Annotated in this window: 56 protein-coding genes and 2 pseudogenes (2 of these 58 only partly in view); 39 read left to right on the top strand and 19 right to left on the bottom strand. The window is 66.5% G+C overall.

All coding sequences use genetic code 11. The features are described from left to right. On the bottom strand, positions 1–497 hold the 5' portion of the coding sequence (locus C4S70_RS07895) for a LabA-like NYN domain-containing protein (RefSeq protein ID WP_104007569.1). Its footprint begins 88 nt before the window's first position; the window shows 497 of its 585 coding nt (coding positions 1–497); its start codon is at positions 495–497; the stop codon falls past the left edge of the window. Positions 498–634: 137 nt separating this feature from the next. On the opposite strand from C4S70_RS07895, the gene folK reads away from it, so the two are divergent. The 9 genes from folK to era all read left to right on the top strand — a co-directional run bounded on the left by folK (position 635) and on the right by era (position 8,308). Next, positions 635–1,204 (top strand): 2-amino-4-hydroxy-6-hydroxymethyldihydropteridine diphosphokinase, encoded by a 570-nt coding sequence (gene folK, locus C4S70_RS07890; RefSeq protein ID WP_104007568.1) that lies wholly within the window; start codon positions 635–637, stop codon positions 1,202–1,204. A 94-nt stretch (positions 1,205–1,298) separates the two neighbouring features. Then, positions 1,299–1,652, top strand: a complete 354-nt coding sequence (gene rpoZ / locus C4S70_RS07885) for a DNA-directed RNA polymerase subunit omega (protein ID WP_104007567.1) — start codon at positions 1,299–1,301, stop codon at positions 1,650–1,652. 28 nt (positions 1,653–1,680) lie between these two features. After that, positions 1,681–3,813, top strand: a complete 2,133-nt coding sequence (locus C4S70_RS07880; protein ID WP_104007566.1) for a RelA/SpoT family protein — start codon at positions 1,681–1,683, stop codon at positions 3,811–3,813. A 39-nt stretch (positions 3,814–3,852) separates the two neighbouring features. After that, entirely contained in the window at positions 3,853–4,509 is a 657-nt protein-coding gene (locus C4S70_RS07875; RefSeq protein ID WP_104007565.1) for a DUF2062 domain-containing protein, read from the top strand. 33 nt (positions 4,510–4,542) lie between these two features. Beyond that, the gene (locus C4S70_RS07870) at positions 4,543–5,289 is read left to right on the top strand and encodes a pyridoxine 5'-phosphate synthase (protein ID WP_104007564.1); all 747 of its coding nucleotides are present in this window, start codon (positions 4,543–4,545) and stop codon (positions 5,287–5,289) included. Positions 5,290–5,350: 61 nt separating this feature from the next. Beyond that, the gene (gene acpS, locus C4S70_RS07865) at positions 5,351–5,797 is read left to right on the top strand and encodes a holo-ACP synthase (RefSeq protein WP_104007563.1); all 447 of its coding nucleotides are present in this window, start codon (positions 5,351–5,353) and stop codon (positions 5,795–5,797) included. A 29-nt stretch (positions 5,798–5,826) separates the two neighbouring features. Then, entirely contained in the window at positions 5,827–6,648 is an 822-nt protein-coding gene (gene lepB, locus C4S70_RS07860) for a signal peptidase I (protein ID WP_104007562.1), read from the top strand. Next, complete coding sequence (rnc, locus tag C4S70_RS07855; protein WP_104007561.1) at positions 6,645–7,325, top strand: ribonuclease III; 681 nt, start codon at positions 6,645–6,647, stop codon at positions 7,323–7,325. Before lepB ends, rnc begins: the two co-directional genes overlap by 4 nt. Positions 7,326–7,402: 77 nt before the next feature. Continuing rightward, positions 7,403–8,308, top strand: a complete 906-nt coding sequence (era, locus tag C4S70_RS07850) for a GTPase Era (RefSeq protein ID WP_104007695.1) — start codon at positions 7,403–7,405, stop codon at positions 8,306–8,308. Positions 8,309–8,318: 10 nt separating this feature from the next. Here the strand turns inward: era and C4S70_RS07845 are convergent, their stop codons facing one another. Then, a complete protein-coding gene (locus C4S70_RS07845) occupies positions 8,319–8,891 on the bottom strand; it encodes a hypothetical protein (protein WP_104007560.1) in 573 nt (190 codons plus the stop codon). Positions 8,892–9,023: 132 nt separating this feature from the next. On the opposite strand from C4S70_RS07845, the gene C4S70_RS07840 reads away from it, so the two are divergent. The 3 genes from C4S70_RS07840 to C4S70_RS07830 all read left to right on the top strand — a co-directional run bounded on the left by C4S70_RS07840 (position 9,024) and on the right by C4S70_RS07830 (position 10,781). Then, the gene (locus tag C4S70_RS07840; RefSeq protein WP_104007559.1) at positions 9,024–9,353 is read left to right on the top strand and encodes a DUF1491 family protein; all 330 of its coding nucleotides are present in this window, start codon (positions 9,024–9,026) and stop codon (positions 9,351–9,353) included. A 3-nt stretch (positions 9,354–9,356) separates the two neighbouring features. Then, positions 9,357–10,085 (top strand): DNA repair protein RecO, encoded by a 729-nt coding sequence (recO, locus tag C4S70_RS07835; protein WP_104007558.1) that lies wholly within the window; start codon positions 9,357–9,359, stop codon positions 10,083–10,085. A 207-nt stretch (positions 10,086–10,292) separates the two neighbouring features. After that, positions 10,293–10,781 (top strand): SAM-dependent methyltransferase, encoded by a 489-nt coding sequence (locus C4S70_RS07830; protein WP_104007557.1) that lies wholly within the window; start codon positions 10,293–10,295, stop codon positions 10,779–10,781. Between the two features lie 146 nt (positions 10,782–10,927). On the opposite strand, the gene C4S70_RS07825 is transcribed toward C4S70_RS07830, so the two are convergent. After that, positions 10,928–11,665: an N-formylglutamate amidohydrolase gene (locus C4S70_RS07825; RefSeq protein ID WP_104007556.1), complete on the bottom strand. Its 738-nt coding sequence runs from the start codon at positions 11,663–11,665 to the stop codon at positions 10,928–10,930. Positions 11,666–11,795: 130 nt separating this feature from the next. On the opposite strand from C4S70_RS07825, the gene pyk reads away from it, so the two are divergent. From pyk to C4S70_RS07780, 8 genes are all read left to right on the top strand, one after another. Beyond that, the gene (pyk, locus tag C4S70_RS07820; RefSeq protein WP_104007555.1) at positions 11,796–13,241 is read left to right on the top strand and encodes a pyruvate kinase; all 1,446 of its coding nucleotides are present in this window, start codon (positions 11,796–11,798) and stop codon (positions 13,239–13,241) included. A 31-nt stretch (positions 13,242–13,272) separates the two neighbouring features. Next, on the top strand, positions 13,273–13,497 hold the full coding sequence (locus C4S70_RS07815; protein ID WP_104007554.1) for a hypothetical protein: 225 nt from the start codon (positions 13,273–13,275) through the stop codon (positions 13,495–13,497). Between the two features lie 111 nt (positions 13,498–13,608). Further along, on the top strand, positions 13,609–13,809 hold the full coding sequence (gene rpmI, locus C4S70_RS07810) for a 50S ribosomal protein L35 (protein WP_104007694.1): 201 nt from the start codon (positions 13,609–13,611) through the stop codon (positions 13,807–13,809). A gap of 19 nt (positions 13,810–13,828) precedes the next feature. Continuing rightward, positions 13,829–14,194, top strand: a complete 366-nt coding sequence (rplT, locus tag C4S70_RS07805) for a 50S ribosomal protein L20 (RefSeq protein WP_104007553.1) — start codon at positions 13,829–13,831, stop codon at positions 14,192–14,194. A 501-nt stretch (positions 14,195–14,695) separates the two neighbouring features. Then, on the top strand, positions 14,696–15,769 hold the full coding sequence (pheS, locus tag C4S70_RS07795) for a phenylalanine--tRNA ligase subunit alpha (RefSeq protein WP_104007551.1): 1,074 nt from the start codon (positions 14,696–14,698) through the stop codon (positions 15,767–15,769). A 154-nt stretch (positions 15,770–15,923) separates the two neighbouring features. Next, on the top strand, positions 15,924–18,320 hold the full coding sequence (gene pheT / locus C4S70_RS07790; RefSeq protein ID WP_104007550.1) for a phenylalanine--tRNA ligase subunit beta: 2,397 nt from the start codon (positions 15,924–15,926) through the stop codon (positions 18,318–18,320). 175 nt (positions 18,321–18,495) lie between these two features. Next, positions 18,496–19,140: a phosphoribosyltransferase gene (locus C4S70_RS07785; RefSeq protein WP_104007549.1), complete on the top strand. Its 645-nt coding sequence runs from the start codon at positions 18,496–18,498 to the stop codon at positions 19,138–19,140. 72 nt (positions 19,141–19,212) lie between these two features. Next, a complete protein-coding gene (locus tag C4S70_RS07780; RefSeq protein WP_104007548.1) occupies positions 19,213–19,662 on the top strand; it encodes a YtoQ family protein in 450 nt (149 codons plus the stop codon). Positions 19,663–19,668: 6 nt separating this feature from the next. On the opposite strand, the gene C4S70_RS07775 is transcribed toward C4S70_RS07780, so the two are convergent. Then, complete coding sequence (locus tag C4S70_RS07775) at positions 19,669–20,367, bottom strand: glutathione S-transferase N-terminal domain-containing protein (RefSeq protein ID WP_104007547.1); 699 nt, start codon at positions 20,365–20,367, stop codon at positions 19,669–19,671. Between the two features lie 134 nt (positions 20,368–20,501). Between C4S70_RS07775 and C4S70_RS07770 the strand changes: the two genes are divergently transcribed. Then, the gene (locus C4S70_RS07770) at positions 20,502–21,305 is read left to right on the top strand and encodes a mechanosensitive ion channel family protein (protein ID WP_104007546.1); all 804 of its coding nucleotides are present in this window, start codon (positions 20,502–20,504) and stop codon (positions 21,303–21,305) included. 63 nt (positions 21,306–21,368) lie between these two features. Here the strand turns inward: C4S70_RS07770 and ald are convergent, their stop codons facing one another. Further along, the gene (gene ald, locus C4S70_RS07765) at positions 21,369–22,487 is read right to left on the bottom strand and encodes an alanine dehydrogenase (RefSeq protein ID WP_104007545.1); all 1,119 of its coding nucleotides are present in this window, start codon (positions 22,485–22,487) and stop codon (positions 21,369–21,371) included. Between the two features lie 138 nt (positions 22,488–22,625). On the opposite strand from ald, the gene C4S70_RS07760 reads away from it, so the two are divergent. From C4S70_RS07760 to C4S70_RS07745, 4 genes are all read left to right on the top strand, one after another. Further along, positions 22,626–23,084 (top strand): Lrp/AsnC family transcriptional regulator, encoded by a 459-nt coding sequence (locus tag C4S70_RS07760; protein WP_104007544.1) that lies wholly within the window; start codon positions 22,626–22,628, stop codon positions 23,082–23,084. Between the two features lie 100 nt (positions 23,085–23,184). After that, the gene (xylB, locus tag C4S70_RS07755) at positions 23,185–24,639 is read left to right on the top strand and encodes a xylulokinase (protein ID WP_104007543.1); all 1,455 of its coding nucleotides are present in this window, start codon (positions 23,185–23,187) and stop codon (positions 24,637–24,639) included. Beyond that, positions 24,636–25,940, top strand: a complete 1,305-nt coding sequence (gene xylA / locus C4S70_RS07750) for a xylose isomerase (protein ID WP_104007542.1) — start codon at positions 24,636–24,638, stop codon at positions 25,938–25,940. Before xylB ends, xylA begins: the two co-directional genes overlap by 4 nt. A gap of 1 nt (position 25,941) precedes the next feature. Beyond that, a complete protein-coding gene (locus C4S70_RS07745; protein ID WP_104007541.1) occupies positions 25,942–27,273 on the top strand; it encodes a cytochrome-c peroxidase in 1,332 nt (443 codons plus the stop codon). On the opposite strand, the gene C4S70_RS07740 is transcribed toward C4S70_RS07745, so the two are convergent. Both C4S70_RS07740 and C4S70_RS07735 read right to left on the bottom strand, forming a co-directional pair. Next, on the bottom strand, positions 27,267–28,805 hold the full coding sequence (locus C4S70_RS07740) for a CRTAC1 family protein (RefSeq protein WP_104007540.1): 1,539 nt from the start codon (positions 28,803–28,805) through the stop codon (positions 27,267–27,269). The two genes, C4S70_RS07745 and C4S70_RS07740, sit on opposite strands and share 7 nt — an antisense overlap. Continuing rightward, on the bottom strand, positions 28,795–29,982 hold the full coding sequence (locus tag C4S70_RS07735; RefSeq protein WP_104007539.1) for an ROK family transcriptional regulator: 1,188 nt from the start codon (positions 29,980–29,982) through the stop codon (positions 28,795–28,797). The genes C4S70_RS07740 and C4S70_RS07735 overlap by 11 nt, the downstream gene beginning before the upstream one ends. Before the next feature lie 195 nt (positions 29,983–30,177). Here C4S70_RS07735 and xylF point away from each other — a divergent pair, with 195 nt between their 5' ends. The 4 genes from xylF to C4S70_RS07715 all read left to right on the top strand — a co-directional run bounded on the left by xylF (position 30,178) and on the right by C4S70_RS07715 (position 34,295). Next, complete coding sequence (gene xylF, locus C4S70_RS07730; RefSeq protein ID WP_104007538.1) at positions 30,178–31,206, top strand: D-xylose ABC transporter substrate-binding protein; 1,029 nt, start codon at positions 30,178–30,180, stop codon at positions 31,204–31,206. Positions 31,207–31,296: 90 nt separating this feature from the next. Next, positions 31,297–32,598: a sugar ABC transporter permease gene (locus C4S70_RS07725; protein WP_104007537.1), complete on the top strand. Its 1,302-nt coding sequence runs from the start codon at positions 31,297–31,299 to the stop codon at positions 32,596–32,598. Then, entirely contained in the window at positions 32,598–33,356 is a 759-nt protein-coding gene (locus C4S70_RS07720; protein WP_104007536.1) for an ATP-binding cassette domain-containing protein, read from the top strand. Before C4S70_RS07725 ends, C4S70_RS07720 begins: the two co-directional genes overlap by 1 nt. Positions 33,357–33,365: 9 nt before the next feature. After that, on the top strand, positions 33,366–34,295 hold the full coding sequence (locus tag C4S70_RS07715; protein WP_104007535.1) for a glucokinase: 930 nt from the start codon (positions 33,366–33,368) through the stop codon (positions 34,293–34,295). A gap of 115 nt (positions 34,296–34,410) precedes the next feature. Here the strand turns inward: C4S70_RS07715 and C4S70_RS07710 are convergent, their stop codons facing one another. Further along, entirely contained in the window at positions 34,411–35,271 is an 861-nt protein-coding gene (locus C4S70_RS07710) for a crotonase/enoyl-CoA hydratase family protein (protein WP_104007534.1), read from the bottom strand. Positions 35,272–35,489: 218 nt separating this feature from the next. Further along, positions 35,490–36,661, bottom strand: a pseudogene (pobA, locus tag C4S70_RS07705) (4-hydroxybenzoate 3-monooxygenase). 206 nt (positions 36,662–36,867) lie between these two features. Here pobA and C4S70_RS19410 point away from each other — a divergent pair. From C4S70_RS19410 to C4S70_RS07695, 3 genes and pseudogenes are all read left to right on the top strand, one after another. Then, positions 36,868–37,158: pseudogene (locus C4S70_RS19410) on the top strand (AraC family ligand binding domain-containing protein); the annotation flags it as partial. Positions 37,159–37,215: 57 nt separating this feature from the next. Then, positions 37,216–37,599 carry a helix-turn-helix transcriptional regulator gene (locus tag C4S70_RS19405; protein ID WP_327315176.1) on the top strand — a complete coding sequence of 128 codons (384 nt, stop codon included), beginning with the start codon at positions 37,216–37,218 and terminating at the stop codon, positions 37,597–37,599. Between the two features lie 80 nt (positions 37,600–37,679). Further along, positions 37,680–38,771: a CaiB/BaiF CoA transferase family protein gene (locus C4S70_RS07695; RefSeq protein WP_104007533.1), complete on the top strand. Its 1,092-nt coding sequence runs from the start codon at positions 37,680–37,682 to the stop codon at positions 38,769–38,771. Positions 38,772–38,883: 112 nt separating this feature from the next. Here C4S70_RS07695 and hemE read toward each other — a convergent pair whose 3' ends face one another. Next, positions 38,884–39,918: a uroporphyrinogen decarboxylase gene (gene hemE / locus C4S70_RS07690; RefSeq protein WP_104007532.1), complete on the bottom strand. Its 1,035-nt coding sequence runs from the start codon at positions 39,916–39,918 to the stop codon at positions 38,884–38,886. 103 nt (positions 39,919–40,021) lie between these two features. Here hemE and hemC point away from each other — a divergent pair, with 103 nt between their 5' ends. After that, positions 40,022–40,978 (top strand): hydroxymethylbilane synthase, encoded by a 957-nt coding sequence (gene hemC, locus C4S70_RS07685; RefSeq protein WP_104007531.1) that lies wholly within the window; start codon positions 40,022–40,024, stop codon positions 40,976–40,978. Between the two features lie 102 nt (positions 40,979–41,080). Next, on the top strand, positions 41,081–41,272 hold the full coding sequence (locus C4S70_RS07680; protein ID WP_104007530.1) for a hypothetical protein: 192 nt from the start codon (positions 41,081–41,083) through the stop codon (positions 41,270–41,272). Here C4S70_RS07680 and C4S70_RS07675 read toward each other — a convergent pair. The 8 genes from C4S70_RS07675 to C4S70_RS07640 all read right to left on the bottom strand — a co-directional run bounded on the left by C4S70_RS07675 (position 41,263) and on the right by C4S70_RS07640 (position 49,831). Beyond that, on the bottom strand, positions 41,263–42,192 hold the full coding sequence (locus C4S70_RS07675; protein ID WP_104007529.1) for a hypothetical protein: 930 nt from the start codon (positions 42,190–42,192) through the stop codon (positions 41,263–41,265). The genes C4S70_RS07680 and C4S70_RS07675 overlap by 10 nt on opposite strands. 15 nt (positions 42,193–42,207) lie before the next feature. Beyond that, entirely contained in the window at positions 42,208–43,521 is a 1,314-nt protein-coding gene (locus tag C4S70_RS07670) for a TRAP transporter large permease (RefSeq protein ID WP_104007528.1), read from the bottom strand. A gap of 6 nt (positions 43,522–43,527) precedes the next feature. Next, positions 43,528–44,058, bottom strand: a complete 531-nt coding sequence (locus C4S70_RS07665) for a TRAP transporter small permease (protein WP_104007527.1) — start codon at positions 44,056–44,058, stop codon at positions 43,528–43,530. Positions 44,059–44,121: 63 nt separating this feature from the next. After that, the gene (locus tag C4S70_RS07660) at positions 44,122–45,099 is read right to left on the bottom strand and encodes a TRAP transporter substrate-binding protein (RefSeq protein ID WP_104007693.1); all 978 of its coding nucleotides are present in this window, start codon (positions 45,097–45,099) and stop codon (positions 44,122–44,124) included. 41 nt (positions 45,100–45,140) lie between these two features. Then, a complete protein-coding gene (locus tag C4S70_RS07655; RefSeq protein WP_104007526.1) occupies positions 45,141–46,415 on the bottom strand; it encodes an NAD(P)/FAD-dependent oxidoreductase in 1,275 nt (424 codons plus the stop codon). A gap of 133 nt (positions 46,416–46,548) precedes the next feature. Further along, on the bottom strand, positions 46,549–47,310 hold the full coding sequence (gene yaaA, locus C4S70_RS07650; RefSeq protein ID WP_104007525.1) for a peroxide stress protein YaaA: 762 nt from the start codon (positions 47,308–47,310) through the stop codon (positions 46,549–46,551). 31 nt (positions 47,311–47,341) lie between these two features. Further along, complete coding sequence (gene recQ, locus C4S70_RS07645; protein WP_104007524.1) at positions 47,342–49,381, bottom strand: DNA helicase RecQ; 2,040 nt, start codon at positions 49,379–49,381, stop codon at positions 47,342–47,344. 162 nt (positions 49,382–49,543) lie between these two features. After that, on the bottom strand, positions 49,544–49,831 hold the full coding sequence (locus tag C4S70_RS07640; RefSeq protein WP_104007523.1) for a YggT family protein: 288 nt from the start codon (positions 49,829–49,831) through the stop codon (positions 49,544–49,546). A 147-nt stretch (positions 49,832–49,978) separates the two neighbouring features. On the opposite strand from C4S70_RS07640, the gene C4S70_RS07635 reads away from it, so the two are divergent. The 5 genes from C4S70_RS07635 to arfB all read left to right on the top strand — a co-directional run bounded on the left by C4S70_RS07635 (position 49,979) and on the right by arfB (position 54,348). Continuing rightward, a complete protein-coding gene (locus C4S70_RS07635) occupies positions 49,979–51,346 on the top strand; it encodes an MFS transporter (protein ID WP_104007522.1) in 1,368 nt (455 codons plus the stop codon). Then, the gene (gene mepA / locus C4S70_RS07630) at positions 51,346–52,224 is read left to right on the top strand and encodes a penicillin-insensitive murein endopeptidase (RefSeq protein ID WP_104007521.1); all 879 of its coding nucleotides are present in this window, start codon (positions 51,346–51,348) and stop codon (positions 52,222–52,224) included. The genes C4S70_RS07635 and mepA overlap by 1 nt, the downstream gene beginning before the upstream one ends. Then, the gene (locus C4S70_RS07625; RefSeq protein ID WP_104007520.1) at positions 52,197–53,084 is read left to right on the top strand and encodes an esterase-like activity of phytase family protein; all 888 of its coding nucleotides are present in this window, start codon (positions 52,197–52,199) and stop codon (positions 53,082–53,084) included. Before mepA ends, C4S70_RS07625 begins: the two co-directional genes overlap by 28 nt. Before the next feature lie 77 nt (positions 53,085–53,161). Continuing rightward, a complete protein-coding gene (locus C4S70_RS07620; protein ID WP_104007519.1) occupies positions 53,162–53,812 on the top strand; it encodes a queuosine precursor transporter in 651 nt (216 codons plus the stop codon). 116 nt (positions 53,813–53,928) lie between these two features. After that, positions 53,929–54,348, top strand: coding sequence for an alternative ribosome rescue aminoacyl-tRNA hydrolase ArfB (arfB, locus tag C4S70_RS07615; RefSeq protein ID WP_104007518.1), 420 nt, complete (start codon positions 53,929–53,931; stop codon positions 54,346–54,348). Positions 54,349–54,350: 2 nt separating this feature from the next. On the opposite strand, the gene C4S70_RS07610 is transcribed toward arfB, so the two are convergent. Further along, a protein-coding gene (locus C4S70_RS07610; RefSeq protein ID WP_104007517.1) for a molybdenum cofactor biosynthesis protein MoaE crosses the window boundary here: on the bottom strand, positions 54,351–54,492 show its end. The gene runs 302 nt beyond the window's last position; 142 of the gene's 444 nt are visible here — the last part of the coding sequence; its start codon lies off the right edge, out of view; the stop codon is at positions 54,351–54,353.

Genomic DNA, 54,492 nt, shown 5'->3' with positions numbered 1-54,492 from the left:
TCCTCCAGGTCGATGAAATTGTCGGCCTGGCGACGCAGCTCGTCCGAAATCATCGGCGGCTGGCTGCGGATGGTCGAGACGACCGACACGCGCACACCCTTGCGCTGAAGCGCGGCAACCAGCGGCTTGAAGTCGCCATCGCCCGAAAACAGCACGATATGATCGACCCGCGGCGCAAGCTCCATGGCATCGACGGTCAGTTCGATGTCCATGTTCCCCTTGACCTTGCGGCGGCCCATGCTGTCCGTGTATTCTCTGGCCGGTTTGGTCACCATGGTGAAGCCGTTGTAGTGAAGCCAGTCTACCAGCGGCCGAATCGGAGAATATTCGTCATTCTCCAGCAGCGCCGTGTAGTAGAAGGCGCGCAGCAGCTTTCCCCTGCGCATGAATTCGTGGCGCAGCAGCTTGTAATCAATGTCGAATCCCAACGCCTTGGCTGCGGCGTAGAGATTTGATCCATCGATGAACAGCGCCAGCCGTTCGTCCTTGTAAAACATAAATCTGCCCTTCCGGTAACGGGCATTTCTCCGTGGTGGTCCGTGAGTGAGTGAGAAAAAGTGGAGAAATGCTGGTTCATTAAATAGGCCAATTCGCATATCTCGCAAGAGAAATGCGTTTCCTAGCGGGGCCCATAATGAACAAAACCGGCTCACACAGCGTGATCGCGCTGGGCGGCAACCTTCCTCTGGACGGTCGGACGCCGCAGCAGACGCTAATTAGCGCCATCGGTGAAATGGCTGATTCGGGCCTGGCCGTCAAGGCGGTCAGCCGGTTTTATGCGACGCCCTGCTTTCCGCCGGGCGCGGGGCCTGATTACGTCAACGCCGCGGCGCTGGTTTCGGGGCCGTCAGACCCGGCGGCGCTGTTGCGGATCCTGCATGGGATCGAGGCGCGCTTCGGCCGCGAAAGGCGCCAGCGATGGGGCATGCGTACGCTGGACCTGGACCTGGTGTTCAGGGGCGACGTCGTTCTGCCGGACCGCGAAACCCAGACCGCATGGCGCGACCTGCCTGCCGAGGAACAGGTGCGCCGGACGCCGGACCGACTGATCCTGCCGCATCCACGCCTGCAGGACCGGGCCTTCGTGCTGGTCCCGGTGCGCGACGTGGCGCCGGATTGGCGGCACCCTTTGCTGGGCCGCACGGTGGCCGAGCTGTGCGCCGCGCTGCCGGAACGGGAAATCGCCGGCGTAGTCCCCCTCTAGCTACCGGAAATCGGTGAATTCCCGCTTGTCAAGGGGGAGATTCGCGACTACATACCCACCTTCTGGACGAAGTTTCACTTTTGGAGAGTCTCCCATGGCCCGCGTGACGGTTGAAGATTGCGTTGACAAGGTTCCGAACCGGTTCGAGCTGGTGATGCTGGCGGCTCATCGCGCCCGCGAGATCTCGGCCGGGGCGCCGATCACCGTGGACCGCGACAACGACAAGAACCCGGTCGTCGCCCTGCGCGAGATCGCCGAGGAAACCCAGTCCGTGGACGACCTGCGCGAGCGCCTGATCGAAAGCCAGCAGACCCAGATCGAGGTGGACGAGCCGGAAGAGGATCAGATGGCGCTGCTGATGGGGGCCGAAAACGACAAGCCGGCCGAAAACGACATGGACGAAGAGATGCTGCTGCGCCAGTTGATGGAGGCCCAGGGACAGGGCTGAAGGCGCGGGGCCAGGGGGTGCGGGCCGGATGATTGCTGTTGACGACCTGATTGCGCTGGTCCGCAACTACAACCCCAGGACAGACGAGGCAAAGATCCGGGCGGCCTATGAATTCGGCCGCTCGATGCACGAAGGCCAGTTCCGCCACTCGGGCGAGCCATATTTTTCCCATCCCGTTGCCGTAGCCGCGATCCTGACCGAACAGCGGCTGGATGACGCGACGATCATCACCGCGCTGCTGCACGACACGATCGAGGACACCAAGGCCAGCTACGGCCAGATCGCCGAGCTGTTCGGCGACGAGGTGGCGATGCTGGTCGATGGGGTCACCAAGCTGACCAACCTGCAGCTGTCGTCGCGCGAAACCAAGCAGGCCGAGAACTTCCGCAAGCTGTTCATGGCCATGTCCAAGGATCTGCGCGTGATTCTCGTCAAGCTGGCCGACCGGCTGCACAACATGCGCACGATCAAGGCCATGAAGCCGGAAAAGCAGGCCCAGAAGGCGCGCGAGACGATGGACATCTACGCCCCGCTGGCCGGACGCATGGGGATGCAGTGGATGCGCGAAGAGCTGGAGGATCTCAGCTTTCGCGTGCTCAACCCCGAGGCGCGCAACTCGATCATGCGCCGCTTCATCACGCTGCAGCGCGAAGCCGGCGACGTGATTCACCGCATCACCAGCGACATGCGCGCCGAGATGGAACGGGCCGAGATCGAGGCCGAGGTGTTCGGCCGCGCGAAAAAACCCTATTCGATCTGGCGCAAGATGCAGGAAAAGAACCAGGGCTTTTCGCGGCTCTCGGACATCTACGGATTCCGCGTCATCACCGACAGCGAAGAGGACTGCTATCGCGCGCTGGGCGCCATTCACCGCCGCTGGCGCGCGGTGCCGGGGCGGTTCAAGGATTACATCAGCCAGCCCAAGTCGAACGGGTATCGGTCGATCCATACCACCGTTTCGGGCCGCGACGGAAAACGGGTCGAGGTGCAGATCCGCACCCGCCAGATGCATGACGTGGCCGAAACCGGCGTGGCGGCACACTGGTCCTACCGGGACGGCGTGCGGGCCGAGAACCCCTTTGCCGTCGATCCCGCCAAGTGGCTGGCCAGCCTGACCGAGCGCTTCAACGCCGAAGAGGATCACGAGGATTTCCTGGAGGCGGTGAAGCTGGAGATGTATGCCGACCAGGTGTTCTGCTTCACGCCCAAGGGCGACGTGGTGAAACTGCCGCGCGGTGGCACCCCGATCGACTTTGCCTATGCGATTCACACCCGCATCGGGCATGCCTGCGTGGGCGCCAAGGTGGACGGCATCCGGGTGCCGCTGTGGACGCGGCTCAAGAACGGCCAGTCGGTCGAGATCATCACCGCCGAGGGCCAGACCCCGCAGGCCACCTGGCTGGAAATCGCCACCACCGGGCGCGCCCGCACCGCAATCCGCCGTGCTCTGCGCGAAGTGGACCGGGAACGCTTCATCCGGCTGGGGCGGGAACTGGCGCGCTCGGCTTTCGAACACATCGGCCGCAAGGCCACCGACAAGGCGCTGGATACGGCGGCAAAGCACCTGCGCCTGAAGGATCGGGACGAATTGCTGGCGCGGCTGGGCAGCGCGGAACTGACCGCGCATGACGTGGTGCAGGCGGTCTATCCCGACCTGGCCCGCGACGAGGCCGAGCCGATCTCGCCGCGTCGCGCGGTGGTGGGTCTGCAACCGGGCCAGTCGTTCGAGCGCGCGCCCTGCTGCCAGCCGCTTCCGGGCGAGCGCATCGTCGGCATCACCCAGCGCGGCAAGGGCGTGATCGTGCACGCGATGGATTGCGACCTGCTGAGCCAGTTCGAGGAGCAGCCCGAACGCTGGGTCGATCTGCACTGGCACGGCGGCACGCACCCGGCGGCCTACGAGGTGACGCTGGACATGACGATCGGCAACGATGCCGGCGTGCTGGGGCGGATTTGCACCTTGATCGGCGAACGCAAGGCCAATATCAGCGACCTGAGGTTCATAGATCGCAAACCCGATTACTACAGGCTTCTGATCGACGTGGAGCTTCGCGATATCGAGCAGCTGCATTCTCTGATGCTGACACTGGAGGCCGACAGCGACGTGGCCGCGATCGAGCGCCACCGCGAAACGCTTCGGCAGGGGATGGCGGCGAACTGATGATGCTGGTGAAAAGGTAGGGACGGAAGGACGAATTCCTTGGTTTTCAAGCGCCGAGACCCGCGTCCCCCCCTGCGCGCTCTTGCGGAGTTCATCTATCCCCGCGGCGGCTGGACCCGCGCCTTTCACTACATCCGCCACCGGATCCGCCGTCTGCCGGACACGCCGGAACGGATCGCGCGCGGCATCTGGATCGGGGTATTCACGTCCTTCACCCCGTTCTACGGGCTGCATTTCGTGATCGCCTTCATCCTGGCGCGGCTGATGCGGGCCAATGTCATCGCCGCGCTTATGGGCACGCTTTTCGGCAACCCGTTGACCTATGTTCCGATCGGAGTTGTAGCGCTGCAGACGGGGCATTTCCTGCTGGGCAGCGAATACAGCGAGGCGGAGTCGCGGTCCTTTCTGGAACTGTTGTCGGATGCCACGGCGGATCTCAAGAACAACCTTCTGGCCCTGATCACGGGGCACGAGGCCGACTGGCACGGGCTGATCCAGTTCTATGACGACGTGTTCTTTCCCTACATGGTCGGCGGTCTGATCCCCGGCGTGATCGCCGCGACCGTCTGCTATGTGCTGACCCTGCCGGTGATTCGCGCCTACCAAATCAGCCGCCGCAACCGGATCAAGGCCAAGTTCGAGGCGATCAAAAAAAAGGCCGAAGTTCAGGCTGACGCCGCAGGTGCGCCGGACTAAGGTCGCGATACCAGAAACAAGGGGAATCGCAGCATGACCGACAGAACCCTTCGGCTCGGCGTGAACATCGACCATGTGGCCACCGTCCGCAATGCGCGCGGCAGCAGCTACCCGGATCCGCTGCGCGCGGCCAAGCTGGCCGAAGCGGCCGGCGCCGACGGCATCACCGCGCATCTGCGCGAGGACCGCCGGCACATCTCGGACGCCGATATCGACGGGCTGATGGAGGTGCTCGAGGTGCCGCTGAACCTCGAGATGGCGGCCACCGCCGAAATGCAGGCGATCGCCCTGCGCCACTGCCCGCACGCGGTCTGCATCGTGCCCGAAAAGCGCGAGGAACGCACCACCGAAGGCGGGCTGGACGTGGCCGGGGACGAATCCCGGCTGGCCGATTTCATCGCCCCGCTGCGCGAGGCCGGCTGCCGCGTGTCGATGTTCGTCGCCGCCGATCCCGCGCAGATCGAAGCCTCGGCCCGGATCGGCGCGGCGGTGGTGGAACTGCACACCGGCGCCTTTTGCGATTTCCACTACGAGGGCCGCACCGCCGCCCGCGACGAAGAACTCGGCCGCCTGCGCGAGATGGCGGCGCTCGCGCATGATCTGGGGCTCGAGGTGCACGCCGGCCACGGTCTGACCTACGAGACGGTGCAACCGGTCGCGGCCCTGCCGCAGCTGCGCGAGCTGAACATCGGTCATTTCCTGATCGGCGAGGCGATCTTTCGCGGCCTCAAGGACGCGATCGCCGAGATGCGCCGCCTGATGGACGAGGCGCGGGCGTGATGAAGATCGACCACGTCTGTCGGCGTCATCCCGGAAGCGCACTGGCGAACGGGTGCGCGGCATGATCCTCGGCATCGGCACCGACCTGGCAAACATCGACCGGATCCAGCGCACGCTGGACCGGTTCGGCGACCGTTTCCGCAACCGCGTCTTTACCGAGACCGAACAGCGCAAGGCCGAACGCCGCCGCGACACCGCCGGCACCTATGCCAAGCGCTGGGCGGCCAAGGAGGCCTGCTCCAAGGCGCTGGGGACGGGTTTGCGCATGGGCATCGCCTGGAAGGACATGGCCGTGTCGAACCTGAATACGGGCCAGCCCGTCATGCATGTCACCGGCTGGGCCGCCGAACGTCTGCGCGAGATGACGCCGCCGGGATACGAAGCGATCATTCACGTCACGCTGACCGATGATCACCCCTGGGCGCAGGCCTTCGTGGTAATCGAGGCGCGGCCGATGGCCGATGACGACCTCGCCACCTTGACTTACCCCACGCACCCCCGCATGTAGCGGCGATGGCATCAGGCAAGGGCACGGGCATGGCAACCGAAAAGAAATCCGGCGGGATCGTCGAGACGATCAAGACCATCGTCTACGCGCTGCTGATCGCCGGCGTGTTCCGCACGATCTTTTTCCAGCCATTCTGGATCCCGTCCGGGTCGATGAAGGAAACCCTGCTGATCGGGGATTTCCTGTTCGTCAACAAGATGGCCTATGGCTATTCCTACGCCTCCTGCCCATCCATCCCCTTCACGGGCATCGGCCCGGACAAGCTGTGCGGCTTTCTTGACGGCGACAACACGCGCATCCTGGGCCGGATGCCCGAACGCGGCGACGTGGTCGTGTTCCGCCACCCGGTCAACGGCACCGACTATATCAAGCGACTTATCGGCCTGCCCGGCGACCGCATTCAGGTGCGCGACGGGGTGCTGCACATCAACGGCCAGCCGGTCAAGGTCGAACCCGCCGGCGTGTTCGAGGAGATCGCCGGCCCGCAGGGGCCGCAAGGCCTGCGCCCGCGCTGCGCCAATGGCCCAGTGGGCGACGGCGCCGTCTGCAAGAAGGAACGGTTCATCGAAACCCTGCCCAACGGCGTGCGCCACACCATTCTGAACATCGGCGACCAGCGGTCCGACCATACCGGTGTCTATACCGTGCCTGAGGGCCATTTCTTCTTCATGGGCGACAACCGCGACAATTCCGCCGACAGCCGCCTTCCGCAGACCGCCGGGGGGGTGGGCTTCGTGCCGTTCGAAAACCTCATCGGCCGGGCCGATCGGATCATGTTCTCGTCCGCCGGGCGGTCGCTGCTGTTCTTCTGGACGTGGCGGGCGGATCGCTTCTTCAAGGGGATCCAGTGAAGCTCTCGCGCGAGATGCGCGCCTTCGAGGCGCGGATCGGCCACACCTTCTCCCGGCCCGAACTTCTGGTGCGCGCGCTCACGCATGGGTCGATCTCGTCGGCCACGCGGCCCGACAACCAGCGGCTGGAGTTTCTCGGCGACCGGGTGCTGGGGCTGGTGATGGCCGAGGCGCTGCTGGAGCAGGATCCCGAGGCGACCGAAGGCCAGCTTGCGCCGCGCTTCAATGCGCTGGTGCGCAAGGAGGCCTGCGCCGACGTCGCGCGCGAGATCGACCTGGGCGCGGTGCTCAAGCTGGGCCGGTCCGAGATGATGTCGGGCGGGCGGCGCAAGCAGGCGCTCTTGGGCGACGCGATGGAGGCGGTGATCGCCGCGGTCTATCGCGATGCGGGGTTCGAAGCGGCGCGAGACATGGTGCTGCGGCTCTGGGGCGACCGGATCCGCCGGGTCGAGGCCGACGCCCGCGATCCCAAGACCGCGTTGCAGGAATGGGTGCAGGCGCGCGGCGGCAAGCCGCCGGCCTATGTGCTGGTGGACCGTTCGGGCCCCGATCACGCGCCGGTCTTTACCATCGCCGCGCGGCTGGAGACCGGAGAGGAGGCGCAGGCCAGCGCCGGATCGAAACGGCAGGCCGAACAGGCCGCGGCGCGCAAACTGCTCGAACGGCTCGGCGGCTGAACGGCGGGCCGGGCCGCGCTGGCATCCTTGCGCGAAATCCGCTACATGACTTGATCGCAAGAATGAAAGACGCCCCCATGACCACACGCGCCGGATTCGTCGCCCTGATCGGAGAGCCCAACGCGGGCAAATCCACGCTCACCAATCGCATGGTGGGGGCCAAGGTGTCGATCGTCACCCACAAGGTCCAGACCACCCGCACCCGCATCCGCGGCGTGGCGATGGAAGGCGATGCCCAGATCGTGTTCGTGGACACGCCCGGCCTCTTTCGCCCGCGCCGCCGGCTCGACCGGGCGATGGTCGCCGCCGCCTGGGGCGGGGCGGCGGATGCCGACGTCATCGTGCTGCTGATCGAGGCGCATCGCGGCGTGACGGAAGGGGTCGAAAGGATCCTCGAAGGGCTGGAAGAGATCGCCCGGGGCCGCAAGGTGGCGCTGGCGATCAACAAGATCGACAAGGTGCCGGCGGAACGGCTGCTGGGGCTTGCCAGGGAGATGAACGACCGTTTCCCCTTCGTCCGGACCTTCATGATCTCGGCCGAAAAGGGCCACGGCGTCGACGACCTGCGCAAGTGGCTTGCAGAACAGCTGCCCGAAGGCCCCTGGCTCTACCCCGAGGATCAGATCGCCGACCTGCCACTGCGCATGATCGCCGCCGAAATCACCCGTGAAAAGCTGACCCTGCGCCTGCATCAGGAACTGCCCTACCAACTGACGGTGGAAACCGAGAGCTGGCAGGAGCGCAAGGACGGATCGGCCCGGATCGACCAGGTGATCTATGTCGCGCGCGAGGGTCACAAGGGCATCGTTCTGGGCAAGCGGGGCGAAACCATCAAGGCGATCAGCCAGGCTGCCCGCGCCGAGCTCGAGGAATTCCTGGGCCGCAAGGTGCATCTGTTCACCCAGGTCAAGGTGCGCCCCAACTGGCTGGAAGAGGCCGAGCGTTACTCGGAAATGGGTCTGGACTTCCGCGACGGGAACTGAGCACTCCCGCTCAGTCGCTGACCGCGGCCTGACGCGCCAGCTTGGCCTCGAGCATTTCCTGAAGGACTTCGGATCGCGGACGCCAGGAATAAGTGTCATCCTGCGTGGTGGGCGCCCAGTAGAGCAGCCCGCCATAACGCCAGGGATCGACGACGACTCCGTGATAGATGTCATCCCCTCGCCGGCTGATGACCGCGGTGTGATGAATGACGTGGAACCCTGCCGGGGGCGCGATGGCGCGATGCACCACCAGCGTGCGGAACCGTTCCCGGTCCAGCCGCTTCTTGAGGTCTTCGGCCCAGTGGTTGCAAAGGCCGCGTTCGCGGAACCCGTTGATGACCTTGGCGTTGTGGATGATCGGCGGGTCGGTGACGTTGTATTCCTTCTTGAGCTGCAGCGAATAGGTATATGCGATTTGTGCCGCCCGGCTGGCCTCCTCGGCGCTCACGTCAGGCCCCAGCGCGCGGATCTCCCGCGCCAATGCGTCGATGTCGGCCTGGGCGACGGTCGGCTCGGGCCGGCTGCAGGCAGCGGTCAGCGCCAGCCCGGCCGCCAGCAGAAAAAAGGAGAGCAGTCGAGTCATCAAGAAATCCGTGTCCCGTATCCGGCAGGTCGTTGCAACAAGTCTATCCCCATCGCACCGCAACCGAAAGCCGGTGATGCCCACAGCGTCATGGCATTGGAACCGGGCGGGAACCGGGGTAACCATGTCGCCATGAGCCGCCTTGTCACGTCCTTCTGGGTTCACGCCTATCTCGCCCGGCTGCGGCTTTACGGCATCCCGGCCTATGTCCTGGCGCATGGCGACGACCATGCCGGCGCGGTTCTGGTCAAGCTGAACACGCTGGACGGTCAGGCGCGCCTGTTCCAGCGCGGGTTCGACCTGGAAAGCGGCGTGCGGCGCTGGGTGGAACTGGCCTCGGGGCCCGAAACCGAAGTGGACGCGGTGATCGCCCGCCAGCGCGGCTTCGACCCCGACCTCTGGGTGATCGAGGTCGAGGACCGGCAGGGCCGCCACCTGCTGGAGGAACCGGGGCTGGAATAGACCATGGACTGGCGCGACCACGGCATACTCCTGTCCGTCCGACGCCACGGCGAAAGCTCGGCCATCGTCGAGGTCTTCACCGAAGCGCACGGCCGTCACGCCGGCGTGGTGCGCGGCGGCGCCGGGCGCAGGCTGGCACCGATCCTGCAACCGGGCGCCCAGATCGACGTGACATGGCGGGCCCGGCTCGAAGAGCATCTCGGCAGCTTCACGGTGGAGCCGATCCGTTCCCGCGCGGCGGCGGCGATGTCGGGGCGACTGGCGCTGGCCGGGCTGAACGCGGTCACGGCGCTCTTGTCCTTCTGCCTGCCGGAACGCGAACCGCACGGGCCGCTCTACCTGCGCAGCGAACGCCTGCTCGACCTGCTGGGCCAGGACGACATCTGGCCGCTGGCCTATCTGAACTGGGAAAAGGCATTGCTCCAGGAACTTGGCTTTGGACTGGATCTCACGCGCTGCGCTGTGACCGGGGCCGAAACGGACCTGGCCTTCGTTTCGCCCAGGACCGGGCGCGCCGTCTCCCGCGCAGGCGCGGGCGAATGGGCAAGCCGGCTTCTGCCGCTGCCCCCCTGCCTGCGCGGCGAAGGCCCCGCGCCCGATGCCGAAATCCTTCAGGCGCTGACGACCACCGGCCATTTTCTCGAACACCGCGTGGCCCCGGCGCTGGGGAACAGGCCCCTGCCATCCGCCCGCGCCCGCTTTGTCGAAACCCTGTCCCGCGAGATGCAGTGAACGGCCCGGTGTTCAGCCCGCGCCCGTCCTTTGCACGACACCCCGCAGAGGCGCCCTTTCGTCTCGCCGCTGGCGATCCGGGACCGCGGGCAAGGAGCGAAAGCAGGCGGCACATGGGGCGTCAGCTTGCCACGGTTGGCAGGGTTGAACAATCGGCCGCGTGCCGCTCAGATGCAGAAACCCCGGAACAGCACGGGAATGTGTAAAATGACCGACGCCCAAGACATTCGCGCAGGCGAGGTGCCGCTCGACTTCGACCCCGCCGGCCGCGCCCACGCCGGCGTGACCTTCATCGGTCGCATCCGGTCGGACTGGAGCAAGGGCAACGCCCCGCGCAACATCTCCCAAGCCCGCGAGATGGGCGGAGGCGACCCCCGGATCGAGCTCGACCCCGCCTATGCGCCCGGCCTGCAGGGACTCGAGGTCGGCCGCCCGATCTGGCTGCTCTACTGGATGAACCGCGGCCGGCGCGACCTGATCCTCCAGGCCCCCCGGCACGCCCCCGAACCGCGCGGCGTCTTTGCCCTGCGCTCGCCGGTCCGGCCAAACCCGATCGCCATGTCCGCCGTGGTCATCACGTCCTTGGACCCGAAGACAGGCGTGATCGGCATCGACGCGACCGACGCATTCGACATGACGCCGCTTCTGGACATCAAACCCTGGATGGCCGGCATAGATATTCCGCCCTGCATCTGATCGCGCCCCCGGCCGCGCCGACACGCTTCCACCCCTGCGGGGACTCGCCGACCTTTCGCTTCTTTCTGGTCGGAAATACCCCGGGGAGCGCGAGGGGCAGCGCCCCTCGCACCGGTCGGATCGCGCAGGCGATCCGACCGGTGCGCCTAGAATCCCGACACTTCCAGCGCCCTGATCAGCGCCGGCGCCAGGCGTTCGGCCCATGCGCGCTGCCCATCATGGTCGGCGATCAGGTCGTTGCGAATCTCGATCAGCACGTTTGGCCGACCAAAAGCCGTCGCATGCTTGTCGATAGAATCCCCCGGCAGATGCCCTGCATAGGGCTCATTGTCTCCGACCACCAGATCGGGCTCGGCCGACAGCAGATCGAACAGCGGCCGCGCCACCCGGTCGTCCTCGGTATGCAGCAAACCGACATGCCAAGGGCGCGGGTCGCGGCCGCGCAGCTGGCGGGTAAAGCTGTGGATCGCCAGGATCACCATGTGCGGCAGCCCCGCCAGCCGCGCCAACTCGCGGTGATAGGGCCGGTAATAGGCTTCCAGCCGCCGTTCCCGCTCTTCCGCGCCGACGTGTCGATTGGCGGGAATGACCGACCCGTCATAAAGCTTCATCAGCAGCGTCGGATCGTCCTCGCCCCGGTTCGGGTCGATCACAAGACGCGAAAAATTCGCCGCGATCACCGGGCTGTCCAGCAGCACGCCCAGATGCTGCGCCACGCCATAGGCGCCCACGTCATAGGCGATGTGGCGCTCCATGTCCTCGCGCGGCAACCCCAGATCGCCGCCGTTCACGTCCGGCGGCACGACATTGGTAGCGTGGTCGCAGGTGATAAGCCACCGGCCGGGGCGATCTTCTCCGTGGATGAAATAGGGGGTGTATGTCATCTGCCTGTCACCTCGTTGCGCGCATCCTTTAGGGGAGTTGCCGGCAAATGAAAATCCGGTCATAAGCAGGTCGGGCATGTTTGCGGTAACATCGCCGCGGATCCGGGCCACAAGTCAGGGAGGACCACCGATGAGACGCCTGCGCAACGTCAAGATCGTCGCAACGCTGGGGCCGGCCTCGGAAACCCACGAAATGATCCGCGCCCTGCACGAGGCCGGCGCCGACGTGTTCCGCCTGAACATGAGCCACGGCACCCACGACGAGATCCGCGAAAAACACCGCCTCATCCGGCAGATCGAAAAGGATCTGGACAGCCCGATCGCGATTCTGGCCGACCTGCAGGGGCCGAAACTGCGCGTCGGCACCTTCGCCCGTGGCGAAGAAGAACTGAAGGACGGGGCCGCCTTCCGGCTGGACCTCGATCCGGCCGAGGGCGACGCCTCCCGTGTCTGCCTGCCGCATCCCGAAATCTTCGCCGCCCTGAAACCGGGCGCCACGCTTCTGGTCAATGACGGCAAGATCCGGCTGAAGGTCGAAAATTGCAGCCCCGACTTTGCCGATTGCCGCGTCATCACGGGCGGCACCATCTCCAACCGCAAAGGGGTGAACGTGCCCGATGTGGTGCTGCCGCTGGCGGCGCTGTCGGAAAAGGACCGGGCCGATCTGGAGTTCGCCTGTCAACTGGGGGTGGACTGGCTCGCGCTCAGCTTCGTCCAGCGCCCGGAGGACGTGATCGAGGCGCGCAAACTGGCGGACGGGCGCGCGGCGATTCTGTCCAAGATCGAAAAGCCCGCGGCGGTCGAGGCGTTCGAGGACATCCTCGAGGTTTCGGACGGCATCATGGTCGCGCGGGGTGACTTGGGGGTGGAACTGCCTGTGGCCGCCGTGCCGCCGATCCAGAAACGGCTCGTGCAACGCTGCCGGGCGGCGGCCAAGCCGGTGATCGTCGCGACCCAGATGCTGGAAAGCATGATCGAAAGCCCGATGCCGACCCGCGCCGAGGTATCGGATGTGGCCACCGCGATCTACGAAGGGGCCGATGCGGTGATGCTGTCGGCGGAATCCGCCGCCGGACATTACCCGGTCGAGGCCGTGCGCACGATGGACCAGGTAGCGATCGAGGTGGAAAGCGACCCCACCTATACCCAGATCATGGCCGCCACCCGCATCGCCAAGGGCGACAGCATCCCGCATGCCATCGTCGCCGCCGCCCGCGAAATCGCCGAAACCACCGAGATCAAGGCGATCTGCTGCTTTACCCAGAGCGGTACCACGGCGCTATTGACCGCGCGGGAACGGCCCGGCGTGCCGATCATCGCCATGACCTCGTTGCGGGGCACCGCGCGGCGGCTCTGCCTCAGCTGGGGCTGCCACTGCGTGATGACGGCCGAGCTGGAACGCTTCAAGGGCGCGGTGCTCAGCGCGGTCCATGCCGCCCGCACCGGCGGCTTTGCCGAGCGGACCGATCAGGTGGTGGTGATCGCCGGCGTGCCCTTCAACATCCCCGGCACCACCAACATCCTGCGCGTGGCACCCTGTGACGAGCGTTTGATTTCCAACACCGATCCGGGCTAGCCTTGACCGCGCGAACGGATGGAGAGGGGCCGTGGACACCGATCTTGCATTGATCCTGGGACTGGTCCTGGCGGTGTTTTCCGTGCCCTCCCTGGTTTCGGCCTTCAGCGACAACCGCCCGCCCTTAGCGCCGCTGGCCGTTCTGGGCGCGGGCGCAGCGTTGATGATCTATGCCATGCTGGCCCATCCCGAAGGCTACCGGCTGGCCGATGTACCGGACGTCTTTTTCAGCGTGATCGCACGCTTCATCCCGTGATTTTCCGCTTGCCAGCGCCCGTCTGATTGCGTAAACGGCGCTCCTGTTCGCGCGGCCGGCGAGAGAGGCATGCCGAGTCGCGCCTGACACCGACCCTTGAAGGAGACGGAAATGCCCAAACTGAAGACGAAATCGAGCGCCAAGAAGCGCTTCAAGATGACCGCGACCGGGAAGGTCAAGACGGCCCAGGCCGGCAAGCGCCACGGCATGATCAAGCGGACCAACAAGTTCATCCGCAACGCGCGCGGCACCACCGTGATGTCCGCCCCCGACACCAAGATCGTCAAGGGCTTCATGCCCTACGACCGCTAAGAACAGGAGGCAGAGACCCATGTCCCGCGTCAAAGGTGGAACCACGACCCACGCCCGCCACAAGAAAGTCGTCAAGGCAGCCAAAGGCTACTATGGCCGCCGCAAGAACACCTTCAAGGTCGCCAAGCAGGCGGTCGACAAGGCCAACCAGTATGCGACCCGCGACCGCAAGCAGCGCAAGCGGAACTTCCGCGCGCTGTGGATCCAGCGCATCAACGCCGCCGTGCGCGCCCATGACGAGGCGCTGACTTACAGCCGCTTCATCAACGGCCTGAACAAGGCCGGGATCGAGGTGGACCGCAAGGTTCTGGCCGATCTGGCCGTGCACGAGCCCGAAGCCTTTGGCGCCATCGTCGCCAAGGCCCAGGACGCCCTGCGCGCCTGATCCGCACCGGCATCAAGGTTTCCGGGCGGCCCTGCCGGCAAGGCGGGGCCGCTTTTTTGCGTCCGGGGCGGCGCCTGCGTCGGGATCGCCACTTTTCAAAAGTCTGGCATCCCCCTTGCCTGTGCCACCCCGCAGGCCAGATTCGTATGCGATCAGGAAAGGATTGTCGGACATGCCCCGCGTCATCGCCCGGATTTCGATAGCCGCTCTTTCCGTCGCGGCCCTAGCCGCCCTTGCCGCCTGCGACCCCGGACCCAACGGGTACGGGACCGCGCCGCCCGGCGTTTCACAGGCCGAACATGATGCGCGGGTGAAGGCAAAGCGCGAGGCTCGGCGAGCCTACTACGCGGGGCCACGCGGGGGCGCGGCCGGGCTCTGACAGTCAGGACCGGCGCCGGCTGTGGCCACCGCGCCCCGGCCCGCCGCCGCCTCTCAGCTCGAACTTGCCGCCGGTCGCCGCTTGCGATAGCAAGCACGCGATTTGAAACAAGGAGCGAGCCGGTGGACGATCTCAAGGCAAAATACCTCGCGCAGATCGCCGATGCCGCGGACGAGGCGGCGCTCGAGGCGATCCGCGTCGCCGCCGTGGGCAAGAAGGGCGAAATCAGCCTGAAGATGCGCGAACTGGGCAGGATGACGCCCGAAGAGCGCAAGGTGGCGGGCCCCGCGCTGAACGCGCTGAAGGACGAGATCAACGCGGCGCTGGCCGCCAGGAAGGCCGCGCTGGCCGATGCCGCGCTCGAGGAACGGCTGCGCAGCGAGTGGCTGGACGTGACCCTGCCCGCCCGCCCGCGTCGGCAGGGCACCATCCACCCGGTCAGCCAGGTGACCGAAGAAGTCACCGCCATCTTTGCCGAGATGGGCTTTTCGGTGGCCGAAGGCCCCCGGATCGAAACCGACTGGTACAATTTCGACGCGCTGAACATCCCCGGCCACCACCCCGCGCGGGCCGAGATGGACACGTTCTACATGTATCGCGCGCCGGGCGACGACCGCCCGCCGCATGTGCTGCGCACCCATACCAGCCCCGTGCAGATCCGCGCGATGGAGGCACAGGGCGCGCCCCTGCGGGTGATCTGCCCCGGCGGGGTCTATCGGGCCGATTACGACCAGACCCACACGCCGATGTTCCACCAGGTCGAGGGGCTGGCGTTGGACCGCGACATTTCGATGGCGAACCTGAAATGGGTGCTGGAGGAATTCGTCAAGGCGTTCTTCGAGGTGGACGACGTGGAACTGCGTTTCCGCGCCTCGCACTTCCCGTTCACCGAACCTTCGGCCGAGGTCGATATCCGCTGTTCGTGGGAAGGCGGCACGCTGAAGGTGGGCGAAGGCGACGACTGGCTGGAGATCCTCGGCTCGGGCATGGTGCACCCCAAGGTGATCGCCGCCGGCGGGATCGACCCCGAGGTCTATCAGGGCTTTGCCTTCGGCATAGGCATCGACCGGCTGGCGATGCTGAAATACGGCATTCCCGACCTGCGCGCGTTCTTTGACAGCGACTTGCGCTGGCTGCGGCATTACGGCTTTGCCGCCTTGGACGTGCCGACCCTGCGCGGGGGGCTGAGCCGGTGACGTTCTCCAAATCTGACAGCGGGGCTTCAGCCCCGCATCGCGCCCGACCCGCCCCACAGGGCGGGCGCGATTTCATCGCTCCCACCCTCGGGCCGGTCGCGATGCTTACCGCAAGTGCCTTGCAAGATATTCTTCTCCTCAAGGAGACCCGAACATGAAATTCACCCTCTCCTGGCTGAAGGACCACCTCGACACCGACGCGACGGTGGAGGAGATCGCCGAGGCGCTGACCGATCTCGGGCTCGAAGTCGAAAGCATCCACAATCCGGCCGAACGGCTGGCGCCCTTTACCATTGCCAAGGTGAAGCACGCCGAGAAACACCCCGATGCCGACCGGCTGCGGGTCTGCACGGTGGAAACCGACGAGGGCGACAAGCAGATCGTCTGCGGCGCGCCCAACGCACGCGAAGGCATCACCGTGGTTCTGTGCAAGCCCGGCGACTACGTTCCCGGCATCGACCTGACGCTGAGCGTCGGCAAGATCCGCGGCGTGGAAAGCCACGGGATGATGGCCAGCGAACGCGAGCTGGAGCTGTCCGACGAACATGACGGCATCATCGAACTGCCCTCGGGCGAGGTGGGCGAAAGATTCGTGGACTGGCTGGCCGAAAACGACCCGTCCAAGGTGGACCCGGTGATCGAGATCGCGATCACCCCGAACCGCCCCGATGCGCTGGGCGTCCGAGGCATTGCGCGCGATCTCGCGGCGCGGGGTCTGGGCACGCTCAAGACCCGCGAGGAACCGCCCGTTCCCGGCGACTTTCCCTGCCCGATCAAGGTCACGATCGACGAGGACACCCGCGACGGCTGCCCGGTCTTTGCCGGCCGTCTGATCCGGGGGGTGAAGAACGGCCCCAGCCCGCAATGGCTGCAGGATCAACTGCGCGCGATCGGGCTGCGGCCGATTTCGGCGCTGGTGGATATCACCAACTATTTGACCTACGACCGCAACCGCCCGCTGCACGTCTTTGACGCCGACAAGGTGGCCGGCAACCTGCGCGTCCACCGCGCCAAGGGTGGCGAAAGGATCGTGGCGCTGGACGAAAGGGAATACACGCTGGAGCCGGGCATGATCGTCATTTCCGACGACAACGGCCCCGAAAGCATCGCCGGCATCATGGGCGGCGAGGCGACCGGCGTGACCGAGGACACGGTGAACGTGTTCCTTGAAAGCGCCTATTGGGACCATGTCCAGATCGCGATGGCGGGTCGCGCGCTCAAGATCAACTCGGACGCGCGGTATCGGTTCGAACGCGGCGTGGATCCCGAATACACGATTCCGGGGCTGGAGCACGCCACCCAGATGATCCTGGATCTGTGCGGCGGCGAGCCGTCCGAGGTGGTGATCGCGGGCGAGGTGCCCGACCATTCGCGCGCCTACAGGCTGGACCCCGAGCGGGTGAAGAGCCTCGTTGGCATGGACATCCCCGAATCCGAGCAGCGCCAGACCCTGACCCGGCTGGGGTTCCGGCTGGAGGGGAACATGGCCCATGTGCCCAGCTGGCGGCCGGACATTCACGGCGAGGCGGATCTGGTCGAGGAAATCGCCCGCATCGCCTCGCTGACCAGGCTGCAGGGCAAGCCGCTGCCGCGCCTGACCGAAGGCGTGCCCAAGCCGGTGATGACGCCGCAGCAGAAGCGCCTTCAGGCGGCGCGGCGCAGCGTGGCGGCGCTGGGTTACAACGAGTGCGTGAGCTATTCGTTCATTGACAAGGCCGCGGCCGAGCTGTTCGGCGGCGGCACGGACGAGACCATGCTGGCCAATCCGATCTCGTCGGAGATGTCGCATATGCGGCCCTCGCTGTTGCCGGGTCTTTTGCAGGCCGCCGCGCGCAACCAGGCGCGGGGCTTCATGGATCTGGCGCTGTTCGAGGCGGGGCCGGAATTCACCGGCGGCGAGCCGGGAGAGCAGCGCACGGCGATCGCCGGCGTTCTGATCGGACGGACCGGCCCGAAGGACGTGCACGGCGCGTCGCGGCCGGTCGATCTGTTCGACGCCAAGGCGGATGTGGAGGCGTTGCTGTCGGCGATCGGCGCACCGGCCAAGATGCAGATCCTGCGCGGCGGCGAAGGCTGGTGGCATCCGGGCCGGCACGGGCGGATCTGTCTGGGTCCGAAGAAGGCTCTGGCCGTGTTCGGCGAGTTGCACCCCAAGGTGCTGCAGGCGCTGGACGTGAAGGGGCCGGCGGTCGGCTTCGTCGTCTGGCCCGACGAGGTGCCGCTGCCGCGCAGGTCCGGGGCGACGCGGGACGCGCTGGAGCTGCATGACCTGCAGGCGGTGGAGCGTGACTTTGCCTTTGTCGTGGATGCGGATGTCGAAGCCCAGACGCTGGTCAACGCGGCGGCCGGGGCCGACAAGAAGCTGATCGAATCGGTGCGGGTCTTCGACGAGTTCATCGGCGGCAGCCTGGGCGAGGGCAAGAAGTCGCTCGCGGTGACCGTGCGTTTGCAGCCGAAGGAAAGGACGCTGACCGACAAGGATATCGAGGCCGTGTCGCAGAAGATCGTCGAGAAGGTCGCCAAGGCGACCGGCGGGGTTCTGCGCGGCTGAGGGTTTCGGATCGCTGGCGCGATCCGACCGACGCGGGGGCTGCGCCCCCGCGTTTGGGGTATTTCCGACCAGAAAGAAGCAGGGATTGGCCACCCTTGAGCCGCGCGGTGTTGGCGGCTGGGTTTTCTCGGCGCATAATCGGCCCCGTTTTGTGGTTGCGAGTTCGGGAGGGGTCATGTTCCGCGACAGGCTGGAGGCCGCAGAGGCGTTGAGCGAGGCCGTCGAGGCGGCGAAGCCGGGAGATCCCGTGGTATTGGCTCTGCCGCGTGGCGGTGTGCCCTTGGGCGTTGTGCTTGCGCGGCGGCTCGGGGCACCGCTGGATCTGATGCTGGTGCGCAAGATCGGCATGCCGGGGCACGAAGAGCTGGCGGCCGGCGCCATCGTCGATGGGCCCGCGCCGACGATTCTGTTCAATCACGAGATCCTGCGCGTATCCGGGCTGACCGAGGCGGACTTTACCGATCGGATCAAAGACCTGCGCGCAGAGATCGAGGATCGGCGGATGCGGTATCTGGCAGGGCGCGCGCCGGTCGATGTGGCCGGACGGACGGCGATCCTGGTAGACGATGGAATCGCCACCGGCGCGACGATGCGGGTCGCCGTAAATGCGCTGAGGCGGCGCGGTCCCGCGGCCATCTGGGTCGCCGTTCCCGTAGCGCCGGCCGATACCGTGGCAGTGCTGGAACGCGAGGCGGATCGCGTCATCTGCCTGGAGACGCCGGAGCCTTTCTACGCCGTGGGCGCGCATTATCGGCGGTTCGAACAGGTGCCGGACGAAGACGTCGTTCGCATCATGTCCGAGATCGCCCAAGGCGGTTGACAGTGGGTGCCCGGTTGCCAGCGGCGCAGCAAGGGGGCAAAAGGGACCGCAACGATGGCAAGGGGACTGGCGATGACTTGGAACGTCTATCTTTCGGGGGAAATTCACACGGATTGGCGCGAACGGATCATCGACGGCGCGCGGGATCTGGACGTGCGCTTTTCCGCCCCCGTCACCGATCACGATGCCAGCGACGATTGCGGCGTGGCGATCCTGGGCGCCGAGCCGGACAAGTTCTGGCACGACCACAAGGGGGCCAAGATCAACGCCATCCGCACGCGCAAGGGGATTGCGGATGCCGATATCGTCGTGGTGCGCTTCGGCGAGAAATACAAGCAATGGAACGCGGCCTTTGACGCGGGCTATGCAGCCGCGCTGGGCAAATCGTTGATCGTGCTGAACCCGCCGGAGCATCAGCACGCGCTGAAGGAGGTGCATGCGGCCGCGCTGGCAGTGGCCCGCGAACCCGAACAGGTGGTGGATATCCTGCGCTATGTTCTGACAGGAAAGCTGCCGGGATAGTTCGCGTCAGGTCCGCGGCGGCGTGTTGAGTCCCCTTTTCACTGCGGGACGATCCAGGAACCGGTCCAGGTAGTCGTCCAGGTTGGCATAGTCGTCCCAACCGACCAGATCCATCGCGTCATAGCGGTCCAGCGCGTTCAGCCAGGGGCCGATGGCGATGTCGGCGATGGAATAGTCGTCGCAGACCCATTCGCGCCCGTCGAGCCGTCGGTCGAGTACTCCCAGCAGCCGGCGCGTTTCGGCGAGATAGCGGTCGCGCGGCCGCTTGTCCTCGATCTCCTTGCCGGCGAAGGCGTGGAAATAGCCGAGCTGGCCGAACATCGGGCCGACCCCGCCCATCTGCCACATCAGCCATTGCAGGATTTCCAGCCGCTGGTTCGGCGACGACCCCAGCAGCATCCCCGCCTTTTCCGCCAGATGGATCAGGATGGCGCCGCTTTCGAACATGCCCACCGGCGTGCCCTCGGGGCCGTGCGGGTCGATGATCGCGGGGATCTTGCCGTTGGGGCTGAGCGAGGTGAACTCGGGGCTTTTCACGTCCTCCTCTGCCAGCGTTACGCGGTGCGCCTCGTAGGGCAGGCCGGTTTCCTCCAGCATGATGGAGATCTTGACCCCGTTGGGCGTGGGAAAGGCGTATAGCTGGATCACGTCCGGGTTCGCGGGTGGCCAGCGGCGCGTCACGGGAAAACGGCTGAGGTCTGTCATCGGGCGAGTCTCCTTCCGCGATCCAGATTAGGCAACCGGGCGGCCAAGGAAAGCCCCGAGAAACTGTTGCGGAGACAGGGGCGGATGGGTCAAGCTGGATCGGACAGGGATTTCAGGACGAGAGGGGTTCCCAGATGGATGTCATGAACCAGATGGGGGCGATGGGGCCCTTGATCATCAACGTGGTGAAGGCGCTGATCGTTCTGATCGGAGGGTGGATCCTTGCCGGCGTGATGGGGCGGCTTGTCAGGAACAAGATCAACGCCGCCCCGCATATGGACCCCACGCTGGGCAGTTTCATCGCCAGTCTGGTCAAATGGGGCACCCTGACCATCGTTTTCGTTGCCGTTCTGGGTATCTTCGGCATTCAGGCGACCAGCATCGTGGCGATCCTTGGCGCGGCGTCGCTGGCGGTCGGTCTGGCCCTTCAGGGCACGCTGTCGGATCTGGCCGCCGGCGTCATGCTGATCGTTTTCCGGCCGTTCAGGGTCGGCCAGTATGTCGATATCGGGGGCACTGCGGGCACGGTGGTGGACCTGAGCCTGTTCACGACCGAACTGGTGACACCGGACAATGTTCAGATCATCCTGCCCAACGGCAAGGCATGGGGGTCGATCATTTCGAACTTTTCGCACCATCCCACCCGCCGGCTGGATCTGACATTCGGCATCGACTACGCCGACGATGCGGAAAAGGCCAAGCAGATCATCCTGGACGTCGCCCGGGCCGAGCCTCGCGTGCATGACGATCCCGCGCCCTGGGTGCGGGTGACAAATCTGGGCGACAGCTCGGTGGACCTGACCGCGCGGCTGTGGTGCGACAATGCCGAATACTGGGATCTGAAGTTCACCCTGATCCAGAAGGTCAAGGAAGCCCTCGACGCCGCCGGCATCTCGATCCCCTATCCGCATCAGGTCGAGATCCAGAAACGGGCCTGAGCGCGGAAGAAAATGCCCCGGCGCGACGGCCGGGGCAGGTTCGCGTGGCGGGGCCGGGGAGGATCAGCCCTTGATCGCCACTTGCGGAGAAACCACGTCGATGCCCAGCGCCTTGCCCACGGCATAGTTTGTCAGCTTGCCGGCATGGACGTTCAGGCCGTTCAGCAGGTTCGGATCGTCGGCGCAGGCCTGTTTCCAGCCCTTGTCCGCCAGCGCCAGAAGGAACGGCATGGTGGCGTTGCCCAGCGCGATGGTCGAGGTGCGCGGCACGGCGCCCGGCATGTTGGCGACGCAATAGTGCATGATCCCGTCCACCTCGTAGATCGGGTCGTGATGGGTGGTCGGTTTCGAGGTTTCGAAGCACCCGCCCTGGTCGATGGCCACATCCACCAGCACCGCGCCAGCCTTCATGGTGGACAGCTGATCGCGGGTGACCAGCTTGGGCGCGGCGGCGCCGGGGATCAGCACCGCGCCGATCGCCATGTCGGCGGTGGCGATCAGATCGGCGGTGGTGCCGGGGCTGGAATAGGCGGTCTTGAACCGGCCGCCAAAGGCATCGTCCAGATAGCGCATCCGGGGCAGGGACCGGTCCAGAACGGTGACATCCGCGCCCATGCCGGACGCCACCAGCGCCGCATGGGTGCCCACCACGCCGCCGCCGATCACCACGACCTTGGCCGGCAGCACGCCGGGCACGCCGCCCATCAGAACGCCGCGGCCGCCATTGGCCTTTTGCAGGGTCCACGACCCCACCTGCGGCGCCAGCTTGCCGGCGACCTCGGACATGGGCGCCAGAAGCGGCAGCCCGCCCCGGTCGTCGGTCACGGTTTCATAGGCGATCGCGGTGCAGCCCGATGCCAGCAGATCCCTGGTCTGTTCGGGGTCCGGGGCAAGGTGCAGATAGGTGAACAGGACCTGGCCCTCGCGCAGCATCTTGCGTTCGACCGCCTGCGGCTCCTTGACCTTCACGATCAGTTCGGCGGTAGCAAAGATCTCCTCGGCGGTGTCAAGAATCCGGGCGCCGGCGGCGACATAGGCGTCGTCCTCGAACCCCGACCCGGCGCCGGCGCCGGTTTCGATGAACACCTCGTGGCCATGCGCCACCGCCTCGTGCACGGCGTTGGGGGTCATGCCGACCCGGAATTCCTGCGGTTTGATCTCTTTCGGGCAACCGATCTTCATCGGATCTCCTCCGTTCATGAACTGCCCAGATTTTAGGCGAACGGCGGCGCAATTTCCGTGCCAATTCCACTCGCCAATCCATGGGTGAATCGAATATTCTTCGATGAATCGAAAGTCCGTTCGGATGAATGTGCGCAAATGTCACTGGATGCGACTGACCGGAAGATCCTGAACGCCCTTCAGCGCAAGGGCCGGATGTCGAATGCCGAACTGTCCGAAACGGTGAACCTGTCGCCGTCGGCCTGTCACCGCAGGGTGCAGCGTCTGGAATCCGAGGGCTATATCCGCGACTATGTCGCCCTGCTGGATGCGCGCAAGCTGGGCGTGCCCACCACGGTTTTCGTCGAGATCACCCTGCAGGGGCAGGCGGACGAACTGCTGGAGGCCTTTGAAAAGGCGGTGGCGCGGATCCCCGACGTGCTGGAATGCCACCTGATGGCGGGCAAGGCGGACTATATTCTCAAGGTCGTCGCCGAAAGCACCGAGGATTTCGCCCGCATCCACCGCCAATACCTGGCCCGCCTGCCCGGCGTGGCGCAGATGCAGTCGAGTTTCGCCCTGCGCACCGTGTTCAAGACCACCGCCCTGCCCGTCTGAAACCGCACGCCACGGGCCGCGGCCGCGGTTTCCTGTTGACGCTTTAATTAATTTCTTTCACAAATTAATTAAAGCGCCGCGACAGGGAGGGCGCACGCGCATGTTTCTGGGACTGGATCTGGGCACGTCGGGCCTGCGCGGGTTGCTGATCGACGCCGCGCAACGCACCGTCGCGGTGGCCGAGGCGTCCTATCCGACCGCCCGGCCCGCCCCCGGCCACAGCGAACAGGACCCGCGCGACTGGATCGCGGCCTGCCGGACGGTGATTGCCGCGCTGAAGGCCGAGGCGCCCACCGAAATGGCGGCGCTCAGGGGCATCGGCTGCTCTGGCCACATGCACGGCGCGGTCCTGCTGGGCGCGGACGACGCGGAGCAGCGCCCCTGCATCATGTGGAACGACACCCGCAGCGCGGATCAGGCCGCGCGGCTGGACGCGGCAGCGGACGTTCGGGCGCTGAGCGGCAATATCGTGTTTCCCGGCTTTACCGCGCCGAAACTCATGTGGGTGGCCGAGCATGAGCCCGAGATCCTTGCCCGCACTGCCCGGGTGGTCCTGCCCAAGGATTACCTGACGCTGTGGCTGACCGGCGCTCATGCCACCGACATGTCGGACGCCTCCGGCACGAGCTGGCTGGACGTGGGCGCGCGGGACTGGTCGGATCGGCTGCTGGCGGCCTCGGGCATGACGCGCGATCAGATGCCGGCGCTGCACGAAGGCACGGTGCCGGTGGGCACGATCCGGCCCGGCCTTGCCGACGAACTGGGCCTGCCGCGGGGCGTCGTGGTCGCGGCGGGGGCTGCGGACAATGCCGCCGCCGCCTGCGGGATCGGCGCGCTGGAACACGGCGACGGGTTCGTATCGCTGGGCACCTCGGGCGTGCTGCTGGCCGCCCGCGACCGGTTCGCGCCAAAGCCGGAAAGCGCGGTGCATACATTTTGCCACGCGGTGCCGGGCAGGTGGTACCAGATGGGCGTGATCCTGGCCGCGACCGACAGTTTGAACTGGCTGGCACGCAACCTTCAGGCCGATCCGGCCGCGCTGACCGCTGCGCTGGGCGACCGTATCGGCCCACCGGGGCGGCTGCGCTTTCTGCCCTATCTGTCCGGCGAGCGCACCCCGCACAATGACAGCGCGATCCGCGGCGCCTTCATCGGGCTGGATATCGGCATGGGCCACGCGGAACTGACACATGCGGTGCTCGAAGGGGTCGGGTATGCCCTGCGCGATTCGCTCGACGCGCTGCGCGACACCGGCGCGGCGCTGAAGCGGGTAACGGCGATCGGCGGCGGCTCGGCCTCGCGCTATTGGCTGGAGCTGCTGGCGACGCTGCTGGATCTGCCGATCGATCGCCCCGCGCGGGGCGAATTCGGCGCCGCGATGGGGGCCGCGCGGCTGGCGACCTGCGCCGCCACCGGGGCTGCGCCCGAGGCAGTGATGATACGCCCGCCAATCGCCGAAACCATCGCCCCGCGCGACGACCTGCGCGCGGAGTATGCGGCCGGTCATGCCGCCTATCGAAATCTCTATCCCGCCATAAGGGCCTTGCAATCATGACGGATTTCTTCAAGGACATTCAGCCGGTCGCCTATGAAGGCCCCGACAGCCCCAACCCGCTGGCCTTTCGCCATTACGACCCCGACGAGGTCGTCATGGGCAAGCGGATGGAGGACCATCTGCGCTTTGCCGTAGCCTGGTGGCATTCCTTCGCCTGGGAGGGCGGCGATCCGTTCGGCGGGCCGACCTTCCTGCGCCCCTGGCAGGGCAGCGACAGCATGGAGGCGGCGCGGCTGAAGGCCGAAGCCGCGTTCGAGATGTTCGACATACTCGGCCAGCCGTTTTTCTGCTTTCACGACGCCGATATCAGGCCGGAGGGCGACAGCTTCGCCGAGAGCCTGCGCAATTTCGAGGAAATCACCGATCTCATCGGGCAGAAGATGGAGAGCCGCAGGGTCCGGCTTCTGTGGGGCACTGCGAACCTGTTTTCCCACCGTCGCTACATGGCGGGCGCGGCCACCAATCCCGACCCGGACGTGTTCGCCTACGCAGCGGCCACCGTGAAGGCCTGCATGGACGTCACCCACCGGCTGGGCGGACAGAACTACGTGCTCTGGGGCGGGCGCGAAGGGTATGAAACGCTGCTGAACACCGACATGGGCCGGGAATTGGACCACATGGGTCGGTTCCTGAATATGGTGGTGGATTACAAACACAAGATCGGCTTCAAGGGCACGATCCTGGTCGAACCCAAGCCGCAGGAGCCGTCCAAGCATCAATACGATTTCGACGTGGCCACCTGCATCGGCTTCCTGCGGAAATACGGACTGGAGGAGGAGGTAAAACTGAACCTCGAACAGGGACACGCGATCCTGGCCGGACATTCTTTTGAACACGAAATCGCGCTGGCGGTGACCGAAGGTATGTTCGGCTCCATCGACATGAACCGCAACGACTACCAGTCGGGCTGGGACACGGACCAGTTTCCCAACAACATGCCCGAGGTCGCGCTGGCCTATTACCACATCCTGCGGGGCGGCGGGTTCACCACGGGCGGCACCAATTTCGACGCCAAGCTGCGGCGGCAGTCGCTGGATGCGCAGGATCTGATCGCCGCGCATGTGGGGGCGATGGATGTCTGTGCGCGCGGGCTAAAGGCCGCCGCCGCGATGATCAAGGACCGCGGCTTGGAATCCGCCCTGCGCGACCGCTATGATGGCTGGGACACGCCTCGGGCACAGGCCATGCTGAACAGTGACCTGCAAACGATCTTTGACCGGATTCTGGCCGACGGGATCGAACCGCATCCCCGGTCCGGCCGGCAGGAGATGCTGGAGAACTACGTCAACCGCTTTGTCTGAGATGGTGCTAGGCGCCAATATCCGTTCCGGTTCGGTCCGCTGGATCGCGCTGGTCCTGCTGCTGCCGCTGTCGGCTCTGGCCGGCCCGTTGCCGCGCGCGGACGCGGTGTTTCCCGAACCCGACATGGATCAGGTCCGGCTGGGCCGGCTTCTGTTCTACGACCCGATCCTTTCAGGCAACCGCGAGGTCGCTTGTGCCACTTGCCACCATCCCCGGTTCGGCACATCGGACGGGGTGTCGCTGGGGATCGGCGACGGGGGGATCGGCCTGGGCCCCGACCGCCGGCCGGACCCCGCCAACCCGCCCGAACAGCGCGTTCCCCGCAACGCGCCGGCGCTGTTCAACCTCGGCGCTTTGGAATTCACCACGATGTTCCATGACGGGCGGCTTCAACTGGACCCCGCGCAGCCCGGCGGGATCCGGACTCCGTTGGGCAAAGAGATGACGGCGGGGTTCGATTCGATCCTCGCCGCGCAGGCCATGTTTCCGGTTCTGTCCCCCGACGAGATGGCCGGGCATTACTCGGAAAACGAGATCGCCCGCGCGGTGCGGCTGGGGTTCCTGACCGGACCCGACGGCGCCTGGGCGAGGATCGCCGCGCGGGTCGAGGCGATCCCGGCCTATCGCGCGGCCTTCGACAAGGTGATCGGCGCGGGGCGGCTCGTCGCGTTTACCGACATCGCCAACGCCATCGCCGCCTTTGTCGCCTTTGAATGGCGCGCCGATGACAGCCTGTTCGACCGCCACCTGCGGGACGGCACGCCGCTGCCGGCGCCGGCGCAGGCCGGGCTGGCGCTGTTCTACGGCAAGGCCGGGTGTGACACCTGCCATTCCGGCCAGTTCCAGACCGATCACGGCTTTCACGCGATCGCCATGCCGCAGATCGGCCCGGGCAAGGCCGCCCGGTTCGAGCGCCACCACCGCGACACGGGGCGGATGCGCGTGACCGGCGCGGACGAGGACGCCTATCGGTTCCGCACCCCGTCCCTGCGCAACGTCACCGAAACCGCGCCCTACGGCCATGATGGCGCCTATGCCACGCTCGAGGCCGTGATCCGGCACCACTTGGACCCGGTGCGTTCGCTCAGATCCTATGACCCGGCGCAGGCGGTGCTGCCGGGGCCGGGCTTCGACAGCGATTTCGCGGTCATGCGGGACGCGGGCGAGGTGGACGCCATCGCCGCAGCCAACGAACTTGCCCCGCAACACCTGACCGACGAGGAGGTCAGCCAGATCATCGCCTTTCTGGCAACGCTGATGGACACGACCAGCCTGACCGGGCGGTTGGGCATCCCGAATTCGGTGCCCAGCGGCCTGCCCGTGCCTCAGTAGGTGCGGATGTCCAGCGCCTCTCCGGTCCGGATCACGTCGAGGTGCTGGCCGGCCCGCACCGTCGCCCAGTCCGATACCGCGCCGTCGGGCCAGATCACCCGCAGCCGCGCCCGATCCACCGCGCCCAGCCCGAAATATTCCGGGCCGGCGGTGCCGCCCGCATGGCCGCCGCCCACGGTGATCTCGCGCGTGACGATGCGGTCGCCCAGGTCCAGCTCGATGAACGCGCCCACGGCGTTCACGTTCGGCGCGGGCTGGTGCAGGGCCACGGTCAGCCAGAGGCCGGCATCCGCCGTCACGTTGCGGAAGATCTCCAGCGGGCCGCGACGGTTCACCACCACCGCGTCCAAGAGCCCGTCTCGGTTCAGATCCGCCAGCGCCGCGCCCCGTGCCCGGTGCAGACTGGCCAGCCCCGCGACGTCGCCCATTTCGACAAAGCGGCCGTCCGGCTGCTGCACCAGCAGGTTGTTGGGATCGTCCATTGCCGCGTCCGGCATCTGCTGGACATTGCCCTTGGCGACGAAGATGTCGTCCAGCCCGTCATTCTGCACATCGCCGAACGCCGCGTGCCACCCGGTCGAGGGCCGCCCGTCCCCGCCGGTGTAGGGCCGGTGCGCCGTGGTGCCCAGCGCGTATGGCGCATCCTCCCATGTGGGCGCGTCATCGCCGGTGAAGAACTGCAACCGCTGATCGCCCATCGAGGTCAGGAACACCTCGGGCCGGCCGTCGAAGGTCAGATCGCGCGAGGCGATCCCCATCCCCCACAGCGCATAGCTGCGCCAGCCTTCCTCTGCCGTATAAAGGCGCGGGTTCGGCTCCATCGCCCAGAGCTGTTCCTCGCCGCCTCGGACGTAATAGTGCCGGTCGTTGCTGATCCGCAGATCGGCCCGGCCCGAACGGCGCCAGTCAATGAACAGCATCGACAGCGCGCAAAAGCCCGGATGCAGAGGCGTTTCGCGATAGCGGCCGGCTTTGGGGCGGAACAGTTGGTTGTCGTCGCAGGTGCCGAACGGCCCATCGGGATCGTCACGGTTGACGTAGTTGCCAAAGGCCAGCGTGGGCCGGGCCCGGCCCGACTCCCAGGTGGCGGAAAAGGCAGTGGTCCAGCGGTCGCCGCCGTTGAAACCCCGCGGGTTCCAGCGGCGGAAGCTGCAATCGGCACCGCCCCGCATCACCAGGTTTTCCCCGGCGCGCAGGATCACGAGATCGAGATGCCCGTCGCTGTCGATGTCCAGCGGATAGGCGCCGGTGACGCCGGTGACCGCCAGCGGCGCCGGGGTGGACGCGTCGAAGCGCAGCGCGCCCCCCACGGGCGAGCGGTTCACCAGCAGTTGCGCGGGATTGCTGCCGCCTGCCACGAACAGCTCGGGCAGACGGTCGCCGTTGCAGTCGAACACCGCCACACCGCCGCCGACGAAATGTTCCCACCCGCCGTCATAGGAATGGGCAGGCGCGGGTTGCGGCGCGAACAGCGGCCCGGCCTGCGCCGCCCCCGCCAGCAGGGCGGCAACCATGATCGCCTCAGGCCGCATCGGCATCTTCCCCCGCAACGGCGGCCTCGGACACCTGCTCCAGCGCGTATCCGGCCGCGCCGCGCGCCCACATCAGATCGCCCCATTCGTGGACCACCACCTCTGGCGGATCGCGGTCCACCTGCACGATCTGTTCGCGCATCGCGGCGATCACCTCTTCGGCATAGAGGTGGTCGAACCGCATCTGCTCGCCCGCCAGGATGATGAGTTCCGGGTCGAAGATGTTGACGAGGTTCGCCAGCCCCATCGCGAACATACGCCCGGCCCGCTGCAAAATCGACAGGGCCAGAGGCTCGCCCGCGCGGGCGGCGGCCAGCAGCCCTTCCAGATCATAGTCCGCGCCGCCGGCATAGGTCGCCTCGCGCAGCAGGGCGTAGTCCGCGACATAGGCCTCCAGGCATCCGCGCTGGCCGCAGCGGCACAGCGCGCCGTCCAGATGCACCTTGGTGTGCCCGAACTCGGCCCCGCAGCCGCGCGTGCCGCGATACAGTTCGTTGCCGATGACGATGCCCATGCCGACGCCCGCCTCGATGGTGACAACGATGAAGTCGGAATGATCCTGGCCGAGGCCAAAGGACTTCTCGGCCACCGCGACAAGGTTGGCGTCGTTGTCCACATGGACCGGCATGCCGATCCGGTCGCGCATGATCGGACCCAGCCGGATGTTGCGCCGGTCCAGCGATGGCGACCAGTAGACGAACCCGCGCGGCGCATCGACGACGCCCGCAATGCCGACCCCGAACCCCGAGATTTCCGACCTTTGCCGCCCGATCGACGCCGCCAGCCGGTCAAGGCAGCCGCCCAGCATGTCGGCAAAGTCCTCCGGCGCATGGACGGCACGGTCCAGCGTCACCTCGAGGTCGGCAAGCTGGGTTCCTTCGAAGTCCAGCAGAACCATCGACACCGATTGCCGCGATACCTTGGCCCCGGCGATCAGCCGCGCCGCGCCGCGGATCTTGAGATCCACCTTTGGCCGGCCGCGTCCGGTCGCCCGGCTGCCCGATTCGCGGGCCACCTCCTCGATCAGCCCCTCACGCAGCAGATCGGCGGTGATCGTGGTTACTGTTGCGCGGCTGATTCCCGTCCGCTCGGCCAGATCGATTCGCGGGATTCGCCCCGCCCGCCGGATCTCGGCAAGCAGCGCCCGTCGCCCTTCGAGTCTTTGTTGGCCGCTCATGTCATCCCTGTTTTCAATGTCTTGGCAGGCATTGTCGCCCGCGCCACGCCACCGTTGCAAGGCCGGATTCGCGCCCGATTCCGCGCCCGAGGCCCAGCCTAGCTGATTTAATTTGATTTACAAATTTATTCCGCTAACATTGCCCCAGCCCGCGCAGGGACACTGGCGAATGCGGGCATCAGATGGGAGGTCCACATGAGACTATTTTCGAGCGCGATCGCGGTGATCGCGGGTGCCATGATCGGCACGGCGGCCTTGGCGGACGATCTGGTGGTCGGCGTCAGCTGGTCGAACTTTCAGGAAGAGCGCTGGAAAACCGACGAGGCGGCGATCAAGTCGGCGCTGGCGGCGGCCGGCGCGAAATACGTATCGGCGGATGCGCAGTCGTCCTCGGCCAAGCAGCTTTCGGACGTGGAAAGCCTGATCGCGCAGGGGGTGGATGCGCTCATCATCCTGGCGCAGGACGCGCAGGCGATCGGCCCCGCCGTGCAGGCCGCCGCGGACGAAGGCATCCCGGTCGTGGGCTATGACCGGCTGATCGACGACCCGCGGGCCTTCTACCTGACCTTCGACAATGTCGAGGTCGGCCGAATGCAGGCCCGCGAGGTGCTCAAGGCCGCGCCCAAGGGCGATTACGTGATGATCAAGGGCTCGCCCACCGACCCCAATGCCGACTTTCTGCGCGGCGGCCAGCAAGAGGTGCTGCAGGCCGCGATCGACGCGGGCGACATCAAGATCGTGGGCGAGGCTTATACCGACGGCTGGTTGCCCGCCAACGCCCAGCGCAACATGGAACAGATCCTGACCGCCAACGACAACAAGGTGGACGCGGTCGTGGCCTCGAACGACGGCACGGCGGGCGGTGTCGTCGCCGCGCTGACCGCGCAGGGGATGGAGGGCATCCCGGTATCGGGCCAAGACGGCGACCATGCCGCGCTGAACCGGGTCGCCAAGGGCACCCAGACCGTGAGCGTCTGGAAGGACGCCCGCGATCTGGGCCGCGCGGCGGGCGAGATCGCCGTGGCGATGGCCAAGGGCGCCAAGATGTCCGAAATCGACGGCGCGGTGCAGTGGACTTCGCCCAGCGGCAAGACGCTGTGGGCCAAGTTCCTCAAGCCGGTGCCGATCACCCGCGACAACCTGTCGGTGGTGGTGGATGCCGGCTGGATCAGCAAGGACGCGCTGTGCCAGGGCGTGACGAACGGTCCCGCGCCCTGCAACTGATCCTCCCCGGCCACCACTCACGCGCAACATGAGCCAGCGGCCGCCAGATCCGGGCATCGGGCGGCCGCCCCGAGACACGGAAATCCTGACATGACAGACGCTTCTTCGGTCCACGCCGCGCCGGAACAGCAGCGTCGGACGCTGTTGCAGACGCTGGAACTGGACACCCGCCTGCTGGGCATGATCGGCGCCTTTCTGGTGATCAGCCTCGCCTTTCACCTGATGACGGACGGGCGGTTCCTGACCCCGCGCAACATCTTCAACCTGACGATCCAGACGGTTTCGGTCGCGATCATGGCCACCGGCATGGTGTTCGTCATAGTCACCCGCCATATCGACCTGTCGGTGGGTTCGCTTCTGGCGACCGCCTCGGCGGTGATGGCGATGATGCAGACGCAGGTCGTGCCGAACTGGCTGGGTCTGGGGCTGGGTCATCCGCTGGTGCCGTGGCTGTCGATCGCGGTGGGCCTGCTGGCCGGGGCGGCGATCGGTGCGTTCCATGGCTGGCTGGTGGGCTATCTGACCATCCCCGCCTTCATCGTCACGCTTGGCGGGCTGCTGGTCTGGCGCAACGTGGCCTGGTATCTGACCAACGGCCAGACCATCGGCCCGCTGGATCCCACGTTCCAGAAATTCGGCGGCATCAACGGCACGCTGGGTGCGACCGGATCCTGGGTGCTGGGGCTGGTCGCGGTGGCCACCGCGCTCTGGGCGCTGTGGCAGGCGCGCCAGCGCAAGCAGGCGCACGGTTTCCCGGTCAAGCCGGTCTGGGCCGAGATCACGATCGGCGGGCTGGTCACGGTGGCGATCCTGGGCTTCGTCGCGATCCTGAACGCCTATGAGATCCCCGCCCGCAAGCTGGCCCGCATGTTCGAGGCCCGCGGCGAGGTCATGCCCGAAGGCTTTGCCGCCGCCTATGGCGTGCCGATTTCGGTTTTGCTGTTGCTGGCGGTGGCCGTCGTCATGACCCTGATTGCGCGGCGCACCCGTCTGGGACGCTACATCTTCGCCACCGGCGGCAACCCGGATGCGGCAGCGCTGTCGGGAATCAACACCCGGCTTCTGACGGTCAAGGTGTTCGCGCTGATGGGCTTTCTCTGCGCCCTGTCGGCGGTGGTCGCCTCGGCGCGGCTGGCAAACCATTCCAACGATATCGGCACGCTGGACGAACTGCGCGTGATCGCCGCGGCGGTGATCGGCGGCACGGCGCTGTCGGGGGGGCTGGGCACGATCCACGGCGCGATCCTTGGTGCGCTCATCATGCAGTCGCTGCAATCGGGCATGGCCATGGTCGGCGTGGATGCGCCGCTGCAGAACATCGTGGTCGGCGTGGTTCTAGTTCTGGCCGTGCTGATCGACATCATCTATCGCCGCAGGACGGGAGAAAACTGATGGCAACGCCTCTTGTCGAAATGCGGGACATCTCGATCGCCTTTGGCGGCATCAAGGCGGTCGATCACGTCACGGTCGATCTCTACCCCGGCGAGGTGGTCGGGCTCTTGGGCCACAACGGGGCAGGCAAGTCCACGCTGATCAAGTGCCTGTCGGGTGCCTATCAGATGGATTCGGGCCAGATCCTGATCGACGGCAGGCCCGCGACCATCACCAACCCCCGGGACGCGCGCAAATACAACATCGAGACGATCTATCAGACGCTGGCGCTGGCGGACAATCTGGACGCGGCCTCGAACCTGTTCCTGGGGCGCGAACTGACCACGCCGCTGGGGTTTCTGGATGACGCGCGGATGGAGGCCGAGACCCGCAAGATCATGAAGCGGCTCAACCCGAACTTTCAGCGGTTCTCGACCCCGGTCGCGTCGCTGTCGGGCGGCCAGCGGCAGTCGGTGGCCATCGCACGGGCGGTCTATTTCAACGCCCGGATCCTGATCATGGACGAACCTACCGCCGCGCTGGGCGTGGCCGAGACGCGGATGGTCGCCGAACTGATCCAGGAGCTGAAGCGGCAGGGCATCGGGATTTTCCTGATCGACCACGACATCCACACGGTGATGGAGCTGTGCGACCGTGCCAGCGTTATGAAGAACGGAAAGCTGGTCGGCACGATCAGGGTCCGCGACGTGACCGAGGACGACCTGCTGAGCATGATCATCCTCGGCAAGACGCCCGAGGCGCTGACGGACGGGGCATGAGGGCGGGCGATGACCTACCTTCTGGCGGATGTTGGCGGCACGAATTCCCGGCTGGCGCTGGGCGATCCATCGGGGCTGCGCGCGGGCACGCTGGCGCGGTTCCGGAATGACGACTTTGCCGGATTCGAGCCGCTGGTTTCCCGTTACCTCGAGATGCAGGGCCGGCCCGGCATCGACGCCGCCTGCATCGCCGTGGCCGGGCCGGTGGGCAATTGCGAGGCCCGGCTGACGAATCGCGACTGGAGCTTTCCCCGCGATCGGCTGGGCGCCGTCACCGGGACGCGGCGGGTGCTGCTGGTCAATGACCTTGCCATGCTGGCCCGGGCAATGCCGCATATCCGGCCGCAGCCTGTGCATGTGCCCGACCTCGCCGCCCCCGACGGGCAGTTCCTGGTCATAGGCATCGGCACCGGATTCAACGTCAGTCTTGCCCGGCACGACGGTGGCGGGCTGACGGTCCTGGCTGCCGAGGCCGGCCATGCCAGCCTGCCCGGCTCGGTCCTGTCCCGGTTCGCGGCATCGCTGGGGGAGACGCGCGGCGGCTTCCGCTCGATCGAAAGCTGCTTCAGCGGCCGCGGGCTCGAGCGGCTTTTCCACCGGGTTTCCGGCCGGCAGATGGACGCGCGCGAAATCCTGCGCCGCGCAAGCTCGGCCGATCCCGCGGTGGAACGCGCCGTTACGCTCTTTGCCAGCGCGCTTGGCGATTTGTCGCGCGATCTTTCCGCGCTCTACCTTCCACGCGGCGGATTGGTCTTTGCCGGCAGCGTGTCGGTCGGCATCCTGAATTGCGGCACTGCGCGCGAGGCATTCCTGAAGGTGTTTCTTCGCGACCCGGACCACCTTCCGCCACCCCATGAGATCGCCATTTCTCTCGTCACCGAGGACGCGGCGGCGTTGTGGGGGTGCCTGGGGCATATCCACGAAACGCTTGCCCGCTGAACAGTTTTTCAAGCGGAGCGCCTTCGGCGCAAGTTCCTTGTCTCGGCCCCGGCCATCCGGCCGGCGCCTCGGGTGCCTCCGGCGGGAGTATTTGACGGCAAGATGAAGAATCGGGTCAGCGGTTCCTCCGGGGCAGGGGTTCGTTCGTTGTCCAGTCCCATGTGCCCTGGTCGCGTTCCGCCACGGCCTGTTTCCATCCCACCCTTTCGGCCCGTTCCTTGAAGTGGATGCCCTCTGGCGAATGGCGCGTGATGCCGTCAAAGATCGTGGCGAGCCTCTGGGTCTGCATCAGCCCCGTCTGTTCGATCGCCTGATTGATGACCATCTTTTGCATCGCCAGCTGGTTTACCGGAACCGAGGCCATGCGGGCCGCGAGCGCTTCGACCTCGTCGTCCAGGTCGTCGGCTGCCACCGACTTCAGCACGAGCCCCATGTCGGCGGCCTCACGGCCCGTGATCCGGTCTCCGGTGAAGAGCATGCGCTTCGCCCGCTCAGGGCCAAGACGATAGACCCACATCGCGGTGGTCGGGCAGCCCCAGACGCGCGCCGGCATGTAACCGATTTCGGCATCGTCAGCCATGATCGTCAGGTCGGCGCACAGCGCAATGTCCGACCCGCCCGCCACCGCAAACCCGTGAACCTTGCAGATCACCGGCTTCATTGCGCGCCACAGCGACATGAAGTGCTGGGTATTGGCCCACATGAAACGATAGTCCTTGATCGGATCCCAAGGCATGTCCTGCGTTGCCTGCCCGTTGCCGTTTCCTTCGGCGTAGTAGGTCAGATCGTAGCCGGCACAGAACGCCCGCCCCCGGCCCGACAGAACCATGACGTGGATTTCGGGATCGGCGTCGGCCCGCGCAACCGCATCGGCAAGTTCGCGCGGCAATTCGTCGTTTATGGCATTCATGACCTCCGGGCGGTTCAACGTTATGCGGCCAATGCGCCCATCCTTTTCATAATCGATCGTCGGCATCCTGATCCTCCCTTCACAGGTCGATCAGACCACGTTCCCGCCGACCCGCGAAAGAGAGACATTGCGTAATCCATCCGTGCCTGCCTTCTACACTTCATCTTGCCGTCAAATACTCCCGCCGGAGGCACCCGAGGCGCCGGCCGGACGGCCGGGGCCGAGACAAGGAACTTGCGCCGAAGGCGCTCCGCCCGGGAACCGGCCCGTCTCGGATCCGATGGTCAGAATGGCAGCCCAACGTAATTTTCCGCCAGCGAAGTCGTCGCGGCATGGGATGAGAACAGATAGTCCAGCTCCGTTTCCTGCAGGTGCCGGTCGTACTCGGTGTGATCGGGGAACCTGTGCAGCAGCATCGTCATCCACCACGAGAACCGCTGCGCCTTCCAGATCCGCGCCAGTGCCCGGTCCGAATAGCTCTCCAGCCCCGCGTCATCCCCCGTTTCATAGTGATCCACCATCGCGTGGTAGAGATAGTAGATGTCCGACGCCGCCGAATTGAGCCCTCGCGCGCCGGTCGGCGGCACGATGTGTGCGGCATCCCCGGCCAGAAACATCCGGCCATACCGCATCGGTTCCGCCACATAGGATCGCAGCGGCGCGATCGACTTCTCGATGCTCGGCCCGGCGATCAGGCTGCCTGCCACATCCTCCGGCAGGCGCAGCTTCAGCTCTTCCCAGAACGCCTCGTCCGACCAGTCCTCTACCCTGTCGGACAGCGGCACCTGGATGTAATGACGGCTCAGCACCTGGCTGCGCAGCGAACACAGCGCGAATTCACGCTCATGCCGGGCATAGATAAGTTCCGGCGACACCGGCTTGGTGCGGCTCAGCACGCCCAGCCAGCCGATCGGATAGGTCTTTTCGTATTCCCGCAGCACGTTTGACGGGATCGATCTGCGGCTGACCCCGTGAAACCCGTCCGCCCCGATGATGAAGTCGCAATCCAGCCGGTGACGCTCATCCCCCTGCCGCCAGGTCAGGTAGGGCGCGTCCGCGTCCATCGCATGCGGCTGCACATCCGCGGCCTCGTGGATAACGGTGCCCCCCATCCGGTCCCGCGCCTCATAAAGGTCGCGGGTCAATTCCGTCTGGCCATAGATCATTACCGAATTTCCCCCGGTATGCCCGGCCAAGTCCACCCGGTGCATTTCGCCGTTGTAGGCGATAAAGAACCCTTCGTGGATCTCGCCCTCGCGGTCCATCCGGTCACCGCACTGCGCCTCGCGCATCAGTTCGGCAAAGCCGTGCTCCAGCACACCGGCCCGAATCCGGCCCAGCACATGCTCACGGCTGTGCTTCTCCAGCACCACATTTTCGATCCCCGCAGATGCAACAGCTGCGACAAGAGCAGCCCCGACGGCCCGCCGCCGATGATCCCGACCTTGGTTCTCATACACGATCCTCCTCCCTTCATGTCGATCATGCACGAGTCACGCCCCGGATCGAATGGATCAACGGTGCAAATTCTTGTACAAATCGAACATGGAAACGATCCGCAGCTACAACCTTTTCGGTGAAACGGCCGAGCTTCCCGATGTCGTTCACTGCGAAACCATCGAGGCCCGATCGCGGCTGCACGACTGAACGTTTCGCCCCCACCGCCATGCCCGTCTGCACCAGTTCCTGCTGATCGAATCCGGCGGAGGCATGGCCAACCTGGACGGCCGGCGCGTGGAACTGGCCCCCGGCACGGCGCTGAACGTCCCCCGTGGATGCGTCCACGGCTTTTCTTTCCGAAAGGACACGCAGGGCTGGGTGGTCACGGTCACCTCCGACCTCATCGACGAAAGCCTGCGCGCCGGCGAAGGGCTGCGGCCCCTGCTGGGCCAGCCGCGCGCGGTGCGCTGCTCCAGCGCGCTCCGCCATCTGGTCAAACGCATCTTCTCCGAATATGCCGGACAAGGCTTTGCCCGCGCACAGGTGCTGCGCTCGCAGGCCGGGTCGTTGATGGGTCTGATGGCCCGTGAGATCGCCACCCACACCCCGCGGGCGGCGGGCCGCGAAAGCCCGCTGCTGCGCCGCTACGAGGCGCTGATCGAAGAGCATTTCCGCGATCGCTGGCCCGTCGCCGCCTACGCCGGCGAACTGGCCGTTTCGCCCACGCATCTCAACCGGGTCGTGCGCCAGGCCACCGGCGGGCCCGCATCGGCTCTGATCACCGACCGCGTCCTGCGCGAAGCCCGGCGGATGCTGATCTACACCAACCTCACCGCGGCCGAAATCGCCTATGCGCTGGGCTTCAACGACCCGGCGCATTTCAGCCGCGTCTTCGCGCGCGGCACCGGCCTCCCGCCGCGCGAATTCCGCCGGCGCATCGAACGCAACCCCTGACGGACGCAACGGCCCGCTTGCCTTTCCCGCACCCAGCCTGACACATCTCCCAAGGACACCGGAGGGAGAAGGAGACACCCATGCTGCAAGGAATTCGCATCATCGAGGTCGAAGGCCTGGGCCCCGGCCCGTTCTGCGGCATGCTGATGGCCGATCTGGGCGCCGACGTGATCGTGGTGCACCGCAAGGGCGGCGGCGCGACGCCGGGCATGCCGGAAAAATCCCTTCTGGACCGCGGCAAGCGGTCGATCGCGCTCGATCTCAAGGATCCGGCCGACATCGACACGTTCAAGGCGCTCGTCGCCACCGCCGACGGGCTGATCGAGGGGTTCCGCCCCGGGGTGATGGAAAAGCTCGGGCTTGGTCCTGCGGACTGCCACGCGATCAACCCCGCCCTGGTCTATGGCCGCATGACCGGCTGGGGGCAGAACGGGCCGCTGTCCCACGCGGCCGGCCATGACCTGAACTACATCAGCCTCTCCGGGGCGCTGTGGTATGCTTCCCCCCCCGGCCAGCCGCCGCTCACCCCTGCCACCCTGGTCGGGGATATCGGCGGCGGCGCGATGTATCTCGCCGTCGGCCTGCTCGCCGGTCTTCTGAACGCCCGCGCCACCGGCAAGGGCACGGTGGTGGATGCCGCAATCTACGACGGCTCGGCCCACATGATGAACCTGCTGATGAGCATCGCCCAGGCCGGCAACCTGTCGATGCAGCGCGGTCAAAGCCTGCTGGACGGACCGCATTGGTCCCGCACCTATCGAACCTCGGATGGCGGCTTCATGTCGGTGCAATGCCTCGAGCCGAAATTCTACGCGATCTTCCTCGATCTCATGGGGCTGGCGGATGACCCGGACTTCCAGCGCCAGTTCGACCGCGACCTCTGGCCGGCGCTGACCGACCGGCTCGCCGCGCTCTTCGCCACGAAAACACGGGACGAATGGACCGAGATCTTTCTCGGCACCGACGCCTGCGTCGCCCCCGTCCTCACCCCCGAAGAGGCCGCATCGCACCCGATGAACACCGCCCGCGGCACCTGGATCCGCGCCGATGGCACGCTTCAGGCCGCCCCGGCCCCGCGCTTCTCGGGCGCCGCCGACTGGCAGCCGCCCGAAAGCCCGTCCCGCGGCCAGAACACCGCCGAGATCCTTGCCGAACTCTCGGGCAACTCCTGATCCCGCTTCTTTCTGGTCCCAAATACCCCGGGGAGCGCGAGGGGCAGCGCCCCTCGCTCCAATCCGACAGGCGCGCCCGCGGCGCGACCGCCATCACCTCTCGCGCCGGCTCCTACCGTCCGCGCACGGTGTCGATCATCAACTGAACGTTGGCGGGGTCGGCATCCGGCGTGATCCCGTGCCCCAGATTGAAGATATGCGGCCCCCTGGAAAACGCCTCGACCACGCGCCGGGTCTCGTCGATCAGCACCTGCCCGCCGGTCACCATGTGCCGGGGGTCAAGATTGCCCTGTACGCACCCGTCCACCTGCACGTTCTCTGCCGCCCAAGCTGCATCAACGGAATTGTCCAGCGCCACGCAATCCACGCCGGTCGCCTTGGCGAACCCGACATACCTCTCCCCAGCCTCGCGTGGGAACCCGATCACCGGGATGCCGGGATACCGCGCCTTCAGCGCCTGCGTGATCCGCCGGCAGGGCTCCACCGCGTAACGGTCGAAGGCCTCGCCGTGCAGCGACCCGGCCCAGCTGTCGAACAGCTTGACCGCCTCCGCCCCGGCCTCGATCTGCCTCGACAGGTAATCGACGGTGGCCTCGGTCAGCCGGTCTATCAGCGCATCGAACAGCGCCAGATCCTCTGCCATCAACGCATGTGCCGGGCCCTGGTCGGGCGTCCCGCGCCCGGCGATCATGTAGGTCGCTACCGTCCACGGCGCCCCGGCGAACCCGATCAGCGCCACGTCAGCGGGCAGTTCGCGCGACAGGATCCGCACCGTTTCATAGACCGGCGCCAGCCGATCATGGATCGCGTTCGCAGGTTTCAAGGCCGCGAAATCGGCCTGCGTCGTGACCGTGGACAGCCGCGGCCCCTCGCCGGTTGCGAACCACAGATCCGCGCCCAGCGCCTGCGGCAGCAGCAGGATGTCGGCAAACAGGATCGCCGCGTCAAAGCCGAACCGGCGGATCGGTTGCAGCGTCACCTCGGCGGCAAGATCCGGCGTATAGCACAGCGACAGGAAATCCCCCGCCTGCGCCCGCGTCGCACGATACTCGGGCAGATAGCGCCCCGCCTGCCGCATCATCCAGATCGGCGGCACATCCATCACCTCGCCCGCCAGCGCCCGCAGCAGCTTTTTCGTTCCGGCCATGTCCGCCCCCTTGAATTGGTTCCCGTTGCACGTCCACTCCGGGCGGCGATTTGTCAAGGCCGGGCAGTTGTCACCGCCCGCGCCCGCGACTAAAGGTCGTGCCATGACCGGACCGCTTCCCACCCCCGCTTCGCCCCTTCGCATCGGCACGCGCGGCTCGCCGCTGGCGCTGGCGCAGGCATACGAAACTCGCCGCCGGCTGGGCGCGGCTTTCGACCTGCCCCAGGGCGCCTTCGAAATCGTCGTCATCAAGACCTCGGGCGACGATGCGTCGCTGATCGCCAGGGACAAGCCGCTCAAGGAACTGGGCGGCAAGGGGCTCTTTACCAAGGAGATCGAAGAGGCGCTGCTGGCGGGCCGCATCGACATCGCGGTGCATTCGATGAAGGACATGCCGGTTGAACAGCCCGAGGGTCTGCTGCTGGATACCTACCTGCCGCGCGAGGACGTGCGCGACGCCTTCGTCTCGCCCGACAAGACTGGCATTTCGGATCTGGCGGCGGGGGCGGTGGTCGGCACCTCTTCGCTGCGCCGGCGCGCGCAGCTGCTGAACCGGCGGCCCGACCTCAAGGTGGTCGAATTCCGCGGCAACGTGCAGACCCGGCTGAAGAAACTGGCCGACGGGGTGGCGGAATGCACCTTTCTGGCGATGGCGGGGCTGAAGCGGCTGAACATGGCCGACGTGCCCGCCTCGCCGATTTCCCCCGACGACATGCTGCCCGCCGTGGCGCAGGGGGCGATCGGCATCGAACGCCGCGCCGACGACACCCGCGTAGCCGACATGCTTGCGGCGATCCACGACACGCCCACCGGCCAGAGGCTGGCCGCGGAACGCGCCTTTCTCGCCACGCTGGACGGGTCCTGCGAAACCCCGATCGCCGGAACGGCCGATCTGGACGGCGGCACCCTGCGCCTGCGCGGCGAGGTTCTGCGCCCCGACGGGTCCGAGGCGATCTCGGACGACCGCACCTGCCCGGTCGAGGACGGCGCGAAACTCGGCGCCGAGATGGCCCGCGACCTGCTGTCCCGCGCGGGGCCGCGTTTCTTCGACTGGCGGTAGCCCGCGCGCCCTCTCCGCCGCCGCATTGACGGCGCTGCCGCTCTCGGCGCATCATCGGTCCGGTCCGGGGTGGTCCGGGTCGTTCGAAGTCGAGGGTCGGGCATGAAGAAACTGGCAATCGTGGCACTGGCGGGCCTGTTCCTGGCCGGTTGCGAAAAATGCTCACCGGCGGATGCGAACCTGAATGTCAGCGTGGGCACCAGCGGCGTGCGCTCGGGCGTCGCGGTGGGCAAGGCCTGCGGGCCAGCCTATGTCTCGATCGGCACCGGAAGCAGCTATCACCTTCACTGGTAGCCCGACCGGTAGAGCCGCCCCAGCAGGATCGGCGTCAGATACATCGGGATCTGGTAGCAGCCGATGAAGACCAGCAGCGGATCGGTCACCTGCGGCGGCAGCGCCACAAGGAACAGCGCGATGTTGCGGTTGCCCGCGATGATCGACACGGCCACCGCCTCGGCGCGCGGAAAGCGGTCGGCCAGCAGGCTATAGGCCGCGATCTGGAACCCGAAATTCAGCGCAAAGGCCGCGATCATCCAGAACAGCAATTCCCGCGGTGCTTCGGCAAAGGCCGGCGCGATCGCCGACATCAGCGCCACCACGATCACCGCAAGCGCGATCGCCGTGGCGCCGTCCAGCGCCGTGGTGGCGCGGGGCGTCAGCCGGGGAAACCGCCACCGCCTGAGCGCAAAGGCAGCCGCCGTCGCGCCGAGGATCACCGCCAGCAGCCGCCCCGCCGCCCCCAGCACCGGTGTCAGCCCACCCAGCTCCGGCAGGGTGAGGAACACGGGCAGAGCGGTCAGCGGCAAGAGCGCCGTCCCCAGCACCACCAGCCGCAGCGCCGGAGCCGGATCGTGGCCGCTGAGCAGCGCGAAATTCGGCGCCCCGGTGACCGACGGCGCGGCCAGCATCAGGACGGCGGCGATGCCCAGCGGGGCCGACGCCAGCCCGGTGGCCAGCAGCGCCGCGACCGCCGCCAGCGGCAGGACGAGTTGAAGGATCAGCGCCATCGCCGCCGTCCGCCGCAGCGCCCGAAGCCCGGCCACGGCGTTGCGCGGACCGATGCGAAAGGCCGTCAGGAACAGCAGAAAGGCCACCATCTGCGGCAGCCGGGGCCGCAGGTCGGCGGCGACGCCGGGCAGGAACAGCCCGGCCAGAAGCCCCAGGACGAGACACATCCGCCCATGCCGCGCGGCAAGCTCAAGGATCGCCAGCATCACGGCCCGCCGCCATCAGCCGGCCGGTCCCTGCCGGATGTTGTCGGGCAGCCAGGTGGCCAGTTCGGGAAACGCGATCAGCACGAATACCATCACCACCATGATCAGGAACATCGGGATCGCGGCGCGGGCGATGAAGGTCATCTCGTGCCCGGTCATGCCCTGCAGCACGAACAGGTTGAACCCGATCGGCGGCGTGATCTGCGCCATCTCGACCACCACCACGATGAAGATGCCGAACCAGATGATGTCGATGCCCGCCTGCCGGATCATCGGCTCGACCACCGCCATGGTCAGCACCACCGACGAAATCCCGTCAAGGAACATCCCCAGCACGATGTAGAACACCAGAAGCGCCATCAAGAGCTCGAACCGGCTGAGTTCCAGCGACGCGATCAGATCCGCCAGCCCGCGCGGCAAGCCGGTAAATCCCATCGACAGCGACAGAAACGACGCGCCCGCGAGGATCAGCGCGATCATGGCCGAGGTGCGCACCGCGCCCATCAGGCTGTCGGTGAAGGTCGCCCAGCTGAGCGAACCCTGGCTGGCGGCAAGAATCAGCCCGCCGATCACGCCGAACGCGGCGGCCTCGGTCGCGGTGGCATAGCCCATGTACATCGACCCGATCACCACCAGGATCAGACAGATCACCGGGATCAGGTAGCGCGAGTTCTTCAGCTTTTCGACAAAGGACATGGGCGGTTCGGGGCTTGGGTCAAAGCTCTTCGACACCTGCGAAACGATCGCTACATAGGCCATGAACATCGCGGCCAGAACCAGGCCGGGAAAGACGCCGGCCATGAACAGCTTGGTGATGGATTCGTTGATGGTCACGCCATAGACGATCAGCGTCAGCGACGGCGGGATCATCAGCCCCAGCGTCGCCGCGCCGGCCAGCGTGCCGATCACCATGCGCTCGGGGTAGTTGCGCCTGCGCAGTTCGGGGATCGACATCTTGCCCACCGTGGTCAGCGTCGCCGCCGACGACCCCGACACGGCGGCAAACACGGTGCAGCCGACGATATTGGTGTGCACCAGCCCACCGGGCAGCCGCGCCATCCAAGGGGAAAGCCCCTTGAACATGTCCTCGGACAGCCGCGTTCGGAACAGGATCTCGCCCATCCAGATGAACAGCGGCAGCGCGGTCAGCGTCCAGCTGGAAGTCGATGTCCAGACCTTGGTGATCATCGCATCCCCCGCGGGGCGCGAGGTGAACAGGTCCATACCCACATAGGCCACGCCCATCAACGCAAGCCCCACCCAGACGCCGGAGCCCAGCAGAAGGAACAGGACGAACAGGAAGATGCCGATCGGGATCAGTTGTTCCATGGCGCGTCACTCCGCGTGGCTTTGATCGACAAGATCGGTGGTGATGCCATGATCGCCGGTGAACACCAGCCGCACGAGGTGATCCCAGAAGGCAACCGCCAGCAGAATCGTTCCCGCGCTCATGGACAATTGCGGAATCCAGATGGGGGTGGCGTCCAGTCCCTGGCTGAGCTCTTTCCACCGCCAGGACACATAGGTGCCCTTGACCGCATACCACGCCATCCAGCTGGTGATGAGCGTCCCGATGGCAAAGCACCACAGCTCGGCCCACCGCCGCCGCCGCCCCAGCGCCGACAGAAGCAGCGACACGCGGATATGCGCGCCGTGGTTCAACGCGTAGGCAAAGGCAAAAAAGGACGCGCCCGCCATGCAATAGCCGGCATAGTCGGTCGCGCCGGGAAAGACCTGACCGGTCCAGCGCGCCAGCATCTGCAACACGATGATGACGAGGATCAGGATCAGGAACACCGCCGCGATCACCCCGCCGGCGAGATAGAGAAAATCGAGAACGCGCCGAAGCGCACGGGCTGCCGCCATGTCCGGGCTCCCTGTCAGATGGAGTCGGGCCGGGGATCGCCCCGGCCCGGTCTTGGGTTCGGATCAGTTCGCGGCCTTGTAGGCGTCAACGATCGCCTTGCCGTCGGGGCCGGCCTTGGCCAGCCATTCCTCGGTCATCTGCGCGCCGATGGCCTTCAGCTCCTTCATCAGCTGATCGCCCGCGCGCTGCACCGTCATGCCGCCCTTGCGCAGACCGTCCAGCGTGAACTGGGTGTAGTCCTTGGACCGCTGCAGCCCCTCGGCCTCGGCCTTGGCGGCGCAGTCTTCCATCACCTTCTTCGTGGCGTCGTCCAGCCCGTTCCAAGCGTCCTTGTTCACGAACACCGCGTTGCGGGGCAGCCAGGCGTCCACTTCGTAGAAATGGGTCAGGTGTTCCCACACCTTGCGGTCATAGCCGGTGGCGCCCGACGAGATGAAGGATTCCGCCACGCCGGTCGCCAGCGCCTGGGACAGTTCCGCCGCTTCGACCTGCACCGGCAGCATGCCGGTCAGCTCGGCCATCCGCGCCGTCGCGGTGTTGTAGGAGCGGAACTTGATCCCCTTCATGTCGGCGACCGAGTTCACCTCTTTCTTGAAATACAGCCCCTGCGGCGGCCACGGCACCGAGTAGAGGTAATGCAGGTTGTCCTCGTCCAGCGCCTTGACCACATAGGGTTCGGCGATGTCCCACAGCTTTTCGTGTTCGTCAAAGGACGACACGAGGAAGGGGATCGAATCCACGCCGTAGATCGGGTTTTCGTTCTGGTGCGCCGACAGCAGGCGTTCGCCGATATTGGCCTGCCCGGTCTGCACCGCGCGCTTGATCTCGTTGCCGGCAAAAAGCGATCCCGACGGGTGCGTGACGATCTCGAGCTTGCCGCCGGTGCCGTCGGTCACGCATTTGGCAAAGTTCGCACCGACCTCGGAATGGAAATTGGTGGCCGCATAGGCCATCGGCATGTCCCATTTCTCGGCCTGCGCGGCCACGGCAGAGACGGCGGTCAGCGCCGTCGCCGCAAGCAGTTTCCTGATGGTTTTCATGGTTCTCTCTCCCTGGTTGGTTGTCGATGGATGCCCGATCTTCATTGCCCGGCCCGCGCAAAGCGTGCCGGGGAATAAGGGCTCAGGTCAACATTTGGCCTTTGCCCCGATATCAGCCGGGCCAGCAATTGCCCGGTTTTCGGCCCGCCAGTCAGGCCGATGTGATGGTGGCCGAACCCCGCATAGGCGCCTTGCAGCCCCGGAATCTCGCCGATCACCGGGATCGAATCGCTGGGGGCGGGGCGATGGCCCATCCATTCGGTCACCTCGCCATACCGGATGCCGGGCAGCACGCGGGGCAGGTGACGTTTCAGCAGCTCGAAGGGCGCGCGCGACGGCGGGGCCTCGGTGCCGCCGAACTCGACGATCCCGGCCAGCCGCAGCCGGCCTTCCATAGGGGTCATCACGAATTTGCCGGATACGATCATGACCGGCGATTTCGGCATCACCGTCGGCTCCCACAGCTCGACGTGATAGCCGCGCTCGCTCTCCAGCGGGACGTGCAGGCCCAGCCGTTCCATGAGCGGCCCGGACCACACCCCGGCGGTGACAACGGCGGCATCGCAGGGGATCGTTTCCCCACCCGCGCGCACGCCGGTCACGCGGCCCCCGTCGCGCACGATATCCTCGACCTCGGCGATGACGAGCCGCCCGCCATCGCGCTCCACATGGGCGGCCAGATCCTTCACATACCGGCCGGGATCGGCGATGCGCCCGTGCCCGCGCAGCCGCGCCGCGAAATTCAGATCCGCCGAAAATGCCGGATCGTAGGCGTGGAAGGTGTCCGCCTCCATCTCGTCCCATTGGAACCCACTCTCGCGCCGGATGCCCCAGCCGAAGGCATCGCCTTCGTACTGGGCGCGATCATCGTAGACGAACAGATAGTCCGACGGCACCACCCATTTTTCGGCCCCCGTGCCGCGGGCCAGCGCGAGATGATCGTTCAGGCTGTCGCCGATGATCGGGGCCAAGGCGCGCGCTACGCGGCGCACGTCATCGGCGTTGGCATGGGACAGATAGCGCAGCAGCCACGGCATCAACCGGGGCAGATAGCCCCACTTCAGAAACAGCGGCTGATCGGAGGAAAACAGCATCTTTGGCGCCTTCCAGATCAGCCCCGGCACCGTCACCGGCACGACCGAGCAGGAGGCCAGCACCCCGCCATTGCCGAAACTCGCGCCCTCGGCGGGGCCGGCACGATCGATCAGGATCACGTCGTAACCGGCCCGTTGCAGCCAGATCGCGGTGGACACGCCGACGATCCCGGCGCCGATCACCGCAACCGTCTTTTGCCCGTTCGCCGCAGTGTTCGACATCCGTGGAAACCCTCCCCCCGGACCCTGAAAGGGTCGCGCGGGCAAGATTGCCGCGTTCGCGCGGCGATTTCCAATATAATGTTCTTTTCACTTCCCCAAAGAGAAAGATATCACCCGGCCCGACGATGCTGCCCTATTCGGCGGAGCGCACGAAAACCGGCCTGTCGGGTTCGGAGAGGTCGGGTCGATACCGATAGCCGCCGGTGTCGAAATCGGCCAGCGCCTCGGGGTCGGTCAGACGATGCTGGATGATGAACCGCGCCATCGCGCCGCGCGCCTTCTTGGCAAAGAAGCTGACGATCTTCGGCCCGCCCTGGCGGTCCTCCATGAAGACCGGTGCGATCACGCGCAGCTTCAGCGCGGGGCGGTCGGCGGCAGTGAAATATTCCACCGATGCGCAGTTCACCAGCACATCCGTGCCCAACGCGGCGGCGGTGTCATTCAGCGCCCTGGCGATCCGGTCGCCCCAGAAATCATAGAGCGTCCGGCCCCGGTCGGTGGCCAGCCGCGTGCCCATCTCCAGCCGGTGCGGCTGGATCAGGTCGCGCGGGCGCAGCAGGCCATAAAGGCCAGACAGGATGCGCAGGTGATCCTGCGCCCAGTCCAGTTCCTCCGGGTCCAGCGACGCGGCCTCAAGCCCCGCATAGGTGTCGCCGGCGAACATCTCGATCGCCTGTTTCGCCCCGGCGCCGCCACCCAGCGCGGCGAACCGTTCGACGTTCAGCGCCGCCAGTTTGGGCGAGATCCGCATCAGCCGTTCGAGATCCGACCCCGTGAGCCCCCGCGCCACCTGCGCCAGCCGTTCGGTCTGGTCCAGGAACATCGGCTGGGTGCCGCCCTCGGCCCGGGCGGGTTTCTCGTCAAGACGCTTGGCGGGGGAAACGACGATCAGCATGGGGCCTTTTGTAACGGCTGGACAGCCGGGTTCAACCGGCCTCGCGCAGCACGTCCAGAAAGGCGGCCCCGAACCGCTCGGCGCGCTTGTCGCCCAGAAGCCGCCGCAGCGCGCCCTCGTCTCCCGGCCGCAGCCGCGCCACCTTGGCCAGAAGCGACGCCGAACAGCTCAGCGGCTTGTCGGTCCCGTCCGGCCCGCGCGCCAGATCCGCCTGCACCTGCAGCAGCCGGTCATAGACCGGGCCGGCGACCTGACCCGCAAGCCTGCGGCGCGCCGGATGCAGATCTTCGACCGCGCCGTTGATGGCCTCGAGAAAGGTCGCGCCGTAGCGTTCCAGCTTCTTCGCGCCCACGCCGCCGATCCGCGCCATCTCGTCCAGCGTGGCGGGGCGCCTTTCGGCCATCTCGATCAGGGTGCGGTCGGTGAAGATGACATAGGCCGGCACCCGCGCCGCCTCGGCCAGCGCGCGCCGTTTCGCCTTGAGTGCCGACAACAGCGGCGCGTCCTCGTCCGACACAAGGGCTCGAACCGCGGGCCGCCGCGCCGCCTTTCGAATCGTGTCGCGGCGCAGGTGCACCGAAGCCTCGCCCTTCAGCACCGGGCGGGCGGCCTCGGTCATGCGCAGCGCGCCGTGGCGTTCCGGATCGGGCCGAACGAGGTCGTGACCCATCATCTGCCGGAAAACCGCCTGCCACTGCCGCCGATCGAATTCGCGCCCCACGCCAAAGGTCGGCAACCGGTCATGCCTCCTCGCCCGCACGCGGTCGGTTTCGTTGCCGGTCAGGATGTCGATCAGATGCCCCGCGCCATAGCTTTCGCCGGTGCGCAGGATCGCCGACAGCGCCTTGCGCACCGCTTCGGTCCCGTCGAACACCTCCGGGGGCGCATCGCACAGGTCGCAATTGCCGCAAGGTTCGGTTTCTTCGCCGAAATAGGCCAGCAGAGTCTGCCGCCGACAATCCAGCGCCTCGGCCAGCCCCAGCAGCGCGTTGAGCCGCGCGTGATCCGCTGCCCGCCGCTCAGGCGGGGCCAGACTCTCGTCGATCTGAGCGCGGCGCAGGCGGATGTCCTCGGGGCCGAACAGGGTCAGCGTCTCGGCCGGCGCCCCGTCGCGACCCGCCCGCCCGATCTCCTGATAATAGGCCTCGATGCTCTTGGGCAGGTCGGCATGGGCGACCCAGCGAATGTCAGGCTTGTCCACCCCCATGCCAAAGGCGACCGTGGCCACCACGATCAGCCCGTCCTCGCGGGCAAAACGCGCCTCGACCACGCGACGGTCCTCGGCCTCCATGCCGCCGTGGTAATGACAGGCCGCGTGTCCTTCCTCGCGCAGCGCGGCGGCCAGCGCCTCGGTCTTGGCCCGGGTGCCGCAATAGACGATCCCGGACTGCCCCCGCCGCGCATCGGCAAAGTCGAGAATCTGCCTGCGCGGCGCATCCTTGGGCTGAAAGGCCAGATGAATGTTCGGCCGGTCGAACCCGCGCAGAAACACCCTCGGTTCTTCGCCGTCAAACAGCTTCTCCACGATCTCGGCGCGCGTCTCGGCATCGGCAGTCGCAGTAAACGCGGCCAGCGGCACGCCAAGCGCCCGGCGCAACGCGCCAATCCGCAGGTAATCGGGGCGAAAGTCATGCCCCCACTGGCTGACGCAATGCGCCTCGTCCACCGCGATCGCCGACACCCCGAACCGCCGCAGCATCCCCGCCACCGCGCCCGAGGACAGCCGTTCCGGCGCCATGTAGAGCAACCTCAGCCGGCCCTCCTCCAGCGCCTGCCAGACGGCTTCCGTCTCTTCCTCGGTATTGCCCGAGGTCAGCGCCCCGGCCGCGACACCCGCCTCTTGAAGGCTGCGCACCTGATCCCGCATCAGTGCGATCAGCGGCGAGATCACCACCGTCAGCCCGTCCCGCATCAGCGCCGGCAACTGATAGCACAGCGACTTGCCGCCGCCCGTGGGCATGATCGCCAGCACGTTCTCGCCCACAGCCACCGCCTCGACGATCTCGCCCTGCCCTGGCCGGAACGCTTCGAATCCGAATACCTCCCGCAACAGCGGTTCGGCGGTGCGCATGGGGAACTGCCTCGCTCAGGTTTTCTGCCGGTCTGCTCTCGCGCCCACAATCCCACAGCCCGCAGGACCGGGCAAGAGTCCACCCTGCTTCTTTCTGGTCTGAAATACCCCGGGGAGCGCGAGGGGCAGCGCCCCTCGCTCCCTCCGCCGCCTCGACCGCCGTCAGTAGAAGAAAGCGATATTGTTCACCAGAATGATCCGCAGGGCATAGATGATCAGAAGCACCACCAGCGGCGCGAGATCCAGCCCGCCCATCGGCGGCAGGATCCGCCGCACGGGTCCATAAAGGGGCTCCAGAATCCGGTTCAGCCCGTACCAGATCTGTCCGACCAACTCCTGCCGGACATTCAGCACCTGGAAACTGATGAGCCAGCTCATTATCACATGGGCCAGGATGAAGAACCACGCCACGTCGAGCAGCAACATCAGGATCTGGAACAAGGACTGCATCGGCCTACCCCTTTCGCAATGCCCCATGACCTAAGCCCCATTCGCCCCAAGAGCAAGAGGATCGGCGCTGCACAGCGCGACGGCCAAACTCTCCTTGCGTTGACAGCCTTTCCGCTGTCTTAATCTCTGGCAAAGACGGGGACAGGCATGGCGGAAATCTCTGCGCGCAAGCGGATCTGGGGATGGTGGTTCTTCGACTGGGCCAGCCAGCCCTACAATACCCTGATGCTGACCTTCATCTTCGGACCCTGGTTCGCCAAGGTGGCCAGCGCGCAGCTCGTGGCCTCAGGACTCACTGAAACCGCCGCCCGGGCCGAGGCACAGGCAATGTGGGGCTATGGCCTGACCGTCACCGGGCTCACCATCGCCATCCTCGCCCCGATCCTCGGGGCCATCGCCGACAGTTCGGGCCACCGGCGCCCGTGGATCTGGCTGTTTTCCGCGATGTATGTCACCGGCGCCTTCGGAACATGGTGGAGCGCGCCCGAGGAGTTCTCGGCCATCCGCGTGCTGGTGCTGTTCGGGATCGGCTTCATCGGCATGGAGTTCGCCACGATCTTCACCAATTCCTACCTGCCGACGCTGGGGCCCAAGCGCGAACTGGGGCGTATCTCCGGCTCCGGCTGGGCCTTCGGCTATCTGGGCGGGGTGGTCGCGCTGGCGATCATGCTGGCATTCTTCCAGGCCGGCGCGGATGGCAGGACCATGGCCGGCCTGTCCCCGGCCTTCGGGCTCGATCCCGCCACCGGCGCGGACACGCGCGCGGTCGGGCCGTTCACTGCGATCTGGTATGCGGTGTTCATGATCCCCTTCTTCCTGTGGGTGCGCGACGGCGAAACCCGCGGCATCGGCGGCGCCCATGTCGGGCAGGCGCTCAGGGATCTGTGGGGCACGATCGCCGAGCTGCCCCGGCATCCGTCGCTGGCGGCCTATCTGGGATCGTCCATGTTCTACCGCGACGCGCTGAACGGCATGTATACCTTTGGCGGCATCTACGCCGCGGGCGTGCTGAACTGGTCGATCATGCAGATCGGCATCTTCGGCATCATCGCCGCGATCAGCGGCGCGCTGTTCACCTGGATCGGCGGCTATGCCGACCGCGCCTTCGGCCCCAAGCCGGTGATCGCCGTCAACTGTTTCATCCTGATGGCCACGGCGGTCCTGATCGTCGGCCTGTCGCCGCAATCGGTGTTCGGCATCCCCCTGGCCGAGGGATCGGCCCTGCCCGATATCCTGTTCTACGTCGCCGGGATCCTGATCGGCGCGGCCGGCGGGACACTGCAATCGGCCAGCCGCAACATGCTGACCCGCCAGGGCAACCCCGAACGCATGACCGAAGCCTTCGGGCTCTACGCCCTGTCGGGCAAGGCCACGACCTTTGTCGCGCCCGCGCTGATCGCCGTGGCGACCGACATGACCGGGAACCAGCGCTGGGGTGTCACGCCACTGATCGGGCTTTTTGCGTTGGGGCTGGTGCTGCTGCTGTGGGTCAGGCCGGAAGGGGACCACAAGTGATGACGCGACAGGGTCTGACCAGTCTTATCGTTGCGTGCCTCTGGCTGACTGGCAGCCACGTCCTGGCCGCCCCTCTGGCCAAGTCCCTGTTCGGCGCCAAGGCCACCGCCTCGCAGCAGCGCCCGGCGTCCTATGGCAGCTATGCCAAGGGCTGCCTGGCCGGCGCGGTGCGGTTGCCGGAAACCGGCCCCACCTGGCAGGCCATGCGGCTCAGCCGAAACCGCAACTGGGGCCACCCGGACACGATCGACTTCATCCGCGACCTCAGCGCCTTTGCCGCGCAGCAGCCGGGGTGGAAGGGGCTCTATATCGGCGATATCAGCCAGCCACGCGGCGGGCCGATGCTGTCGGGCCACCGCAGCCACCAGATCGGTCTCGACGTGGACATCTGGATGCTGCCCGCAGGTCGCCTCAACCTGACCCGGGCAGAGCGCGAAAGGATCTCGTCGATCTCGATGCGCCGGGCCAAGGGCGCCTATGTCAACGACCACTGGAGCCGTGCCCATCACCGCATCATCCGCGCCGCCGCTAGGGACAGGCGCGTGGCCCGCATCTTCGTCTTTCCCGGCGCCAAGGTGCAGATGTGCAAGGACGAAAAGGGCAACCGCGCGTGGCTGCGCAAGGTGCGCCCGTGGTGGGGGCATCACTATCATTTCCATGTCCGCCTGAAATGCCCGCGCGGAATGCGCGGCTGCGTGAACCAGGCCCCGCCACCACCGGGCGACGGCTGCGCCGAGGCGCAGAAATGGGTGGACAACATCCTGAATCCGCCACCGCCGAAGCCGCGCGATCCCAAGGCCCCGCCGCCGAAGAAGCGCCGCGAATACGTCCTGGCCGATCTGCCAAAGCAATGCGTGTCGGTCCTGCGTTCGCCCTGATCGCTGCGCTGGTCCTGGCCACCTGTTCGCGGCAGCCGCCGGACGGGGCCGAGATCATGCGCTGGCAGATCGACGCGCCATGGTTCGGCGGGTTTTCGGGGCTGTGGATCGCCCCCGACGGATCCCGCATGACCGCGCTGAGCGACCGCGGCACGCTGGTTTCGGCCAGAATTGATCGCGCTGACGGGCGAATCGTCGCCATCCGGGATGTCCGGCCCGTCCGGTTGCGTGCCAGTTCCGGCAAGCCGCTGCTGAAGGAGTTGACCGATGGCGAAGGGCTGGCGATCACGCCGGACGGCACGATCCATGTGTCCTATGAACAGGTGCATCGGGTTGCCCGGTATGAAACGCCCGGCGGCGCGGCGCAGATTCTGCCGCGCCCGGCCGCCTTTGGCGCCTTCGACGACAACCGGGGGCTTGAGGCGCTGGCCTCGGACGACCAAGGTCGGCTCTACGCCCTGCCCGAGGACTGGCTGACGCCCGAAGGCGCGATCCCCGTATTCCGCTGGGACGGGCAGGCATGGACGATCCCCTTTACCCTGCCGAAGAGGGGCGGTTTTCTGCCCGTCGGCGCGGATTTCGGCCCGGACGGGCGGTTCTATCTGCTGGAACGGGATCTGGGCATGACCGGCTTTCGGAACCGCCTGCGCAGTTGGGATCTGATCGGCGACACGCCAAGGGACGAAATCACGCTGATCGAAACCGCAGGCGTTCACGACAATCTCGAAGGCGTCTCGGTCTGGCGCGATTCAAGCGGGCGGTTGCGGGCCACGATGATCTCGGACGACAACTTCCTGCCCCTGCAGCGCACCGAAATCGTTGAATATGTGCTCAAGGAAAAGCTTGCAGAACGCCTCTGAGCCCTCTATACGCCGCGCTTGTCCGTCCGACGGGACGGACCAAGTCGCCGCAACCTTGTCAAAACGGGCACTCATACATGCAACGCGCACACATCCCCGGCATTCTTGCCATGGCCGCCATCGTGGTGGCATCGAACATCCTGGTTCAGTTCGTCATTCTCGACGGGCTTCTGACCTGGGGCGCCTTCACCTATCCGTTTTCGTTCCTCGTAACCGACGTGATGAACCGGGTCTACGGCCCGCAAGCGGCGCGCAAGGTCATCTTTGCGGGCTTCATCACGGGCGTCATCTGTTCGCTGATCGGCAGCCAGATCATGCTGCAGGGCGACGGATTCGAATACGCCGCCGTGCCGCTGCGCGTTGCCGTGGGCTCGGGCATCGCCTTCCTCTGCGCGCAGCTTCTGGACGTCGCCGTGTTCAACCGCCTGCGCGAAGGCGCATGGTGGCGGGCGCCTTTCGCGTCCTCGCTGGTCGGTTCCGCCGTGGACACGACCCTGTTCTTCTCGATCGCCTTTGCTGCCTCGATCACCGTCTTCGGCCCCGAAGCCGACGCCGCGATCAACTGGGCCTGGGTCTCCGTGCCCTTCATGACCGCCGGGCCGGAGACGCCGCTTTGGGTGTCGCTGGCCGTTGCCGACTGGCTGGTCAAGCTGTCGTTGGCCCTGGTCGCGCTGGCGCCATTCCGCATGATCGTCGCGCGGCTCCTGCCCGCCAGCGCAACGGCCTGACCCGGCCCGGCCAACAGAGAAAACCACAAAAAGACCACCACTCACGAAAACCTGGGCCGTCCGAGCGATCGGGCGGCCTCTTTTTATGCCCGCGCCGCGCGGATAGGATCGGGCCCATGCTGCGGATCACCGACGACATCGCAATCCAGGACTGGGAGTTGACGGAAACCTTTGTCCGCGCCTCCGGACCCGGCGGTCAGAACGTCAACAAGGTCTCGACGGCCGTGCAGCTTCGGTTCGAGGCCGCCCGGTCGCCATCCCTGCCGCCGGCGGTCAAGGCGCGGCTCAAGCGGCTGGCCGGCCGCCGCTGGACCCAGGATGGCGCGATCATCATCCAGTGCGACGAAACCCGAAGCCAAGCCCGCAATCGCGAGATCGCCCGCGAAAGGCTGGCCGAACTGATTACCCGCGCCGCCGCGGCTCCGAAACGGCGGATCAGGACCAAACCGACCAAGGGCTCGGTCCGCCGCCGGCTGGCCGCGAAACGCGCCCGCGGCGAAATCAAGGCATTGCGCGGGAAAATCCCCGACGAATAACGCTACCAGCGATCCAGCGCGGCCTCGTCCTCGTCCTTGGCGGCCACCCAGTCGGCGCCCTCGGCGGTGATTTCCTTCTTCCAGAACGGGGCGCGGGATTTCAGATAATCCATCAGGTATTCCGCCGCCTCGAACGCATCCTTG

This window comes from Jhaorihella thermophila, from assembly GCF_900108275.1.
Classification (GTDB): domain Bacteria; phylum Pseudomonadota; class Alphaproteobacteria; order Rhodobacterales; family Rhodobacteraceae; genus Jhaorihella; species Jhaorihella thermophila.
This window is presented reverse-complemented; position numbering and strand designations above follow the sequence as displayed.

Excerpts from the sequence above, each read along its gene's own strand:
- folK (WP_104007568.1), top strand. The coding sequence starts at position 635 with ATGAACAAAACCGGCTCACACAGCGTGATCGCGCTGGGCGGCAACCTT.
- rpoZ (WP_104007567.1), top strand. The coding sequence starts at position 1,299 with ATGGCCCGCGTGACGGTTGAAGATTGCGTTGACAAGGTTCCGAACCGG.
- C4S70_RS07880 (WP_104007566.1), top strand. The coding sequence starts at position 1,681 with ATGATTGCTGTTGACGACCTGATTGCGCTGGTCCGCAACTACAACCCC.
- C4S70_RS07870 (WP_104007564.1), top strand. The coding sequence starts at position 4,543 with ATGACCGACAGAACCCTTCGGCTCGGCGTGAACATCGACCATGTGGCC.
- acpS (WP_104007563.1), top strand. The coding sequence starts at position 5,351 with ATGATCCTCGGCATCGGCACCGACCTGGCAAACATCGACCGGATCCAG.
- lepB (WP_104007562.1), top strand. The coding sequence starts at position 5,827 with ATGGCAACCGAAAAGAAATCCGGCGGGATCGTCGAGACGATCAAGACC.
- era (WP_104007695.1), top strand. The coding sequence starts at position 7,403 with ATGACCACACGCGCCGGATTCGTCGCCCTGATCGGAGAGCCCAACGCG.
- C4S70_RS07845 (WP_104007560.1), bottom strand. The coding sequence starts at position 8,891 with ATGACTCGACTGCTCTCCTTTTTTCTGCTGGCGGCCGGGCTGGCGCTG.
- C4S70_RS07840 (WP_104007559.1), top strand. The coding sequence starts at position 9,024 with ATGAGCCGCCTTGTCACGTCCTTCTGGGTTCACGCCTATCTCGCCCGG.
- recO (WP_104007558.1), top strand. The coding sequence starts at position 9,357 with ATGGACTGGCGCGACCACGGCATACTCCTGTCCGTCCGACGCCACGGC.
- C4S70_RS07830 (WP_104007557.1), top strand. The coding sequence starts at position 10,293 with ATGACCGACGCCCAAGACATTCGCGCAGGCGAGGTGCCGCTCGACTTC.
- C4S70_RS07825 (WP_104007556.1), bottom strand. The coding sequence starts at position 11,665 with ATGACATACACCCCCTATTTCATCCACGGAGAAGATCGCCCCGGCCGG.
- pyk (WP_104007555.1), top strand. The coding sequence starts at position 11,796 with ATGAGACGCCTGCGCAACGTCAAGATCGTCGCAACGCTGGGGCCGGCC.
- rpmI (WP_104007694.1), top strand. The coding sequence starts at position 13,609 with ATGCCCAAACTGAAGACGAAATCGAGCGCCAAGAAGCGCTTCAAGATG.
- rplT (WP_104007553.1), top strand. The coding sequence starts at position 13,829 with ATGTCCCGCGTCAAAGGTGGAACCACGACCCACGCCCGCCACAAGAAA.
- pheT (WP_104007550.1), top strand. The coding sequence starts at position 15,924 with ATGAAATTCACCCTCTCCTGGCTGAAGGACCACCTCGACACCGACGCG.
- C4S70_RS07785 (WP_104007549.1), top strand. The coding sequence starts at position 18,496 with ATGTTCCGCGACAGGCTGGAGGCCGCAGAGGCGTTGAGCGAGGCCGTC.
- C4S70_RS07780 (WP_104007548.1), top strand. The coding sequence starts at position 19,213 with ATGACTTGGAACGTCTATCTTTCGGGGGAAATTCACACGGATTGGCGC.
- C4S70_RS07775 (WP_104007547.1), bottom strand. The coding sequence starts at position 20,367 with ATGACAGACCTCAGCCGTTTTCCCGTGACGCGCCGCTGGCCACCCGCG.
- C4S70_RS07770 (WP_104007546.1), top strand. The coding sequence starts at position 20,502 with ATGGATGTCATGAACCAGATGGGGGCGATGGGGCCCTTGATCATCAAC.
- ald (WP_104007545.1), bottom strand. The coding sequence starts at position 22,487 with ATGAAGATCGGTTGCCCGAAAGAGATCAAACCGCAGGAATTCCGGGTC.
- C4S70_RS07760 (WP_104007544.1), top strand. The coding sequence starts at position 22,626 with ATGTCACTGGATGCGACTGACCGGAAGATCCTGAACGCCCTTCAGCGC.
- xylB (WP_104007543.1), top strand. The coding sequence starts at position 23,185 with ATGTTTCTGGGACTGGATCTGGGCACGTCGGGCCTGCGCGGGTTGCTG.
- xylA (WP_104007542.1), top strand. The coding sequence starts at position 24,636 with ATGACGGATTTCTTCAAGGACATTCAGCCGGTCGCCTATGAAGGCCCC.
- C4S70_RS07745 (WP_104007541.1), top strand. The coding sequence starts at position 25,942 with ATGGTGCTAGGCGCCAATATCCGTTCCGGTTCGGTCCGCTGGATCGCG.
- C4S70_RS07740 (WP_104007540.1), bottom strand. The coding sequence starts at position 28,805 with ATGCGGCCTGAGGCGATCATGGTTGCCGCCCTGCTGGCGGGGGCGGCG.
- C4S70_RS07735 (WP_104007539.1), bottom strand. The coding sequence starts at position 29,982 with ATGAGCGGCCAACAAAGACTCGAAGGGCGACGGGCGCTGCTTGCCGAG.
- xylF (WP_104007538.1), top strand. The coding sequence starts at position 30,178 with ATGAGACTATTTTCGAGCGCGATCGCGGTGATCGCGGGTGCCATGATC.
- C4S70_RS07725 (WP_104007537.1), top strand. The coding sequence starts at position 31,297 with ATGACAGACGCTTCTTCGGTCCACGCCGCGCCGGAACAGCAGCGTCGG.
- C4S70_RS07720 (WP_104007536.1), top strand. The coding sequence starts at position 32,598 with ATGGCAACGCCTCTTGTCGAAATGCGGGACATCTCGATCGCCTTTGGC.
- C4S70_RS07715 (WP_104007535.1), top strand. The coding sequence starts at position 33,366 with ATGACCTACCTTCTGGCGGATGTTGGCGGCACGAATTCCCGGCTGGCG.
- C4S70_RS07710 (WP_104007534.1), bottom strand. The coding sequence starts at position 35,271 with ATGCCGACGATCGATTATGAAAAGGATGGGCGCATTGGCCGCATAACG.
- C4S70_RS19405 (WP_327315176.1), top strand. The coding sequence starts at position 37,216 with ATGGGTCTGATGGCCCGTGAGATCGCCACCCACACCCCGCGGGCGGCG.
- C4S70_RS07695 (WP_104007533.1), top strand. The coding sequence starts at position 37,680 with ATGCTGCAAGGAATTCGCATCATCGAGGTCGAAGGCCTGGGCCCCGGC.
- hemE (WP_104007532.1), bottom strand. The coding sequence starts at position 39,918 with ATGGCCGGAACGAAAAAGCTGCTGCGGGCGCTGGCGGGCGAGGTGATG.
- hemC (WP_104007531.1), top strand. The coding sequence starts at position 40,022 with ATGACCGGACCGCTTCCCACCCCCGCTTCGCCCCTTCGCATCGGCACG.
- C4S70_RS07680 (WP_104007530.1), top strand. The coding sequence starts at position 41,081 with ATGAAGAAACTGGCAATCGTGGCACTGGCGGGCCTGTTCCTGGCCGGT.
- C4S70_RS07675 (WP_104007529.1), bottom strand. The coding sequence starts at position 42,192 with ATGCTGGCGATCCTTGAGCTTGCCGCGCGGCATGGGCGGATGTGTCTC.
- C4S70_RS07670 (WP_104007528.1), bottom strand. The coding sequence starts at position 43,521 with ATGGAACAACTGATCCCGATCGGCATCTTCCTGTTCGTCCTGTTCCTT.
- C4S70_RS07665 (WP_104007527.1), bottom strand. The coding sequence starts at position 44,058 with ATGGCGGCAGCCCGTGCGCTTCGGCGCGTTCTCGATTTTCTCTATCTC.
- C4S70_RS07660 (WP_104007693.1), bottom strand. The coding sequence starts at position 45,099 with ATGAAAACCATCAGGAAACTGCTTGCGGCGACGGCGCTGACCGCCGTC.
- C4S70_RS07655 (WP_104007526.1), bottom strand. The coding sequence starts at position 46,415 with ATGTCGAACACTGCGGCGAACGGGCAAAAGACGGTTGCGGTGATCGGC.
- yaaA (WP_104007525.1), bottom strand. The coding sequence starts at position 47,310 with ATGCTGATCGTCGTTTCCCCCGCCAAGCGTCTTGACGAGAAACCCGCC.
- recQ (WP_104007524.1), bottom strand. The coding sequence starts at position 49,381 with ATGCGCACCGCCGAACCGCTGTTGCGGGAGGTATTCGGATTCGAAGCG.
- C4S70_RS07640 (WP_104007523.1), bottom strand. The coding sequence starts at position 49,831 with ATGCAGTCCTTGTTCCAGATCCTGATGTTGCTGCTCGACGTGGCGTGG.
- C4S70_RS07635 (WP_104007522.1), top strand. The coding sequence starts at position 49,979 with ATGGCGGAAATCTCTGCGCGCAAGCGGATCTGGGGATGGTGGTTCTTC.
- mepA (WP_104007521.1), top strand. The coding sequence starts at position 51,346 with ATGACGCGACAGGGTCTGACCAGTCTTATCGTTGCGTGCCTCTGGCTG.
- C4S70_RS07625 (WP_104007520.1), top strand. The coding sequence starts at position 52,197 with ATGCGTGTCGGTCCTGCGTTCGCCCTGATCGCTGCGCTGGTCCTGGCC.
- C4S70_RS07620 (WP_104007519.1), top strand. The coding sequence starts at position 53,162 with ATGCAACGCGCACACATCCCCGGCATTCTTGCCATGGCCGCCATCGTG.
- arfB (WP_104007518.1), top strand. The coding sequence starts at position 53,929 with ATGCTGCGGATCACCGACGACATCGCAATCCAGGACTGGGAGTTGACG.